Genomic DNA, 56,013 nt, shown 5'->3' on the forward strand with positions numbered 1-56,013 from the left:
CGGATGAAAACGGCGTTGTGGCCGGGCTGGCTCATGATTTCGGAAATGGCTGGGACATGATCGGCGAAATGGCCCATTTCAGCGGCGCGGGCGGCACGGCTGCGGATGCAACCTACAGCACCCTCGGCGCGACTTATGTGCTGGACCAATGGTCATTCTCGGGCACGGGGACGGTGGTGAACACCAGCGGCGCAGGCCGTGACAAGATGCTCGCCCTTGGGATAGACCGGCAGATAACCGACAACAGCGAGATCAACTTTGGCCTGGCCCGCTTTGACGTGGGCGGTGTAAAATCGACAGCGGTCGGCCTGGCGGCTGTCGTATCGTTCTAAGAAGGAGCCGTCATGACAGCCAGCCAAAAGCCTGCCGCCACGGCGCGATGGGACCGGCCCGCCAGCATGTCACACCGGAAAGGTAAAATCTCCTGCGCCCTGGTGCCGCTGATCCTGGTGATGGGATCGGCGGCGCTGGCGCAGGAGGCGCCGGTGCTGGATGACAACCATCTGAATGTGATCCCCCGCACCGCCGCGGAGGCCGCGCGCATCGCGGCGGTGCTGGCGCCGCCCGCCGATTTCACATCCCCCGAACAATTCGAACAGCTTTCTGCCGGGGCCGCCACTGTGCGGGCGCGCAAGTCGGCGGATGCCTTTTCCCAGCCCTCCGGCAACATCAGTTTCGAGGATGAGCTGACCTTCAAGGTGGGCAACGGGCTGTTCCGCAAGCTCTGGGTCTCTGCCCCCTCCTCCACGCTGGCCTCTGACGGGCTGGGGCCGCTTTACAACGCGCGGTCCTGCCAGCGCTGCCACATCAAGGACGGGCGTGGCCATCCGCCCGAGGCGCAGGACGACAATGCGATCTCCATGTTCCTGCGGGTGTCGATCCCCGGAGACGAAAGCGACGCCATCGACGAGATCGAAGGCTATATCGCCAGCCGCCCCGACCCCACCTATGGCACGCAGTTGCAGGACTTTGCCGTACAGGGGCATGCCGCTGAATACCGCCTTGATATCACGTACAAAGAGGAACCTGTCACCCTGGCCGACGGGACCGAGGTATCGCTCAGGCATCCCACCTACGGGGCGGCCGATCTGGGCTATGGCCCGCTGCATCCCGACGCCATGCTGAGCCCGCGCGTCGCGCCGCAGATGATCGGCATGGGCCTGCTCGAAGCGATCCCCGCCGCCGATATCCTTGCCCTGGCGGACCCGGATGACGAGGACGGCGACGGCATTTCGGGCCGGGCCAATATCGTCTGGTCCAAGGCGCTGGACCGGCCCATGCTGGGGCGCTTCGGCCTGAAGGCGGGCAACCCTTCGGTGCTGGAACAATCGGCCGGGGCCTTTGCCGGGGACATCGGCATATCGAACCCCCTGTTCACGGCGGGTTCTGGTGAATGCACCGATCTGCAGGCCGATTGCCTGGCCGCGATCCATGGTGACGGCGATGCGCGCGACACCGAGATCGACGCCGAGGGGCTGGATCTGGTAACCTTCTACAGCCGCAACCTGGGCGTGCCGGAGCGCCGCAACCCGGGCGATCCGCAGGTGTTGCAGGGCAAGAAGGTGTTTTATCAGACCGGCTGCACCTCCTGCCACCAGCCCAAGTTCGTGACCAACCGGCTCGAAGATCAGCCGGAACAGAGTTTTCAGCTGATCTGGCCCTATACCGACCTGTTGCTGCATGACATGGGCCCCGGTCTGGCGGACAACCGCCCCGAGGCGCGGGCCAGCGGAACGGAGTGGCGGACGCCGCCGCTTTGGGGTATCGGTCTGACGGAACAGGTCAGTGGCCACAGCTATTTCCTGCACGACGGGCGGGCCCGGTCCCTGCTGGAGGCGATCCTTTGGCATGGCGGCGAGGCGCAGGCCCAGCGCGATGCGGTCATCGACCTGCCGACTGCCGAGCGCGAGGCGCTGATCACCTATCTGGAGAGCCTATGACCAGATTTTTCCTGAACCTGCTTGTTGCATTGATGCCCTTTGCCGCTGCGGCACAGGATGCCACGGCCAAGATCACCGATGTGGTCACGCATCACATCCTGCCGCGGTTTGACGCGCTGTCAGAGAATGCCGGGCGGCTGGCCGAGGTGGCCGGGAACGACTGCGCGCCCACTTCGCGGGAACTGCGCGACGCTTACGGCGTGGCGTTTGACAGCTGGGTCAGCGCCAGCCACCTGCGTTTCGGCCCGACCGAAGTTGGCGACCGGGCCTTTGCGCTGGCCTTCTGGCCCGACAGCCGGGGCGCGACCCCGCGTGCGCTGGCCGGTCTGATGGCAGAACGCGATGCGATCATCGACAGCGCCGAGGGCTTTGCACAGGTTTCCATCGCGGCACGGGGGTTCTACGGGCTGGAATACCTGCTTTATGATCCGGAGCTGACCGGTGCTGCCGATCCCGCCTACCTGTGCGGCCTGATCCGCGCGGTCACCGCCGATATCGCCGCAACGGCCGGGACCATCCGCGCGGAATGGCACGAGAGCTATGCGCCCGGGATGCTGAACCCCGGCCCGAATGGCACCTACCGCAGCGAAGACGAGGTGTTGCAGCAGCTTTTCACCGCGCTGACCACGGGGCTTGAGTTCACCGCAGAGACGCGTCTGGGCCGCCCCCTGGGCACCTTTGACCGCCCCCGGCCCAGGCGGGCGGAGGCCTGGCGTTCTGATCGGTCGGCGCGCCATGTGGCGCTGAGCCTGACCGCCCTGCGCGATCTGGCGGAGCGTCTGGCCGCCGGTCACCCGCAGGTCGCTTCCGGGCTGGATCACGCCTTTGCCAAGGCCGTTGCTCATCTGGAGACTTTGGACGATCCGGTCTTTGCCGGGGTGGCCCAGCCGCAACGCCGGTTGAAGGTGGAAGTGCTCCAGCAGGATGTCGAAGCCATCCGCGCCCTCGCCCGCAGCGCACTGGGGCCGACGCTGGGCGTGGCCGCGGGCTTCAACTCGCTGGATGGCGACTGAGATGTCGGGGACCCCGCAGCGCGGACGCCGCCGGTTTCTGGGCGGGCTGATTGCCGCCGGGGTGCTGCCTGTCCCCAGCTGGGCCGATGCGGGATCCCCCGCCTATCTGGCCGCAGGCGCGCGGGCGGACGGGACCTATCTGCTCTGCGGTATCGCGGCGGACCTGTCGGTGCTGTTCGAAATTCCCCTGCCTGCCCGTGGCCATGCCGCCGCCGCCCATCCGACGCGACCGCAGGCGGTGGCCTTTGCCCGCAGGCCCGGCACCTTCGCGGTGGTGATCGACTGTGCGACAGGGCGGCAACAGGCCCGGCTGACCTGCCCCGAAGGGCGGCATTTCTACGGCCATGGGGTGTTTTCGGCGGGGGGCGAATGGCTGTTCACCACCGAGAATGACTTTGAGGCCGGTGCAGGGCGCATCGGCATCTGGGACGTTGCCGCAGGCTACAGGCGCCGGGGCGAGATCAGCAGCGGCGGGATCGGCCCGCATGACATCAAGCGGCTGCCGAGGACGGATATTCTGGTGGTGGCGAATGGTGGCATCGACACCCACCCCGACACCGGAAGGACCAAGCTGAACATCCCCACGATGGCCCCGAACCTGAGCTATATCGACCAGGGCAAGATCGTCGAGCAGGCCGCCCTGCCCCATGCCCAGCACAAGAATTCGATTCGGCATCTTGCGGTTGGCCCGGGCGGCGATGTCGCCTTTGGCATGCAATGGCAGGGCGAAGAGCCGGTGGAAGCGCTGGTGGGCAGGCACCGGAGAGGCGGGCAGATTGCCCTCTTCGACGCCCCGCCCGAGGCGGTGCGCGAGATGGAGGGCTATATCGGCAGTATCGCCATTTCGCCGGACGGGGCTCAGGTTGCCGTCACCTCGCCCCGTGGCAACCGGGTGCAGATCTTTGACACGGGCACCATGGCCCTGTCGCAGGTCATCTCCCTGAACGACGTCTGTGGCGTGGCCCCGGCGGAGGGTGGTTTTACCGTGACCACAGGTGCCGGAGAGCTGCGGTGCCTGCGCGGGTCGGGCGAGGCCAGGGCAAAAGCCGATCTGATGTGGGACAATCACCTGATCCCGGTCTAGAGCCTGTGACGAAACACCCGAAAAACCATGTGCCACTTAGCCCGTTGAAGTCTCTGATTTCAGGCAGCGTTACGTGAGTAAGGTTTTCGCATCGCGCCGTGAGACATCACGCGAAACGCCTTGGCGCATCATTCCGCAAGGGACGACATGTCATACATGACATGTCAAAAATGACAGGTCTTGTATGACATGTCTGCAATTGCTTGGCGCAGAGAGCAGGGAGCAGACGGCAAATGTGGAAAGCGCAAAGCGCATAGCCTGTGGTTTCAACGATGGCCTGAGTGACCTGAGGTTCAGGCACCGGCCAAAATTTGGGTTGCCCGGAGCCATCCTTGCCTCCCGGAATATGCCCGCCCCCGTGACATGCAAAAGGGGCCGCGGCTCTCACCTCGCGGCCCCTTTGCTGACATGGGGATGTCTGCTTGTCTCTCCGTGGCCCCCTCCAGATGGGCCGCGCCGGTCAGATCAACAGGGTGCGGCAGCCCTGGCGCCACGACCGCCTGTGGCCAGCATCCGGTCTTCCATGGTCAGGCACCCGGCCAGAAACGCCGCATCGCTCAGCCCCAGAACGTCATAGACGGGGGCGGTGCCGTCCAGCAGATTGTCCAGCACCATCCGCGCCACCGGGCAATGGATCAAGGCGCCGCCCTCGGCATAGATGACCTGTTCATCGGCAAAGGAGATCACCACCAGCTCCACCATTTCCTGCGGTGCCGCACGGTGGATGCCGCGCACCCCTACCAGCGCCTGCGCCGGGACAAGGGCAAAGGGATCGCCATAGATATCGGCGGCCGCATCGCTTTCCACCAGCACCCCCTGATCGGCCAGCAGGGTCAGTTCGGCACGGTTGTCCAGCGCACCGGCAGGCACGATGACCGGCCAGAGGGCCGGGTTCGTATCGGGGGCGTCGATCCACATCATGACGCGGCGCAGTTCGGTGATCTGCTGCATGCCGTGGTCAAAGGTCAGGACGGAATCGCCAACCGCCAGCGCTTCGACAGCGCGCCAGCCCAGGTTTGACGCCACCCGCGTGCCCGCCATCAGACCGTTTGTCAGTGTCGCAAGACCGCCGTCATAGGCGCCCGTCATCTCGGGCGTTCGGCGGTTCATCTCTTTTGTCTTCCATCCAAACATTTCATCCATCCCCATGGTGACGCGCCGTGGCAGGGCGCTGGTGCAGTTGATGGCACCAAGTGGGGTGATTCCCTTGTCCGGTACGGGACCGGAAAGCGGCGGAAATCTGGCATTGTCCCCGGTTCCGGCGACAATACCGTTGATTTCGGGGGAATTGAGTGGCGCAAAGATGGCAATCCTGCGGAATAGGTGACCACCGCCAGCGCGGTTCAGGGAAACCGATAGCCGAAGCGCGCGATGTCCCCGGCGCAGCAGCGCGCGACGATCTCGCGCAGGTCCGGGGTGTAGAGGCTTTGACAGGTTTCCGTCCGCGCGGATGTGTTGACATGCGGCAGCTCCAGCCGAAAGCCCAGATGATCCCAGAGCGGTGCTGCATCCGCCTCCAGATGCTCCAGCCGGATATAGGCGCTGCAGCGTTCCACGCCGGTCACATCGCGCATGTAACGAGTGGCGGGCCAGTCCTGCAGGCTGGACTGCAGTGCCGCATCGGAGAGGAAACCTGCGAAATCCGTCGATTTTGCCAGATGCACGGCGGGGTGGTCGAATGCCTGTTCGCGCAGCCAGTGGTAATAGCTGACCACGCGGTCCCAGGGGTTGCGCACCAGGGTAAAAGTGAACATTTCCGCGATCTCCCCGGGGGTGATCAGCCCGTCGATATCCGCAAGCGTGCTGTGTTTCCACAAACGGCCCGCCGCCTGCACCCCTTTCAGACGCCGCCGCCGCTTTGCCGCCTTGGGCGTGTCGCCCAGCATGATGTCGTCTTTCATCGCCCGCGCCTCCAGCGCCAGCGCCATGGAGGTGCCGCCCGTCTTGGGGCTGTGGACAAAGATATAGGACCGTCCCCGGCTGATGATCACGGGGCTTCACCCGCAGGCGCGCGCCCCGCCGGTACCGGCGTGTCGGAGCGCAGCGCGATGATGCTGCCCGCACAGGCAATCAGCGCCATGCCCGCCAGCGCCAGCGGCGGCACCGCCTGACCCCAGAGCATCCAGGCCCAGAAACTGGCAAAGACCAGCAGCGAATATTCAAAGACCGCGACATGGCTTGCCTCGCCGATCAGGTAACCGCGCACGATCAGCGCAATGCCGATCAGCGAGCCGACCGCCTGCACCGCGAACCAGAACAGCATCGGTGCGTCCAGCGGCCCCCAGGACCGCAGGACAAAACCCGCATGCCCCTCGGGTGCGCCGGTGCCGGGGATGAGCGACATGCCGATCAGGCCGAATATCCCCAGGACACCAAAGAAGCCGGCGCTGAGCGTCAGGGTGCTTTCGCCTTCGCACCAGGCGCGGGTGGCCACGGCGCCCACGGCATAAAGCAAGCCCGCAAGGATCGGCGCGAAGGCCACCCAGTCGAGCGCCGAAGGATCGGGGCGGATCACCAGAAGCGCCCCGGCAAAGCCGATGCCCACGGCGCACCAGCGGTAAGGGCCGACCTGCTTGCCCTGGAACAGGACCGAGATCAGCACCACAAAGAGCGGCGAGGTGAACAACCCGGCCACCACCACCCCGATGGGCAGCACCGACAGGCAGCCGAAGTAGATCAGCATTGCGCCGCCCTGAAACAGGCTGCGCCCGAGCACCGCCCAGGGCCGTTTCGGCCGCAGGCTGCCAAAGCCCAGGGCAACCACCGCCCCAAGTATGGCAACCGCCATCAGCGACCGGACAAAGTGGAACTGCCAGAGCGAGCCGCGCTCGGAGATAAAGGGGACGAAATTATCCGTCAGACCCAATGTCGCCATGCCGCCCAAGACCGAAACTGCCGCCAAACCCGGCCTGATGCTCTGATTGCTCACCCGATACCCCTTTTTTTCACCTTTCCAAAGTCGCCCTCGCACCGCAATACTCAATCCGCCGAAGCGTAGCAGCAGGGAGGATGCAAATGGGTTGGATGCAGGACGAAACGGGGCTTGAAAAATGCCCTGCCAATTATGTGCCGTTGACCCCCCTGTCGCATCTGCAGCGCGCGGCCGATGTTTTTGCCAGCCGCCTGGCCGTGGTCTATGGCGATCACCGTGTGACCTATGCGCAGTATCACGCGCGCTGCTCGCGTCTGGCCTCGGCCCTTGTCGCGCGCGGCATCCGTCCCGGTGACGTGGTGGCAACACTGCTGCCCAATACCCCGGCACAGGCAGAAGCGCATTTCGGCGTGCCCGCCTGCGGCGCGGTGTTGAACACGATCAACACGCGGCTGGATCTGGGCACGGTGAGCTATATCCTGGCCCATGGCGGCGCAAAGCTGGCGCTGGTGGATACGGAATTCGTGCCGCTGGTGGAGGCCGCGCGGGAACAATTGCCGCAGAGCGACCTGCAGATCATCGAAGTGACCGATGTGGCGGCGGGCCCCGCGACCGGGCGGCATCCGGTTTATGAGGATTTCCTGGCCCAGGACGATGCGGATTTCGCCTGGCAGATGCCGCAGGATGAATGGGAAAGCCTGGCGCTGAACTATACCTCCGGCACCACCGGGCGGCCCAAGGGGGTCGTCTATCATCACCGCGGCGCCTATCTGATGACCATGGGCACGGTGATTTCCTGGCGCATGGTGCTGCATCCGATCTACATGCAGATCGTTCCGCTGTTTCACTGCAACGGCTGGAACCACACCTGGATGATGCCCCTGATCGGCGGCACGCTGGTCTGCAGCCGCGACATCACCGCCAAGGCCATTTATGACGCCATCGCGGATGAGGGCGTGACCCATTTTGGCGGCGCGCCCATCGTGTTGAACATGATCGTCAATGCAAAAGCCGAAGACCGCCGCGACTTTGACCACGAGGTCGAGGTCTTTACCGCCGGTGCGCCGCCCGCCCCCGCGACCCTGTCCAAGATCGAGAAGCTGGGCTTCAATGTCACCCAGGTTTACGGGCTGACCGAAACCTATGGCCATGTGACCGAATGCCTGTGGCGGGCCGAGGATTGGGACACGCTGGATCAATCCGCCCGTGCCGCGATCAAGGCCCGGCAGGGGGTCGCCATGCCGATGATGGAGCATATCACGGTGATGGACCCGCAGATGGCCCAGATCCCGAGGGATGGCAGCACCCAGGGCGAGATCATGATCCGGGGCAATTCGGTGATGAAGGGATATCTGAAGAACCCGCAGGCCACGAAAGAGGCGCTGGCCGGCGGCTATTTCCACTCCGGTGACCTGGCTGTGCAACATGATGACGGCTACATCCAGATTGCGGACCGCGCCAAGGACATCATCATCTCGGGCGGCGAGAACATTTCGAGCGTCGAGGTCGAAGGCGTGTTGATGGGCCACCCGGACGTGAACCTTGCCGCCGTGGTGGCACAGCCGCATGAGAAATGGGGCGAGGTGCCTTGCGCCTTTGTGGAACTGAAACCGGGTGCGGTGGAAGATGCCGAGGCGCTGATCGCCTATGCCCGCGAGACGCTGGCCGGGTTCAAGACGCCAAAGCGGGTGGTCTTTCAGGAGCTGCCAAAGACATCGACCGGCAAGATTCAGAAGTTTGAACTGCGCAAGGCCGCAGCCGCGCTTTGACGCGCTCTCGGCCGGCTGCTGCGGTTGCCTGCATGATGACAACCGGGGGGTGCGCCGGAACGGCAATGCCGCTGGGCCATTGCCGCCGCCACCTTCGGTGTTAAACTAGGCAAAAAACAAGAGGCAGACCCGCACCCCCATGACCGCGCTCACCAAATATGCCCGGCTCGAGGCAACCGCGCTGTGGCGCGCCACGCCCGAGGCGCAGCGTCAGGAGGTGATCGTGTCGGTTGGCGATGCGACGCTGGTGATCTCCAACCTGAACGACCGGCCCCTGACCCATTGGTCGCTTGCCGCGGTGGAACGGGCCAACCCGAACGAAACCCCGGCGATCTATCACCCGGATGGCGACCCCGGTGAAACGGTGGAGATCGCGGAAAACGAAACCGAGATGATCGAGGCGATCGAGACCCTGCGCCGTGCGATCACCCGCGCGCGCCCCAGGCCGGGGCGGCTGCGGCTGGTGGGCATGGTTGTTTCCTTTGTCGTGGTTGCCGCACTTGTCCTGTTCTGGCTGCCCGGTGCCATGCAGGATCACACCCTGCGCGTCGTGCCGGGCGTGAAACGCACGCAGATCGGGCTTGCCCTGCTCAGCCGGATCGAACGTGTCTCCGGCCCCGCCTGTGCAGAGACCGCAGGGCGCGCCGCGCTTTCGCTTCTGGCAAACCGGCTGTCGGCGGGGAAACTGGCGGTCCTGCCGGATATGACCCGCGAGAGCCTGCATCTGCCCGGTGGCTTGATCCTGCTGGACCGCTCGGTGATCGAGGATTTCGAAGAACCCGATGTTGCCGCCGGTTTTGTCATCACGGAAATGGCCCGTCGGGCGGACAGTGACCCGCTGCGCGATCTGCTGCGGGCGGTGGGCCTGCGGGATAATTTTCGCCTGCTGACCACCGGCGACGTCGCCCCGCAGGCGCTGGACCGCTATGCCGAACAGCTGCTGGCCACCTCACCGGCGGCGGTGGACCTTACGGCTCAGCTGGACCTCTTTGCCAAAGCCAAGGTGCGCAGCACCCCCTATGCCTATGCCCGCGACATCAGCGGTGAAACCACCCTGCCCCTGATCGAGGGCGACCCGATGGCAGGCAAGCTGACCGCCCCGCTGATGTCCGACGCCAACTGGCTGCGCCTGCAAAGCATCTGCGGCGGCTGAGGCCGGGCCTTCTCCTTTACCGGACCTGATGGGCAAAGACGGATTTCCGCCCCGCCGCCGGACGGTCTTTGGGCAAAGAAATGGCCAGCCGGATATTCTCCGACTGGCCAGGGCAAGCTGCTGAAAGGTTGAAACGCGTTAGTTACGCGCGAAGGCGTCGCTGTAACCGGCCCCCTTCAGGCGGCGCATCGCATTCTGGATCGCCTGTGCCGAATGGAACGGTCCGGCCTGCACGGTCAAATAGGTCTTGCCGTTCCTGCTGTGTTTACCGATGCGGGCCGCCATGCCCATGCGGGCGATGTTCTGCGCCGCTCTCTGGGCATTGGCAGGGTTGCCAAAGGTCCCGATCTGCACAAAGTGCTTGTCGGCCAGGGCCCGTGCGGGGGTTGCGGCGGCGGCCTGCGGCTGCGCCGCCTTGGGCGCGGAGCGCGAGGAATAGACAGGCTGGCGCTTTGCCGGGGTCCGCGCGCTTGCCGGATGATTGCGGATGATCCGCTTGGTCAGCTGGCCGTTGCGCTGCACGATGGTCACTTCACCCAGTTCCCGGCGCTGCGTCACGATATCGAGATAGGGATAGACCAGTGGCACGGAGGCTGTCAGATCGCGCCCGGTGGCCTGGTTGATCAGGCGGCGCGGGACGGTCTGTGTCCAGATCAGCAACATGTCGCTGCGTCCGGCAAGGCTCTGCTCTGTCCGGCGCGGGTTCAAACGGCCATCTTCCCAGACGGTCTTGTAGCCCGGGGGCACGCGCACGTTGTCATAGGTGTTGAGGCGGTTCTGCGCCACATGTTTGGGCACGATGCGTGTATGCGCCGTGACCTCGGACGCGGTGACAGCATAGCTCCGCGTCCCGCCGGCCGCATATCCCGGTGCGATGATCGGTTCCGCCTGGGGTCCGCAACGGACCGGGGTGCTGGCAGAGCCGCGCAGGTATTGCTGGGACAGGGGCGATGCCCCCCGGCAGGCCGTGGCGACCTCTGCGCTGCGCCGCAGCTGGGGCGCGGGTGCGGGTGCGGGAACCGGGGCGGCGATGATGACCGGCGCAGGATTGATCCGGGGCTGTGGCTTGGGCGCCGGAGCGGTCTGGCGGACAACAACGGGGGCCGCCTGACGTTTGCGCTTGGGCGCTGCCACCTTGCGCGGTTTCGGGGCCGGTGCCGCCGCTGCGGGTGCATTGTTGAGGGTGATCTGAACAGGCGCTTCCGCCGGTTGGGCCGGTGCTGCCGCCGCCGATGCGACCTGCCCCGACAGGCTGGGCTTGAACCCGCAGATCGTCTTGCGGGAGCGGGTTACGCGTGGAATCCAGGACACATTGCCATCAATCCCGGCACGGATGAAGACGCAGCCCTGGCTGTCAACATATTGCTTGCCCTTGTAGGAGTCAGGCGGAAACTCCGCCGGTTGCTGTTCCTGAATCTGCGCATCGACCTGCAGGGCCGCCAATCCGCCGGAAGCGGCAATAATGGCAATCGCAATCAGTCTTGTAAGCTTCATCTCGTGCCCCCACACAATCCGAATGAGAATATCGGCCAAGGATGCCCCAGCCTGTTCGCGGTGTCCAGCGCGCAAGCCGCTTTGTCCAGCTGTTTCCGGGCGGTGATTGATCTACTTCGTGCCAAACATCCGGTCGCCGGCATCGCCCAGCCCCGGCACGATGTATCCCACGTCGTTCAGCGCCTCGTCCACGGCTGCGGTGACGATGGGCACATCGGGATGGGCCTCCCGCATCCGCGCGATTCCCTCAGGTGCCGCCAGAAGACACAGAAAGCGGATGTTGGTGGCACCCGCCTGTTTCAACAGGTCAATCGCCGCCGCCGAGGAATTGCCCGTGGCCAGCATCGGATCGACCGCAATCACCAGCCGGTCGTCCAGCCCCTCCGGCACCTTGAAATAATACTGCACGGGTTGCAGCGTTTCCTCGTCCCGGTAGAGGCCGACAAATCCGACCCGTGCCGAGGGGATCAGCTCAAGCACACCGTCCAGCAACCCGTTGCCCGCCCGCAGGATGGAGATCAGCGCCAGTTTCTTGCCGTCAAGCGTGGGCGCGTCCATCTCCTGCATGGGCGTGTTGATCTTCTTTGTGGTCATCGGCAAGCCGCGCGTGACCTCATAGGCCAGCAGCTGGCTGATCTCGCGCAGGAGCTGCCGGAACACCGCCGTCGGCGTGTCGCGGTCGCGCATGATGGTCAGCTTGTGCTGAACCAGCGGGTGGTTCACCACGGTCAGATGGTCGTCGGTCATTGAGGGCATGGGCAGCACTTTCCTTTTGCTCCGTTGTCGCGCGAAACCGAAGATTTCGCAAGCAGCGCCCCCTGCTCTTTTTGGCCTTAAATATACCCGGGGGAATCGGCTTTGCCGATGGGGGCAGCGCCCCCCGCCCCCCTATCCGCCCGTGCCGACGCCGAGGTGGCGCGCGACCAGTGCCGCGACATCCCGAAAACCGATCAGCCCCAGCGGCCCTGCAGTGTCGCCCGCCACCAGCACCGGCACCCGCTCGCGGGTGTGATCTGTGCCAACCCAGGTCGGATCATTGCCGTGATCGGCGGTCAGCACCATGATGTCACCGGGTTGCAGCCGCCCCAGAAGCGTGCCGATCTCGGTGTCGAACCATTCCAGCTGCCGGGCATAGCCCGCGACGTCGCGGCGGTGACCATAAAGGCTGTCGAACTCCACGAAGTTGGCGAAGGTCAGGCTGCCCTGCTCGGCCTCTTCCACCAGGCCGCCCAGGTGGCGCATCAGCTGGGCATCGGTGCCCTTGCGGACCTCGTCGATGCCCTGCATGGAAAAGATGTCCCCGATCTTGCCCACCGCATAGACCTTTTGTCCGGCGCCCTGCACCCAGTTGGTCAGAACCGGCGCGGGTGGCGTGATGGCGAAATCGCGGCGGTTCGCGGTGCGGGTGAAGCCTTTGTCCGCGCTGCCGGTAAAGGGCCGGGCGATCACCCTGCCCACCTTCATCCCATGCAGGCGCGGCGCGATGGCCTTGCACAGCGTCAGCAGTGGGTCCAGCCCGAAGCACTCCTCATGGGCTGCGACCTGGAACACGGAATCGGCGGAGGTGTAACAGATCGGCCAGCCAGTCTCGCAATGCTGCGCGCCCAGATCCGCGATGATCGTGGTGCCGGAGGCATGGCAATTGCCCAGGATGCCTGTCGTCCCCGCAGCCTCGGCCACGAAATCGGCGAGGTCATCCGGAAAGGCGGGGCGCTCGTCCGGGAAATAATGCCAGTCCCAGGGCACCGGCAGGCCCGCCAGTTCCCAATGGCCCGAGGGGGTGTCCTTGCCCCGCGAGACCTCGGTCGCGGCACCGAAGGTGGCGTTGCCCGCACTCGGCGGCACCGTCTCACCCTCGGCCAGCGCCATTGCCTCGGCAAGGCCCAGCGCCATCAGGTTGGGCAGCCGCAGCGGGCCGCTGCGCCCTTCCTCCGCGCCCCCCCGCGCGCAGGTCCGCATGATATGGCCCAGCGTATTGGCCCCGGTGTCCGGCACATCGCCGTTGAAATAGCTCTCCGCGTCCGGCGCGCCGCCGATCCCGACGGAATCCATCACCACCAGAAAGGCGCGCGGCATCATCCGACCCTTTCGATGATGAGGTCCGGCAGCTTGGGCCGCGATGGCCCCAGCGTGATCGCCGCGACCACCGCCGCTGCCGCCCGGTCGGCCTGATCCGAGCGTGCCGCATGGACCACGGCGAGGGGTTGCCCCTTGCCGATCTTCGCGCCAAGCCGCACCACCTCCGACAGGCCGACGGCAGGATTGACGTGATCGCTTTCCACCTCGCGTCCGCCGCCAAGCTGCACCACGGCAAGGCCCAGCGCCTCGCCATCAATGGCGCGCACATAGCCGCCCGAGGGGGCCTTGACCTCGCGGATGATGCTGGCCTCGGGCAGGAAGCGCTGCCAGCTGTCGACAAACCCGACCGGCCCGCCCATGGCGCTGATCATCCTGCCGAAACGCTCGGCGGCGGCACCGTTGCGGATCGCCTTGGCAATGGCATCGGCCCCGTCCTGCACATCGGCCACCAACCCGCTGTTGGCCAGCAGGACACCCCCCAGGGCCGCCGCCACATCCACGATGGGGCCACGGCCCGTGCCGGTCAGAACGCGCATCACCTCAGCCACCTCCAGAGCGTTGCCGAGGCTGGGCACCAGCGGCTGGCTCATGTCGCTGATCACCGCCGTGGTCCGGCATTTCGCCGCATTGGCCGTCTTGGTCAGCGCCTCTGCCAGGGCCTGAGCCGCGGCAAGGTCCTTCATGAAGGCCCCGCTGCCGACCTTGACGTCCAGAACCAGCCCGTCGACCCCGGCGGCCAGTTTCTTGGACAGGATGGAGGCGGTGATCAGGTCCAGCGATTCCACCGTGGCGGAGACATCGCGCACCGCATAAAGGCGTTTGTCCGCCGGGGCGATATCCGCTGTCGCCCCGACAATGGCGCAGCCGGCCTGCGCCACGATCTGCCGGAACCGCTGTTCATCGGGCTGGGTGCCGACGCCGGGTATCGCCTCCAGCTTGTCGAGCGTGCCGCCGGTATGGCCCAGCCCGCGCCCCGAGATCATCGGCACATAGGCCCCGCAGGCCGCAAGCGCCGGGGCCAGCACCAGCGACACACAATCGCCCACGCCGCCGGTCGAGTGCTTATCAAGCACCGGACCATCCAGATCCCAGGACAGCACCCGGCCGGAATCGCGCATCGCCAGGGTCAGCGCCACCCTTCCCACATCCGAAAGCCCGTTCAGGCAGACCGCCATGGCAAAGGCCCCGGCCTGGGCATCGCTGACCTGGCCATCGGCGAGCGCCCGGGCAAACCATCCCAGTTCGTCGCGCGTGGGGGTCTGACGTTGTCTCAGCTTTGCCAGGATGGCACGGGCATTCATCCCTGCTCCTCCATATAGGCGGCGGTGAAACTGCCGGGCAGCAGATCGGCAATTGTGGTGCCCTGTTCGACACCTGCAAGCGTGGCCATGGTCACGGGCACCTCACCAGCGCCGAATTCCGCAAGTTTCTGGCGACAGCCGCCGCAGGGCGTGACCGGCATCGGGCTGTCGGCAACCACATATGCCTCTTTCAGCACTGTCTCTCCGGCGGCGACCATGGCGGCAATCGCCCCCGCCTCGGCGCAGGTGCCTTCGGGATAGGCGACATTCTCCACGTTGCAGCCGACATAGATTGCGCCGGATGCGCTGCGCAGGGCTGCCCCGACCTTGAAGCCCGAATAGGGCGCATGTGCATTCTCGCGCACCGTTACCGCTGCCTGCCGCAAATCTGAACTCATGATCACCCCCTGTCACGCATTGTATAAAAACCCTCGCAGAAAGTATCAAAGGACAAAACCCCTGTTCCCGCCCGTCAAGCGGAACAACCGTCCCGGAAAAGCAAACACGGCTTTGCAATGGGGCTTTGCCAAAGCAACTGGCATATGACATTCTGGCGCATGAAAACCAGATAGTTTAACATTAAACAAAATTCCAACAGGAGCACCAGCGCATGTCCGACACCTCCAACCAGCGACAAGCCGCGCTTGACTATCATGCCCTTCCAAAGCCCGGAAAGCTTGAGATCAGGGCAACCAAGCCGCTGGCGAACGGGCGTGATCTGTCGCGCGCCTATTCTCCCGGGGTGGCCGAGGCATGCCTTGAAATCAAGGCCGATCCCTCAACCGCAGCGCTCTATACCGCGCGCGCCAACCTGGTGGCCGTTGTCACCAACGGGACGGCGGTACTGGGATTGGGCAATATCGGTGCGCTGGCGTCGAAACCGGTGATGGAGGGCAAGGCGGTCCTGTTCAAGAAGTTCGCCAACATCGACTGTTTCGACATCGAACTGGATCAGAGCGACCCTGAAAAGCTGGCCGATATCGTCTGCGCGCTGGAACCGTCCTTTGGGGCGATCAACCTTGAGGACATCAAGGCACCGGATTGCTTTACCGTTGAACGAATTTGCCGCGAGCGGATGAACATCCCCGTCTTTCACGACGACCAGCATGGCACGGCCATCGTGGTCGGCGCGGCGGCAAAGAATGCGCTGCATGTCGCGGGCAAGAAATTCGAAGACATCAAGATCGTTTCCACCGGCGGCGGGGCGGCTGGCATTGCCTGTCTCAACATGTTGCTGAAACTGGGGGTGAAGCGCGAAAACGTCTGGCTCTGTGACATTCACGGCGTGGTCTACAAGGGCCGTGAGGAGGACATGAACCCGATCAAATCCGAGTTCGCGCAGGACACCAAGCTGCGCACGCTGGATGACGTGATCCCCGATGCCGACATGTTCCTGGGCCTGTCCGGCCCCGGTGTGCTGTCGCCTGAGATGGTGGCCAAGATGGCCAGCCGGCCGATCATCTTTGCGCTGGCCAACCCGACACCGGAGATCCTGCCCGAAGTCGCGCGCGCGGTGGCTCCGGATGCGATCATTGCCACAGGCCGGTCTGATTTTCCCAATCAGGTCAACAACGTGCTCTGTTTCCCCTTCATCTTCCGGGGCGCGCTGGATGTGGGCGCCAGCACCATCAACGACGCGATGCAGCTTGCCTGTATCGACGGGATTGCCGCCCTTGCCCGCGCCACTACCAGCGCCGAAGCCGCCGCCGCCTATCAGGGCGAGCAGATGACCTTCGGGCCGGAATACCTGATCCCCAAACCCTTTGACCCGCGCCTGATCGGCGTTGTCTCCTCTGCCGTGGCGCGGGCGGCGATGGAAACCGGCGTCGCGGCGCGGCCGATCGAGGATCTGGAGGCCTACAAGCGCAAGCTGGACGGGTCGGTGTTCAAATCCGCCCTTGTGATGCGCCCTGTGTTCGAGGCCGCCCGCGCCTCTCCGCGCCGGCTGGTCTTTGCCGAGGGCGAGGACGAGCGGGTGCTGCGCGCGGCGCAGGCGATCATCGAGGAAACGGTGGAAACGCCGATTCTGATCGGCCGTCCCGAGGTCATCGAAAAGCGCATCGAACAGGCGGGGCTGAACCTGCGTCTGGGCGAGAACTTCGATCTGGTGAACCCGGAGAACGATCCGCGCTATCGTGACTATTGGGAAACCTATCATCACCTGATGGCGCGGCGCGGCGTATCGCCCGACATTGCCAAGGCGATCATGCGCACCAATACCACCGCCATCGGCGCGGTCATGGTGCATCGGGGCGAGGCCGACAGCCTGATCTGCGGCACCTTCGGGGAATTCCGCTGGCATCTGAACTATGTCGAACAGGTGCTGGGCCGCGACGGTTTGCGCCCGCATGGGGCGCTCAGCATGATGATCCTTGAGGATGGGCCGCTGTTCATCGCCGACACCCATGTCCACCTGCACCCCAGCCCCGAACAGATCGTCGAGGTCGCACGCGGTGCGGCACGGCATGTGCGCCGTTTCGGGATCGAACCCAAGATCGCCTTCTGCTCGCAATCGCAGTTCGGCAATCAGGGTGACGGCACCGGGGGACGCCTGCGCGCCGCCATCGGGATACTGGACGCGGCAGGCGACGATTTCTGCTATGAAGGCGAGATGAACATCGACACGGCGCTGGACCCGGACCTGCGGGCGCGCCTGTTGCCCACCAACCGGATGAACGGGGCGGCAAACGTGCTGATCTTTGCCCATGCGGATGCGGCGTCAGGCGTGCGCAACATTCTGAAGATGAAGGGCGGCGGGCTGGAAGTGGGGCCGATCCTGATGGGCATGGGCAACCGTGCACATATCGTGTCGCCCTCGATCACCCCGCGCGGATTGCTGAACGTGGGGGCCATCGCCGGCACGCCGGTCACGCATTACGGATAAGGCCTGCGGGCCGCTCCGGCCTGCGCCGGGGCGGCCCTGATCCGCCTTACTTGCGGGGTGCGGCGGGTTTGATATCTGCCACGGTCGCGGCGGCCTTTGGTGCCGGTTTGGCAGCTTTGAGGGATTTCTTCTTCTTGTTGGCGATCTTGTCACCCATTGTCGTGAACCTTGTCATGACGCGGGTCCGGCGGGATGCCGACCCTGATGGTCACTTTGTCAAAAGTAAAATGCCGGGCTGTCGCATATTCGACAGCCCGGCATATTTGCGACATCAATTTTCAAGGTGGCTCAGAACCGCCAGTCAAAGACCCGGCTGACCCCGAAACGCAGGGTCCATTGATCGTCTGAACCTGCTGCCGTGATCGGGCTGTCGGCGGCAGAATTCTGCAACCGTTCATAGGCCAGGGCCCCCTCCAGCGCCCAGCGGTCATCCAGCGCATAGATCGCCTCGACCGTGACACCGGCGCCCAGCACACCGCCCTCTGCGGCGAAGGGTGCAAAGGCGGATGCCCCCGACTGGGCCGGGGTCACCCCGAAATAGGTCTGGGCATATTCGGTGTTGCCGAAGTTGACGCGCGGCCCCGCCATGATGGTCAGGCGCTCATTCGGGCGAAAGATCAGATCGCCGCCCAATGCGCCGGTGACACCATGGTGCCCGCCAAAGCCGTGACGGACCTCGCCAAAGACCTGCCAGTTGGTTTCGCGGTAGATCAGGCCCAGGCCCAGTTCAACCGCGGCGTCAATGTCGCCCAGACCGGCAAGCTCGGGGTTGTCCGCCACATCGCGCGAGCCGACGTATTTGAACGCGCCGCGCAGGGCAAAGCCGTTGTCCGGAATGGCGCGCACGCCGTTGCCCGTATTCACCGGGCCCCATGTCAACGCGCCAAAGGTGAAACCGATGTCGGGCCCGATCGTAAAATCATCCGCACCGGGATAGGAGGGAGCCGCCGAAACCCCGCCGCGCAGGGCGAAGTTGAAGGACCGTTCCTGTGCCGTTGCGGGCATGGCCGTCAGGGTGGCGGCCACAAGGCCGAAGGCAAGCGTCGAAGCGCGCATGAAAATCATCTCCGTCAATGGAAGCAATAATTACTCTTACTCCGACCTAGCACGCGGGCCGGGAAAGAACAGCCGCAATCCGGTCACATAGGTGTAAACTCATGCGCTGCATCGGGGCGGATACGGAAAATTTCTTTGCATTTCTGGCGCATCGGGGCCGAAGGCCCTTGTTCGGGCGGCCTGCCCTCGCGTAACCAATTGCAAACGGGGAGGACGAAGACATGGGCTACCACGCACTCTACGAGGCCTGGAAACAGGACCCGGAAAGTTTCTGGCTTGACGCCGCCAAGGCCATAAACTGGGTGGAACCACCGAAGAAAGCGCTCTTTGACCGCGGCGCCGACATGTACGAATGGTATGCCGATGCGCAGGTCAACGGCTGTTACAATGCCGTGGACCGCCATGTGGAAAACGGCCGCGCGGATCAGCTCGCCATTATCCATGACAGCCCGATCACCGGGACCAAGCAAAAGATCACCTTCGCCGAATTGCAGACCCGTGTGGCCAAGCTTGCCGGGGCGCTGCAGGCGCAGGGCGTGACCAAGGGTGATCGGGTGATCATCTATATGCCCATGGTGCCCGAAGCGCTGGACGCCATGCTGGCCTGTGCGCGTATCGGTGCGGTGCATTCGGTGGTCTTTGGCGGGTTTGCCGCCAACGAACTGGCGGTGCGCATCGACGATTGCACGCCCAAGGCGATTCTCGCCGCCTCCTGCGGGCTGGAGCCGGGGCGCGTCGTCGCATACAAACCCCTGCTGGACGGCGCCATCGAGATGGCCCGGCACAAGCCGGAGGTCTGCCTGATCCTGCAGCGCGAACAGCACCTTTGCGATCTGACCCCGGGCCGCGATCTGGATTGGGCGGAGGTCTGTGACGCGGCCACCCCTGCCGGGTGCGTGCCGGTGGCGGGCAACCACCCGGCCTATATCCTTTATACCTCCGGCACGACCGGCGCGCCCAAGGGCGTCGTGCGCCATACCGCGGGCCATCTGGTCGCGCTGAACTGGACGATGAAGAACATCTACAACGTCGATCCCGGCGATGTGTTCTGGGCCGCATCCGATGTGGGCTGGGTCGTGGGCCACAGCTATATCTGCTATGGTCCGCTGGTGCACGGCAACACAACCGTGGTCTTCGAAGGCAAACCCATCGGCACGCCGGATGCAGGCACCTTCTGGCGCATCATCGCGGAACATAACGTGCGGTCCTTCTTTACCGCCCCCACAGCGATCCGCGCAGTCAGGCGCGAGGACCCCGAGGGCGACTTCATCCGGAAATACGACCTGTCCTGCCTGCGCGCGCTCTACCTCGCGGGGGAACGCGCGGACCCCGACACGATCATCTGGGCGCAGGAGAAACTGGGCAAGCCGGTCTATGATCATTGGTGGCAAACCGAAACCGGCTATACCATCGCGGGCAATCCCGCCGGGCTGGAGGCGCTGCCGGTCAAGATCGGATCGCCGACGGTGCCGATGCCCGGCTACGATGTGCAGATTCTGGATGAGGCAGGCCAGCCGCAGAAACCCGGCGCGCTGGGGGCCATCGCCATCAGGCTGCCCCTGCCCCCCGGCACCCTGCCGACCCTGTGGAATGCCGAAGACCGGTTCCGCAAAAGCTATATGACCACCTTCCCCGGCTATTATGAAACCGGCGATGCGGGCATGATGGACGAGGACGGATACCTTTACATCATGGCGCGCACCGATGATGTGATCAACGTCGCGGGGCACCGCCTGTCCACCGGCGCCATGGAAGAGGTTCTTGCCGGTCATCCGGATGTGGCCGAATGCGCCGTGGTCGGCGTTGGCGACGCACTCAAGGGCCAGTCACCGATCGGCTTTGTCTGCCTGTCCAAGGGCGTGAACCGACCCCACGCCGAGATCGCGGCCGAATGCGTGAAACGCATTCGCGATCAGATCGGCCCGGTTGCCGCCTTCAAACAGGCGCTTGTGGTGGACCGCCTGCCAAAGACCCGGTCGGGCAAGATCCTGCGCGCCACCATGGTCAAGATCGCCGACAATCAGGATTTCAAAATGCCCGCGACCATCGACGATCCGGCAATCCTGGACGAAATCCGGGCAGCGCTGCAAACTATAGGCTATGCTCAGGGATAGGTAATCTTCGGAGGATCACCTTGGAAACAACTAGAGCCACCGATTTTGAATTCGCGGCAGCGCTGTCGGATCTGACCAATTGGCTGATCCGGCAGGGTCTGGAAAACACACCTGTCGAGACCTGGCTCGAAGCCTGCTGCGAGAAACTGGTCGCGGCAGGCATCCCCCTGCAACGGGTCAACCTGTCGCTTCGGGCGCATCATCCTGAAATCGGCGCTGTGGCTTTTCGCTGGTTCCGGAGCGGGGCCTATGAACGCTTTGACTACCAACGCTCCGCCACCACACCCGACGAATACCTGCAAAGCCCGCTATACTACCTGCTGACCCACGATATTTCCGAACTGCGGCAGAAACTGACGGACCCTGAACCGGCGATGAATTTTCCGATCTTCGACGAATTGAGGGAGCGCGGCGGGACGGAATATTACGCCGCCAAGCGCTTTTTCCTCAGGGCTGACCATGACTCGCCGGTCAATCCCCGCAACGCGGGCGAAGAGGGCATGACCATATCCATGACCACCGACGCCCCCGGCGGGTTCACCACGGCGCAGCTGGATGCGGTCCGAAACCTGCTGCCCGCCCTGTGCCTGACGCTGAAAAGCGGTGCCAACCGTCTGATGGCCGAGGATATCACCGCCGCCTACCTTGGGCGCGACGCCAGCGCGCGGGTGCTGTCGGGCGCCATCACGCGCGGATCCTCCGAAACGATTTCGGCGGTGATCTGGTATTTCGATCTGCAAGGCTTCACCAAGATGTCCGAAACCCTGCCGGGCACCGCCATCATTGACCTTCTGAACGATTACTTCGCGCTCGCGGTCGAGGTGGTCGAACGCAATGGCGGCAATGTGCTGAAATTCATGGGCGACGGGATGCTGGCGATTTTCGATCTGGTTGAGGTCCCCGATGCGCGGCGCGTGGCACTTGATGCCGCCCTTGAGCTGCGCGCGGCTTTTGCCAGGCTGAACGAAGAACGCACAAGGGACGGCCTGACGACAACCGGCTTCACCCTCGCCCTGCATGCGGGAGACGTTCTTTATGGCAATATCGGGGGCAAGACACGGCTGGATTTCACGGTGATCGGACCGGCGGTGAACACCACCGCGCGTATCCTGGGCATGACTGGCCCGCTGGATCAGACGATTGTCATCTCTTCCGCCGTGGCAAAACCGATTAGGGAGTCCCGGCCAGAGCTGGTGTCGCTGGGCCAGTACCGGCTGCGGGGCGTCACCGAGCGGCAGGAATTGTTCACGCTTGATTAAAGTTTTCAGTTTTCGTTGAAGCGAAACATCGCCAATGTCCCGAGAGCGCCGGAGGCGCGGCAGGGTATTGGCGATACAACATAAACTGGAAACGCTACAGGGCGCACCGGATTAAGACACCCGGTAGCACAGGGGCCTCACAGCAAAGGGCGGCCGCTTGGACCGCCCTTGTACAATCTTTGTTGGCCTGTCTCAGACCCGCGCGGCGAATTCATTCACCTGACGCTCGGCCTCTTCCTTGGCCACGCCATAGCGCTCCTGAATCTTGCCAACCAGCTTTTCGCGGTCGCCTTCGGCCTCCGTCACCTCATCGTCGGTGAGTTCGCCCCATTCGGATTTGATCGAGCCGGTCATCTGTTTCCAATTGCCTTTGATCTGGTCCCAATTCATGTCTGCTCTCCTTTGATTGCTTCATTCCGCTTTGGCACCTCCTGTGCCCTGCGGGTTCATTGAAGCAACGCGACCCTACCTGTCTTTGTTCCCGGATATCCGGGTTGCCGCCTGCCTGGCGGCCAGCAGATAAGCGAATTTTCGCGCGCCCGACCCCGGCCCTGCCATATCAATCGGGGCCGCGCAGAACCCTGTGTGCCGGGAGAACGTAAGACCCTGATGCCGTGCTTCAGGTGAATTGTTCCGAAATCAGCCGTTCTTCCAATCCGTGACCCGGATCGAAAAGGATCGTATGTTTGACGGAAGGTTCGGATGCGATCTCGACGGTCACGACATCGCGGTAGGACGTGCCATCCGCATCGGCCATCACCGGCCGCTTTTCCGGTTCCAGCACGTCAAACCGCACCTTGGCCGCTTTCGGCAACAGCGCGCCGCGCCAGCGCCGGGGCCGGAAGGCCGCCATCGCCGTCAGTGCCAGAACATCCGACCCGATCGGCAGAATCGGCCCGTGAGCGGAATAATTATAGGCGGTGGAGCCGGCAGGCGTCGCGACCAGAGCACCATCACAGACCAGTTCATGCATCCGCAGCCGCCCATCCACCGAGATCTGCAGCTTTGCCGCCTGTGGCCCCGCCCGCAGCAGGGAGACTTCGTTGATGGCCAGCGCCGTGGCCATGTTTCCGTTGATCTGGGTGGCCTGCATGACAAGCGGGTTGATCACGGCAGTTTCCGCCGCGCGCAGCCGCTCGATCAGGTCGCTTTCACTGTATTCGTTCATCAGAAAGCCGATGGTCCCGCGATTCATCCCGTAGACCGGCAGATCCAGCGCCTGGGTCTCATGCAGGGTGGCCAGCATGAATCCGTCGCCGCCCAGCGCCACGATAATCTCCGCCTCCTCCGACGCGACATTGCCGTAGCGCCCCGTCAGGACAGCCTTGGCGGTCTGCGCAACCTCGGCGCGGCTGGCCACAAACGAGATTTTCATGGACATGTCCGAGACATCTCAAAGATCATGGCGAAGGTTTCCGATGCTGCCCGTATTCCCCCGAACCAAGCACATATTGCCAATCGCTGCCAGTGCTGCCGCGCATATTGGCATTTGCGTCGTTTTACAGCCTTTCAGACCAGCGTCCTTTCCGCTACGAAACGACGAAATTTCCGGCCTCAAAGGAGCCCTCGCATGAAAGATTTCTTCACCGCCTCGCTGGCCCAGACAGACCCCGAACTTCTGGCCTCCATCACCGGCGAGCTCGGCCGCCAGCGCCACGAGATCGAATTGATCGCGTCGGAGAACATTGTCTCTGCCGCTGTGCTCGAAGCGCAGGGCTCCGTGATGACCAACAAATACGCCGAAGGCTATCCGGGCCGACGCTATTACGGCGGCTGCGAATGGGTCGATGTGGCCGAGAATCTGGCCATCGAACGGGCTTGCAAGCTGTTTGACTGCGGTTTTGCCAACGTGCAGCCGAACTCCGGCTCCCAGGCGAATCAGGGGGTTTTCCAGGCGCTGCTGCAGCCGGGTGACACGATCCTGGGCATGTCGCTGGACGCAGGCGGCCACCTGACCCATGGGGCCGCGCCGAACCAGTCCGGCAAATGGTTCAATGCCATCCAGTACGGCGTGCGCAAGCAGGACAACCTGCTGGACTACGACCAGGTGCAGGAACTGGCGACCGAGCATCAGCCCAAGATGATCATCGCAGGTGGTTCCGCCATCCCGCGCCAGATCGACTTTGCCCGGATGCGCGAGATTGCCGATTCCGTCGGTGCCTACCTGCACGTCGACATGGCGCATTTTGCCGGTCTCGTAGCCGCTGGCGAACATCCCTCGCCCTTCCCCCATGCCCATGTGGCCACCACCACCACCCACAAGACCCTGCGCGGCCCGCGCGGCGGCATGATCCTGACCAATGACGAGGCGCTGGCGAAAAAGTTCAACTCCGCCATCTTCCCCGGCATCCAGGGCGGCCCGCTGATGCATGTGATCGCCGGCAAGGCCGTCGCCTTTGGTGAGGCGCTGCGCCCGGAGTTCAAGACCTATATCCAGCAGGTCGTGAAGAACGCTCAGGCGCTGAGCGATCAGCTGATCAAGGGCGGGCTGGACACGGTCACCCATGGCACTGACACCCATGTGGTTCTGGTCGACCTGCGCCCCAAGGGCGTGAAGGGCAATGCGACCGAAAAGGCACTGGGCCGCGCGCATATCACCTGCAACAAGAACGGTGTCCCCTTCGACCCGGAAAAACCGACTGTGACCAGCGGCATCCGCCTCGGCTCCCCCGCAGGCACCACCCGCGGTTTCGGCGAGGCCGAGTTCCGTCAGATCGCGGACTGGATCATCGAGGTTGTTGATGGGCTTGCCGAGAACGGCGAGGAGGGCAACGCCGAGGTCGAAGCCAAGGTCAAGGCCGAGGTCGAAGCCCTTTGCGCGAAGTTCCCGATGTACCCCAACCTGTAAAGACGAAGGTGGGCCCACGGCCCACCTGCACCCCCACGGCCCGCGGCACAGCGGCGGACCGTGGGGGGCCACCGCTGACAATACAGCCCCCGGAGCCGCAGATTTCTGCACCCGCGACTCCCGGATGATCCGAATATCTGAAGCCTTAGGAAGCAAAGCCCGTTGCTTCTGCCTGTCCGGAATGACGCGGCGCGTTGTATCTTTTGCCCGCACCGCCTTAAGGTGATCGTCTCGCCCAGCATTTCATGTGGAGACAACAGATGATCATTCACCGCGCGGGGTCGCGCCCTTCGAGCAGACCCAATCCCGAGTATTTCACCGGTACTGTCCGAATGGACCCGCTGATCAGCGCCCCTGCCCCGGCGCGTCTCAATGGCCTCGCCGTGACATTCGAGCCCGGCGCGCGCACCAATTGGCATACCCATCCACTGGGCCAGACCCTGATCGTGACGGCCGGCGCGGGCCGCGCGCAAAAAGAAGGCGAAGAAATCGTCCAGCTCGCCCCCGGCGATGTCGTGTGGTTCGCCCCCGGCGAGAAACACTGGCACGGGGCAGCCCCCGATTGCGCAATGACCCATATCGCCCTGCAGGAGGTACTGGAGGGCACAACCGCAGACTGGCTGGAACCTGTCACGGATGCGCAATACGGCTCCTGAACGCGGGACCGTTGGCCTCTGCTGGCGCTAGAAATGCGACAGGATGTTGATCTCGCGCCCCATCGGATCGGCAACAAAGAACCGCCGCACGCCCCAGCTTTCGTCGGTGATCGGATAGGTGATCGTAGCCCCCATCGCACGGGCGCGGTCATGAACCTCGTCCACGTTCTCGACCTCGACCGAGATGTCCGGCACCGGCGCACCGGCCCCACCCTGCGCGGCGATGCTCATCTGGACCGGCCCCAGTTCACCGGAGCCCAGCGTGATGATCCAGCCCTGGTCCATCAGGATGTTCAGGTTCAGCAGCTCGCTGTAGAAAGCCGCCAGTCCCGGCACATCGGCACTGGCGAAATTGCAGACGATACGTGTCACGGTCATCGGTTTTTCCTTGTTCAAAGATAGCCGCGCCACGACAGCCAGAACAGGAAGGCCGTGATCACGATCAACAGGTTCGCGGCCACGACAGCGGCAAGGCCGATCAGACGCCCCTTGCGTCTGTCGGCCACATCTATCGCTGCCAGATGCGCGCTGACATCCGCATAGGCCTGGGAAAATTCACGCGGGTCCAGCTGCCGCGCCAGTTTCGGATGGCCTGCCATCTTCTGGGCCGCAACCAGACGCGCGGCCTGCCCCCGCACCCGGCGCGGCAGGCGGCGGCCTGCACGGCGCAGCGCCTGTTCCAGGTCGCGCCCGCGGACCCCCAGCTTGGCCTGGAGCAGCCGCAGCAGGGCCTGGGACTTTGCGTTGATGTCTTTCTCGGTCAGCATTGCCTACATCTAGGGCCTGTGGACACTCATCTTCGCCCACCCGTTTCAGTCCAAAATTGCTCAGTTCCAGGCAAGAGAGCGCGGAATAGCCAGTTATTTCAAGCTCTCTTTGCGCAGAAATGGGCAATTTTGGCGAAACCCCTGCGGGGCGCGGCGGATTTTGCCTCTGCCATCCCGGATGTTCGCTTCCAATGATCGCATTGCTGCGCTCACATCAGGGCGCCAGCGGCAAAATCCGTCTCGCGCGGGTGGTCGACGATGAACGTCCACAGGCCCTAAAGCGACTGGCGCATTCGGTGCAATGGCGCTAACCCTTGGCCATGCTGAACTATCTTGAATATGGCACCGCATCCGGCAACCGGCCTTCGCTGATCATCGCCCACGGCCTTTTCGGATCGGGCCGCAACTGGGGCGTGATCGCCAAACGGCTCGCTGACAGCCGCCATGTCATCACCCCCGACATGCGCAACCACGGCACCAGCCCGCGCGCATCGACGCAAAGCTATCGCGACATGGCCGGGGATCTGGCCGAACTGATCGAGGCGGTCGGCGGTCCCGTTGACCTCTGCGGCCATTCGATGGGCGGCAAGACGGCGATGACCCTGGCACTGCTGCGCCCGGAACTGATCCGAACGCTGATCGTCGCCGACATTGCGCCGGTCGCATATTCCCACACCCAGTCGATGTTCATCGACGCCATGCGCCAGGTGGACCTTGCCACGCTGACCCGCCGCTCCGAGGCGGAGGCGCAACTGGCCGCTGCCGGGGTCGAACCCGCGCTGCAAAGCTTCTTTACCCAGTCGCTGGACGTGCCGAACAAGGCCTGGCGTCTGAACCTCGACGTGCTTGAGGCTGAAATGCCCAAGATCGTCGGCTGGCCCGAGGACCTTGGCGGCTCTTTCGGGGGGCGCTGCCTGTTCCTGTCGGGTGGCGCATCCGATTACGTCCAGGCCGGGCACCGCGACCGGATCAAATCCTATTTCCCGGCCGCGCGTTTCGCCAAGCTTCCGGGTGCGGGCCACTGGCTGCACGCTGAAAAGCCACGCGAATTCGAGGCTGCGCTGCGCACTTTTCTCGATTCGGAGAGCGCGCCGGCCACTTGACCCTCTTGCCTTTCGCGACAAAAAGTTAACCTTTGGCGGTGAAGAGCATGAGGAAAGGTCATGTGGAAGTCTCTGTATGAAAAGATGATCAGCACCATGATGGTGCAGGATCGGCTGAAAACTGAATTCCCCGACGGTACGACAGCCACCTACGGGCCGGAGCGGGGCGAAATTGCCCAGGTCGCCATCCGGGACCCCCGCGCATTGCGCCAATTGTGCCTCAACCCCGACCTGGCCTTGGGCGAGGGCCTGATGAATGGCACCATTGTCCTGATCGACACGACCCTGGACGATTTCCTGCGCATCATCCTGCAGAACCGCGCGGCCGGGGATCAGCCGGGCTGGATCAAGACTGCGAACAGCGCCCGTTTTCACACCCGCCGCTTTATCCAGCGCAACACCCCGGAACGCGCCCGCGCCAATGTCGCGCATCACTACGACATTTCCGACGACCTCTACCGGCTGTTCCTGGATCAGGACATGCAATATTCCTGCGCCTATTTCACCGACCCCGCGATGTCGCTGGAGGATGCACAGGCAGCAAAGAAGGCACATATCGCCGCCAAACTGTGCCTGTCACCCGGTCAGCATGTGCTGGACATCGGGTGCGGCTGGGGCGGCATGGCGCTGACCCTGGCGCGCGATTTCGACGTGCAGGTGACAGGCATCACCCTGTCCGAAAACCAGCTTGCCACCGCCCGGGCCCGTGCCCGGGCGGAAGGGCTGCAGGACCGCGTGACCTTCCGCCTGCAGGATTACCGCAATGTGACGGAAACCTTCGACCGGATTGTCAGCGTCGGCATGCTGGAACATGTGGGCGTCCCGAATTACGACACTTATTTCGCCAAGGTGGCCGAACTGCTGAAACCCGATGGCGTGGCCCTGATCCACACCATCGGACGCAGCGCGCCACCGATGCCGCACAGCTCCTGGCTGAACAAATACATCTTTCCGGGCGGCTATGTGCCCTCGCTCTCTGAACTTGCCGGCCCGATGGAACGCAGCGGATTGTGGCAGGCCGACATCGAGTTCTTGCGGCTGCATTACGCCTATACCCTGCGGCATTGGCGCAAACGGTTCGAAGCCAATATCGACACCATCCGCGACATGTATGACGACCGGTTCATCACCATGTTCCGCTATTATTTCGCGATCTGCATCGCGGCCTTCGAACAACAGATGCAGGGCGTCTACCAGATACAGCTTGCCCATAAACGCGATGCGGTGCCGCTGACCCGTGACTATCTGTACCAGCCTGCCCCCGCAGCGTGAGCGCCGGTCAGCGGCAAGGACCGGAACCGGCAGGTTTCGCCCCCAAATAGTGCCCCCCGGGGCATTTCATTTCTTTTTGGCGAAAAATATCCAGCCTGCCCGGGGGTCGCGCGCCCAATCCGGCCTTGCGCCCGATCACGCCATGCCTATAACGCAGTGAATTTGCATATCAGGGGGCACTGCCATGCCAAAGCGCACCGACATCAAATCAATCATGATCATTGGTGCTGGCCCCATTGTCATCGGACAGGCCTGCGAGTTCGACTACTCCGGCGCACAGGCCTGCAAGGCACTCAAGGAAGAAGGCTACCGGGTCATCCTCGTGAACTCCAACCCGGCCACCATCATGACCGATCCGGGCCTCGCCGATGCCACCTACATCGAACCCATCACGCCCGAGACCGTCGCAAAGATCATCGCAAAGGAACGCCCGGATGCGCTGCTGCCGACCATGGGCGGGCAGACCGGGCTGAACACCTCGCTGGCGCTTGAGGAAATGGGCGTGCTGAAGGAATACGGCGTCGAGATGATCGGTGCCAAGCGCGAAGCCATCGAAATGGCCGAGGACCGCAAATTGTTCCGCGAGGCGATGGACCGGCTGGGGATCGAAAACCCCCGTGCCACGATCTGCACCGCACCCAAGGATGCCAAGGGCAAGAAGGACCTTGCCGCCGGGGTCAAGCTCGCGCTCGAAGCGCTTGAAGACATCGGCCTGCCCGCCATCATCCGCCCCGCCTTCACCATGGGCGGCACCGGCGGCGGCGTGGCCTACAACCGCGAGGACTACGAATTCTTCTGCCGCTCCGGCATGGACGCCTCGCCCATGGGCCAGATCCTGATCGACGAGTCGCTGCTGGGCTGGAAGGAATTCGAGATGGAGGTGGTGCGCGATACCGCCGACAATGCCATCATCGTCTGTTCGATCGAAAACGTGGACCCGATGGGCGTGCACACGGGCGATTCCATCACTGTCGCACCTGCGCTGACACTGACGGACAAGGAATACCAGATCATGCGCAACCACTCCATCGCGGTGCTGCGCGAAATCGGCGTGGAGACGGGGGGGTCCAACGTACAATGGGCGGTGAACCCCGTCGACGGACGCATGGTGGTGATCGAGATGAACCCGCGCGTGTCGCGCTCCTCGGCGCTGGCCTCCAAGGCGACCGGCTTTCCCATCGCCAAGATTGCCGCCAAACTGGCGGTTGGCTTCACGCTGGACGAGCTGGACAACGACATCACCGGCGTGACCCCCGCCTCCTTCGAGCCGACCATCGACTATGTGGTCACCAAGATCCCGAAATTCGCATTCGAGAAATTCCCCGGCTCCGAACCGAACCTGACCACCGCGATGAAGTCGGTGGGCGAGGCAATGTCCATTGGCCGCACCATCCATGAAAGCATGCAAAAGGCGCTGGCATCGATGGAATCGGGCCTGACCGGGTTCGACGAAATCGACATCCCGGGTGTCGCCCCCCTCACCCCGGCCCTCTCCCCCTTGGGGGAGAGGGAGCAGCGCTCCCCGGAGAGCGGTTCGACCGAGGCTGCAGACTCCGGTGCTAGCGGAGCTGCAGCCCTCTCCCCTCGGGGGAGAGGGTTGGGTGAGGGGGATCTGGCACCGGACCAGCGGGCCGCGCTCATCAAATCCCTCAGCAAGCAGACCCCGGACCGGTTGCGCATCATCGCACAGGCCATGCGTCATGGGATGTCCAACGACGACATCCACGGCATCACCATGTTTGACCCCTGGTTCCTGGACCGCATTCGCGAGATCGTGGAAGCCGAAGAAGAGGTCCGGGCAAGCGGGTTGCCGCAGGACGCGAACGGGCTGCGGCACCTCAAGATGATGGGGTTCACCGATGCCCGCCTGGCGCATCTGTCGGGGCGGAGCGAGGTGGAAGTCCGTAGCGCCCGGCTCGACGCTGGTGTGAAGGCCGTCTTCAAGCGCATCGACACCTGTGCTGCGGAATTCGAGGCGCAAACGCCCTATATGTATTCCACCTATGAAGCCCCGATGATGGGTGACGTCGAATGCGAGGCGCGTCCCAGCGACAAAAAGAAGGTCGTGATCCTCGGCGGTGGCCCCAACCGCATCGGCCAGGGGATCGAATTCGACTATTGCTGCTGTCATGCCTGCTATGCGCTGACGGACGCGGGTTATGAGACCATCATGGTCAACTGCAACCCCGAGACTGTCAGCACCGATTATGACACTTCCGACCGGCTGTATTTCGAACCGCTCACCTTCGAACATGTGATGGAGATCATGCGGGTCGAGCAGGAGAACGGCACCCTGCATGGTGTGATCGTGCAATTCGGTGGCCAGACCCCGCTGAAGCTTGCCAATGCCCTGCAAGAGGCCGGTATCCCGATCCTGGGCACCACGCCCGACATGATCGACCTGGCCGAGGACCGCGAGCGGTTCCAGCAACTGGTGCAGAAGCTGGGCCTGAAACAGCCCAAGAACGGCATTGCCCATTCCGATGCCGAGGCGCTTGAAATTGCGGCCGACATCGGCTTCCCCCTCGTGATCCGCCCTTCCTACGTGCTCGGCGGCCGCGCGATGGAGATCGTGCGCGATCAGCAAAGCCTTGAGCGCTATATCCGCGAGGCGGTTGTGGTCTCGGGCAAGAGCCCGGTCTTGCTGGACAATTACCTGTCCGGCGCGGTCGAACTGGACGTGGATGCGCTCTGCGACGGCACCGATGTGCATGTGGCGGGCATCATGCAGCATATTGAAGAGGCCGGCGTGCATTCCGGCGACAGCGCCTGTTCGCTGCCGCCCTATTCGCTGGATCGCGCCATCATCGAGGAAGTCACCAAGCAGACCCATGCCCTTGCGCTGGCGCTGAACGTGGTCGGCTTGATGAACATCCAGTTCGCGGTCAAGGATGGCGAGGTCTATCTGATCGAGGTCAACCCGCGCGCCTCGCGCACCGTGCCTTTCGTGGCCAAGGCGACGGATTCGGCCATCGCCTCCATTGCCGCGCGAATCATGGCGGGCGAGCCGCTGTCGAACTTCCCCAAACGCGCACCCTACCCCGAGCAGGCCGCCTATGCCGACGTCCTGCCGCTGGGCGATCCCTTGACCCTGGCGGATCCGGACATGCCCTGGTTCTCGGTCAAGGAGGCGGTGCTGCCCTTTGCCCGCTTCCCCGGCGTCGACACGCTTCTGGGGCCGGAGATGCGCTCCACCGGTGAGGTCATGGGCTGGGACCGCGACTTCCCCCGCGCCTTCCTCAAGGCGCAGATGGGTGCCGGGAACGTCATGCCACGCGAGGGCTGCGTCTTTATCTCGATCAAGGACATGGACAAGACGGATGACATGCTCTCCGCCGCGCGGATCCTGCTGGAGCAGGGGTTCAGCATTGTCGCCACCCGTGGCACCGCCGCTTGGCTCAAGCAGCACGGCCACGCCTGCGAGACCGTCAACAAGGTCTACGAAGGCCGCCCCGATGTCACCGACATGATGAAGGACGGGTCCGTGCATCTGGTGCTGAACACCACTGAGGGCACGCAGGCGGTCGAGGACAGCAAGAGCATCCGCAGCATCGCATTGTTCGACAAGATCCCCTATTTTACCACTGCCGCGGGGGCCTATGCCGCAGCGCTGGCGATCAAGGCGCAGGCGGAGGACGAGATCGGGGTGAAGAGCTTACAGGGATGAGCGCCGGTCCGGGCAAAGCCCGGCAATCGCTCCGGTGGAGCGATTGAGACGCGAACGGGCGGAGCCCCGGCCATTTCATGCAAAACGCGGCGACGGGCAGCGGCAAACCCTGGGTCGACACGGCTGACCGGCGCTGCTTTGGAGGTTGAAGCCGGGCCTGGCCGATGCGTGCCCTCCCGTTAAACGAGAAATCGTGTTATCCTGCCGTCAGTTCAGCCAGAGGAGGCCCCCATGTTCCGCGCCTTCATTCCCACCCTACTGCTCATTGCCGCTTGCACCCACGTCCCTGCCACCGCCCCTTCATCCCTGCCCTTTTTCGGGAACGGCTTCCGCTTCGACGGTGATGCCTGCCGCCGTCTGGGCGAGGATGCCTATACCAATCAATTCCTCGACGATGCCGCCGATCTGGTCGGCTGTCCGGCGGATCTGGAGAACCTTGGCGTCTTCGTGATCGATACCGGCGCGCAGGAGGTCGCGCGGCGGGATGGTTATGTGCTCTACTCCGTCCCGCTGCGCTAAAGCCCCCCGCCTTAAACTTGTATCAAGTTAAAGCCGGGACGCTGTAGGCTCTGGACCCATTAATCTTACACGCTCAGTTTGAGAGATTTTTTCGCAGACCAGGAACATCTGCGCAGGAATAGTGGTTCTATTTCAAGCAGATGTGACGCAAGCTGCGGGAAAATCCGTCAAACCCGAAGGGCGGTGATTTCACTTCATTTCAATGTCTTGGGTCGTTTGCAAATAGAACCACTATTGGCTGCACGCCCCAAACCATTGAAATTTCGTGAAATCGCCGCTGAGCATGTAAGATTATTGGGTCCAGAGCCTAAGGCGTCACAGAGCGGCGTATTTGCCCATCAACCTGGTGAACCGCTGGCTGAGTGTCTCGCCGATGACGGAGGCCTTTTGCAGGTCGCGCACCTCCAGCGCCTCGCCATTGGCCGCCGCCGCAAGCAGGTCACGCAAAGCCACCCATTTGGAGGCCACCTGCCCCAGGCCGAGCTTGATGCCGATGTTCGGCGCCCCTGACAGCCCGCGCAGCGCATCCCCTTCAATCAGGGCGGTATTGATGCTTTCAAATAGGGCGATCTTTTCGATCATCTGCGCCGGTAGTTCGGCAGAGCCAAGCGACAGGCGCAGATAGCACAGGTCGCGCAGCAACTCCTCGATCAGGGTCCGCTGTCCGGCCAGATGCAGCAGTGCCGCCTGCTGTTCTGCGGAGAAATCACCCTCAAGATACCTCGGACCCGCGGCGCGGGCGGCGGCAAGCAGACCATCGGCGACATCCTGATTGCGCGACAGCAATAGGCGCATCGGCACACTGTGAAAGTCACCCGATACGATCTGTTCCGCCGAACGTGTCACCCCGAAAGACATCCGCTGTATGCGGGACAATTCCGTGCTGAGCGCCGGATCAGCTTCAGCCGTCAGCGCCGGATCAGCCGCGCCGCCGATCAGCGCCTTCATCATCTGTTCGAACGCCTGCGCCTCATGCAACGCGGTCTCTGCATGCAGTTGCGATTGTGATCCCGACATGACGAAACAGGTCGACTTCGCCACCCGAAGGGCACGCTGCGCCTGTTCCGTCAACAGGGTCACCCGCAGGTGGCCTTCGGATTGCGCCAGGGCGGCACCTGCCGACACCACCAACAGGCACAGAGCAGCCCTTATCGTCTTGATCATGCCCGGCTCCCTTGCTTGCCCCCGCAGGACTACAGGGCAATCTTTAACAGAAGCTGACCGCCGGGCCTTGTCCTGCCCCTTGCCCAGCGCCCTTTGCCCCGGTTAGTTTGACAAAACTCAAGAGGTTACCGAATGTTCACACCCGTCATCACCGGCACCGGCATCTTCACCCCGGACCAGATCATCACCAATGCGGAGCTGGTGGCCTCGTTCAACGCCTATGTCGATCTCTATAACGCGGAACATGCCGCCGCCATTGAGGCGGGCGCGGTTGAGGCCAAGGCGCATTCCTCCGAAGAGTTCATCGTCAAGGCCAGCGGGATCGAGCAGCGATATGTGATCGACAAGGCGGGCGTTCTGGACCCGCAGGTGATGCACCCGCTGCTGCGCCAGCGCAGCGATGACGAACCTTCGCTGATGGCCGAAATGGCACTGGATGCCGCCAGCAAGGCGCTTGCCAAGGCGGGCAAGACGGCAGCGGATGTGGATGCGGTGATCTGCGCCGCCTCGAACCTCGAACGCGCCTATCCGGCGGTGGCGATTGAAATCCAGGAACTGTTAGGCATCAACGGCTTTGCATTCGACATGAATGTCGCCTGTTCCTCTGCAACCTTTGGCATCCAGGCGGCGGCGGACATGGTGCGCAGCGGCTCGATCCGCTCTGCCCTGGTGGTCAATCCGGAAATCTGCTCCGCCCATCTGGAATGGCGGGACCGCGATTGTCACTTCATTTTCGGCGATGTGGCCACCGCCACGCTGATCGAGCGGGAGGAGGCCGCAGAGGGGCCCTATTTCGAAATCAGATCAACCCGTTGCGCGACGCAGTTCTCAAACAACATCAGGAACAACAACGGCTTTCTGCGCCGCTCCCGGCCCGACGGTGTAGCTGACCGGCGCGACATGCAGTTCATGCAGAATGGCCGCAAGGTGTTCAAGGAAGTGCTGCCGCTGGTTTCCGATCATGTCGCGGCGCATATGGCCGACAATGATGTCGTCAGCGGTGATCTGAAACGGATCTGGCTGCATCAGGCCAACAAGTCGATGAACGATTTCATCGGGCGCAAGGTTCTGGGCCGGGTGCCGGAACCGGGCGAACAACCCAATATCCTGCAGGATTACGCCAATACCTCCTCCGCCGGGTCGATCATTGCCTTTGCCAAATATTCCGACGATCTGAAGGACGGCGATATGGGGCTGATCTGTTCCTTCGGGGCGGGATATTCGGTGGGCTCCGTCATCGTGCAAAAACACGGCTGAGCGCACTGCCTAAGCCGCGTCAGAGGGATTTCAGCGATACCCTTTTGTGAACTTCCTCCGCGCTTTCCACCCGCTCGGAATACCGATCCACCAGATAGTCGGCACGCCCGCGCACCAGCCAGGTGAACTTGACCAGTTCCTCCATCACATCGACAACGCGGTTGTAGAACGGTCCCGCAGGCAGCTGCCCCGCGTCATCGAACTCCAGCCAGGCCTTGGGGATGCTGGACTGGTTGGGAATGGTGACCATCCGCATCCATCGTCCCAGAATACGCATCTGATTGACCGCGTTGAAGGACTGCGATCCGCCACTGACCTGCATGACCGCCAGGGTCTTGCCCTGCGTCGGCCTGATCCCGCCTTTCAGGGAGAGGGGCAGCCAGTCGATCTGCGCCTTCATCACCGCCGTCATCGCCCCGTGCCGTTCCGGGCTGGACCAGACCATGCCTTCGGACCACACGGCAAGATCGCGCAGCTCCTGCACCTTGGGGTGATCGGCATCCGCGCCATCAGGCAGCGGCAGACCTGTCGGGTCGAACATCCGGGTCTCGCAGCCCAGGTGCCGCAGGATACGCGCCGCTTCAACCGCGGCCTTGCGCGAATAGCTGACGTCGCGCAGCGAGCCATAAAGCAGCAAGATGCGCGGCTTGTGCCCCGGATCCCCTTCTGCGCGCAATTGGTCCGTGTCGATCTGCGGCAAGGCATCCGCTTGCAGGGAGGACAGCAAATCAGCCACTTTCTTCTTCCAGGTTCAATTTCATGTCGATCAGCACCTGCTGCAGCATCGTCGTCTCGCGCAGCAGCCGCTTTGCTTCGTTGACCGTGATCCGGCCATCTTCCATGGATTGCTGATACTCGGCCATCAGCATCGCGAAACGCTGGCTCAGGGCAATCACATCGGAATTCACCCCACCCGAGCGTGGCGCATTCGGGCGACCGTCATGAAAGGACAACTCGACGCCCCGCAGCTCTGCCAGGGCAGCGGTCACATGAGGATAGCCCGCCGCCTTTTCAAGCTCCGCCACCGCATCAATGGGCATGAAGCGATCGGCATGTTCGGCGTTGTCTGAATAATAGCGTCCCAAGGTCGCCTTGGACTTTCCGGTCAGGGCGCAGGCAGGCTCGATCCCGACATCCTTCACAAGGGCTTCGGTGTGTTTCTTCAAATAGCTGCCCATTCCGGCCATAACTTCGCTTCTCCGTTATCCGGCGCTTCCCCTTCGGGGGAAAGCGCCTCGGTTTTTCCCATTAACCGCAGACCCGACAGATGTCATTCACATTCTATCCGCAGCGTACGCGGAATGACGAGTGACCTGCGGACCCTGCGCAACGTCTGTTTTGGTTCGGCCATTTCTGAAGAGGGAGGGAACTTCAGGCCCGCAGGGCAGCAAATGGGCGAACCCTTTTGCTTGATCGCCGTGACAAACCTGACGTATGGGATGCGCCATGGCCAAACTCTATTTCCATTATTCAACCATGAACGCGGGGAAATCCACCGTTCTGCTGCAAGCTGCGCATAACTACGTCGAACGGGGGATGCGCCCCTATCTGCTGACGGCACAGCTTGATGACCGCGCGGGCGAAGCGCGCATCGCCTCGCGGATCGGCATCGGCCAGAAGGCTGATACCTTCGCCCCCGAGGAAAACCTCTTTGCCAAGATCGAAACCCGGCTCACCCAGGGGCCATGTGCCTGTATTTTCGTGGACGAGGCACAGTTCCTGAGCCCCGATCAGGTCTGGCAACTGGCACGGGTGGTCGATGACCTGAACGTGCCTGTCATGTGCTTTGGCCTGCGGGTTGATTTTCGTGGCGAATTGTTCCCCGGCTCTGCCACCCTGCTGGCCCTGAGCGATGAAATGCGCGAGGTCCGGACCATCTGCCATTGCGGCAAGAAGGCCACCATGGTGGTGAGGATGGATGCAGACGGCAAACCCCAGCGCGACGGGGCTCAGGTTCAGATTGGCGGCAATGAAACCTATCTGTCCCTCTGTCGCCGCCATTGGCGCGAGGCGGTTGGGGATAAATGACAGGCGGAAGGTTTTCATAAATCGATCATTTTTTATCATTATCCACAGCAATTCGACGATTTCTTGTGAATATCCGATAGCGGCCTGAACTTACCCCCACAGTCGATATCGGAAGTGCTACACCGCAAAACTGACGCAGCACCCCTCCTGGCAGTACGAAAATCCGCCAAAAAGCACGTATTCTGGTCGCGCTGAGGGCGAAATCCCGCATCATGACGCCACCAACGGCACCACAGAGCCGATGTGGAAATCAGCTCCGCACAGCTCACGCAGGACTTCAGGAAAGCGGCATAACCCGTTGATTTAAATCGCCTGCCTTGAACCTGCGTCACCAATACCCTGCCGCGCTTGGCGCTCTGGGGACATTGGCGACATTACCTGCATCAGATTAAAGGCAGGGCGCGGTAATTCAATGCATCCGCCCGCCGTCGGGAACCTCCTGATCCGGCGACAGCAGCACGATTGCCCCGTCCTTGTCCGGAACCCCAAGGACCAGGACCTCGGACATGAAGGGACCAATCTGGCGCGGCGGGAAATTCACCACCGCCATCACCTGCCGCCCGATCAGCTCATCGGGTGCATAATGTACCGTGATCTGCGCCGAGGTCTTGCGCGTGCCGATCTCCTCGCCGAAGTCCACCCAGAGCTTGATCGCGGGCTTGCGTGCTTCGGGAAAGGGTTCCGCGCGGATCACCGTGCCGACGCGGATGTCCACCTTCATAAAATCATCGAAATCAATCTCAGCCACGCGACAACTCCCTTGATCTGTCCGTGGCCGCCGCCACCGCGCGGTTCAAAAGTGCGGGAAACCCCGTTTCTGCATCCATCAGCACCTCAAGCGCGGCCTGGGTCGTGCCATTCGGGCTGGTCACATTGATGCGCAGCTGCGTGGGGTCTTCCGCCGCCTCCATGGCCAGCGCCCCGGCCCCGGCAACCGTCGCCTTGGCCAGTTGCAGGGCCAGGTCGCGCGGCAACCCCTGGGCCACGCCGGCATCCGCCATGGTCTCCATCATGTGAAAGACATAGGCCGGGCCCGAGCCGCTGACCCCGGTCACCGCGTCGATCTGCGCCTCTTCGGTCAGACGCACGACCTCTCCCACGGCGCTGAGCAGCGCTTCGGCCTCGTCCAGCGCCGCTGCACCGGCAGCGGCATTGCCCACGATGGCCGTGATCCCGCGTGAAATCGCGGCAGGCGTGTTCGGCATGGCGCGCACGATGGGGGTCTGCGCGCCCAGAACATCTTCGAAATAGGAGATCGGGGTCCCGGCAGCGACGCTGACAAACACGGTGCTGCCATTGCCCATGGCCTGCAGGGTCGGCAGGGCCTCTGCCATCATCTGCGGCTTGACCGCCACCAGCACAAGCGCCGGTGTTTCGGGCAGGGTTTCGTTCAGATGAACCCCCTGCCCCTGCAGCCAGTCAGACGGCACAGGGTCCATGACCCAGACAGAGGTTGGCGGCAATCCGCGCCCCAGCCAACCGGCCAGCATGGCCGACCCCATCTTGCCGCAGCCCAGCAAAACCAGGCCTCCGGCAGCAATCCGACTGTCTTTCATCACAAATCTCCCGCGTTAAACTCGCGGGAAACTGTTACGCGTGGCCGTAGGCCTCCGCAATGGCGACCTGAAGCGCATCTTTCGGTGTCCGGTCACCCCAGATCAGCAGTTGCAGCGCGGGGTAATAACGTTCCGCCGACATGACCGCAGCGGTGATCATCATGTCGATCTGCCCGGCAGAGGCATCCTGCCCCCCTGCAAGCACCAGGCCATAGCGATAGACCATGAGCTTCTGCTCGGCCCAATAGGTAAAGCCCCCCGCCCAGCATTGGTCGTTGATGGCGTTGAGCAGTTCATAGACCCCGGGCAGGGAATGCTCCGGCGGGTCCATGTCAAAGGTGCAGATCAGCCGCAGCGTTTCGTCGAACGCAGACCAGGCCAGGGTAATCGAGTAGGTGCGCCACTGGCCCTCGACGGCCATGGCGATCTGCTCATCGGAAATCCGGTCGAAATCCCATTCGTGATGGGCCGCCAGGTTTTCCACGATATCAATGGGGTGAATGTCTTCTTCAAGGTATTGCTCGGACAGGGCCATTTCGCCACCTCTTTTTTAGTCCAGAGCCGTGGTGCGCCTGCGCCACCAGCTATGGATGCCTGCACTAATAGGCGGGGAACATCTCCACGCCTATACCAGATATGGTGGGCGATAAGCGTGACCTGTGGCAACCTTTTTCTTGGGGATAACTACAAATTGCGGGGGATATCTCCAATATATTGTGGGAAAAACAATCACTGCCGCAAAATCTTAGCGGTGTTTTTCTTTTTGGCCTGAAATATCCATGCGCTCCCGCGCAAACGGGTGCCCCCTCAAGGGCCGGGTGATCACCCGCCCCTTGCAATAAACTGGAATGGCGCGGCAGCGCCGCCTTTGGGTCAGCCCTTCTTTGCCTCCAGCGCGTCGAGCCGCGCCCTGAGCGCCTCGTTCTCCTCGCGCGCTTTCTGCGCCATCGCGCGCACCGCGTCGAATTCCTCGCGGGTCACAAAGTCGCGATCCGCCAGCCAGCGGTCCATCATGCCTTTCAGCGCGGTTTCAGCCTCGTTCCGGGCCCCCTGTGCCACGCCCATGGCATTGGTCATCATCTGGCTGACGTCGTCGAAAAATTTGTTGCGGGTCTGCATGTCTCGCCTCCGGGGTTCGCTTTCATCCTATATGGGGGCCACTTGTCGCAGGCGCAAGGTTGACTTCCCCGCCGGGGCGCGCTCAATCAGCGCATGATCGCAATGCTCCCCTTCCCCGAAATCTCGCCCGAGATCTTCTCGATTTCCCTGTTTGGCACAACCTTCGCACTGCGTTGGTATGCGCTGGCCTATATCGTCGGCATCCTGCTGGGCTGGCGCCTTGTTGTGCGGGCCACCCGGACCCCGCGACTATGGAAGAACAACACGCCCGTGATGACCCCCTCCCAGGTCGAGGACCTGCTGTTCTGGGTGATCCTGGGCGTCATCCTGGGCGGGCGGCTGGGCTATGTGCTGTTCTATCAACCCGGGTTCTACCTGACCAACCCGCTGCGCATCCTGCAGCTTTGGGAAGGCGGCATGTCCTTTCACGGCGGGGCCCTGGGCGTCATCCTTGCCGGATGGCTTTATACCCTGCGCCACAAGATCCCCACCATCCCGACCGGCGATATGGTCTGCCTCGGGCTGGCGCCGGGGCTGTTCCTGGGGCGTCTGGCCAATTTCATCAATGCCGAGCTCTGGGGCCGGCCAACCGACCTGCCCTGGGGCGTCGCCTTTCCGACCGATGCCGCGCAATATTGTCCCGATGTGGCCGGACTCTGCGCCCGGCACCCCTCGCAACTCTACGAGGCGCTGCTCGAAGGGCTGATCCTGGGGGGCCTTCTGGTCTGGATGGCCTGGCGGCGCGGGGCGTTGAAACGCGAAGGGCTGATCGGCGGCACGTTCCTCGCCGGCTATGGCATCGCCCGTTTTATGGTCGAATTCGTCCGCCAGCCCGATGCGCAGTTCGTCAGCGAGGGCAATCCGCTGGGCCTCGCCTGGCACATGGGCGGCTATGGGCTGACCATGGGCCAGATCCTCTGCCTGCCGATGATCCTGGTCGGGGTGTTCCTGATCCTGCGGGCGCGCCGTCGCCCGGCATGAGCCTGCATGACCATATCGTCGCGCGCATCCGGGCCGAAGGGCCGATGCGGCTGGATGACTACATGCAGTCCTGCCTGTTGCACCCGCGCTGGGGCTATTACGCCACCCGCGACCCGCTGGGGGCTGCGGGTGATTTCACCACCGCCCCCGAGATCAGCCAGATGTTCGGCGAAGTCATCGGTCTGTCGCTGGCACAGAAATGGCTGAACGATGGCGCGCCCTCCCCCTTCACCCTGGCGGAGCTGGGCCCCGGCCGCGGCACGCTGATGGCGGACATCCTGCGGGCCTGCGCCAAAGTGCCGGGATTTGCCGAGGCGGCGGAAATCCAGCTGATCGAAGCCTCGGACGCCCTGCGCCAGATACAGGCCCGGACTTTGGAGGCCTGGCAGGTCACCTGGTCGACCGAGGTGGGTGACCTGCCGGATCAACCGCTTTACCTGGTGGCGAATGAATTCTTTGACGCGCTGCCGATCCGCCAGTTCCTCCGGGACGGGATGCGCTGGCGCGAACGGCAGGTCGGCCTGCAGGACGGGGCGCTTGCCCTGGGTCTTGGCCCCGCCCAGCCGCAACCGGCGCTGAAGAACAGGATCGAGGACACCCGCGACGGCGATGTGGTCGAGATCTGCGGTGCCCTGTCGCCAATCCTGTCCCGGATCGCCCCCCGGATCGCACAGCACGGCGGCACTGCGCTGATCATTGATTACGGCGACTGGCGCACGCTGGGCGACACCTGGCAGGCGGTGCAGGACCACGAACCCACAAACCCGCTGGCCAACCCGGGTGCCGCCGATCTGACCGCACATGTGGATTTCGAAGCGATCGCCCTGGCCGCAGCCCCCTGCGCCTACAGCCGTGTCACCCCGCAGGGGGTATTCCTTGAACGGCTGGGCATCACGCAGCGGGCGCAACAACTGGCACAGAGGCTGACCGGCCCGGCGCTGGGCAGCCATATCGCCGCACATCGACGGTTGACGCATCCGCAGGAAATGGGAAACCTCTTCAAAGTGATCGCCCTTTATCCGCCAGAGTCGGCACCGCCACCGGGATTGGAACCATGACACTGGAAATTCTCACGTCGGACTGTCTTGCCCCCCTGCGCCACGGGTTTTTCACCCGCGCGGGCGGTGCATCCTCGGGCGTGTTCGCCGGCCTGAACTGCGGACAGGGCAGTTCGGACCAGCGCGAAATCGTGGCCATCAACCGCAGCCGCGTGGCAGAGGCCATGGGTGTGGCGCAGGACCACCTGCTGGGTGTGCACCAGGTCCATTCCGCCACCGCGATCACCGTGACCGCACCGCAGGCGGAAAAGCCGAAAGCGGATGCGCTGGTCACCGCTACCCCCGGCCTTGCGCTGTCGGTGCTGAGCGCCGATTGCCAGCCTGTGCTGTTTGCAGATGCCAGGGCCGGCGTCATCGGGGCGGCCCATGCCGGATGGCGGGGCGCGCTGGACGGGGTGTTGCATGCCACCGTCGATGCCATGGTGGCGCTGGGGGCCGCGCGGCCCGACATCACCGCCGTCATCGGGCCCTGCATCAGCCAGCGCGCCTATGAGGTTGGTCCGGAATTCTTCGAGGATTTCATTGCCGAGGATCAGGCCTATGCCCGCTACTTTGCCAATGGCGACGGCGACAGGATGTTGTTCGATCTGCCCGGCTTTGGGCTGAACCGGCTGCGGGCGGCTGGTGTGGGCCATGCGGAATGGACACATCACTGCACTTACAGCGATCCGGCACGGTTCTATTCCTATCGCAGATCCACCCATGCCAAGGAGGCCGATTACGGCCGCCTGATCTCTGCCATCACCCTTTGATTTTGACGCAATTGGGGCAGCTATGGCCCCCTTCCTGCCCGAATGACCCACTCGCAAAGCGGAAACAATCCTGCAAAAGCGGCAAGATTGGCCACGAAGCACCTATGATTTTCAATAAAACAAGGGCTTTGCGCAATTGAGGCGGTGCGGTCACAAATGACCGGTTCAATGATGAAGCTTTCTTGAAAATTCTCGTCAAACGCCAAAAACCCGCCCGATTGGTCCGGCATATTGATCCTCAAGCAAGGGCAGCGACCCGAAAATACAGACCGAGGATGAGACAATGAAGACCAACACACGCTTTATCAAGAACGTCGTCGAAACCGCAGCCAAGAATGACACCGTGATGCCCTGGGCGCGCGGCGCACGCCGGAAGGCTTTCATCGCCAAGCGCAACGCATCCGAGACATCGGCGCGCAAGTCCGCCTGAACACCGCACCAGCCTCCCCGAAGCGACCAGTTTCGCTGGTACGAGTGCATACCCCCCACGCGTTGATTCGCGAGGGGGGTCTTTTTTTGCGTGAAATGTGGCAGCGTCACGCGGAATTGGGGAAACAGAACGGCGAAAATCCACCAAATTGGCCTTAAATGGGGCATTAATGTTCGACAAACTTTGACAATCTAACCCTTTCATGACGATTTAAGCCTCGTAGAAGACATGAAATGACGAATGTTATTTCCGTTGTTGTCGGTGGGGGCCGACACGGATGTGACCTACCTTGGAAGGGTGATCGCATGAATATTACTGCTGCCTCAGGCGCCCGCCTGCAGACCAGACTGAAAGCACCACGCGGGTTCGACCTGAACGCGCCGGGTCCCGCAAATGGCGGGCTGCGCGCAACCGCCCCCATGCCAATGCGCAATTTCGAAATAGCGGCGTTGCGGACGGACGGTTCGCTTTACATCGGACAGGACAGGGCACCGGCCATTCCATTGTTCGAATCCGCCTTTTCCGCTTTTGCGCGCGGCACGCTGATCCAGACCGTCAATGGTGAGGTCGCGGTCGAGGATCTGCAGCCCGGCGACATGATCAACACCTCCACCGGCGAACCGGCCAAGCTGATCTGGATCGGTTCCTCCAGCTTCGTGCCCGCCGACGCGGGCCGCCGCATGCCGCTGGTGCGGATCATGGCCGACAGCTTCGGACAGGGGCGCCCCTCGTCCTTCCTGACCGTCGGACCGGGCGCAAGGGTGCTGCACACCCCCCACCACCTGCGGTCAGAGGCCGGTGGCACAAGGATGCTGACCTCGGTCCGGGAATTCGTGGACGGTGTGAACGTGATCGAGATCGTACCGCCAACACCCGTGCGGCTGTTTCACATCTGCCTGGACCGCCATGCCGCGATCAATGCGGGCGGGCTTGAGATGGAAACCTTTCACCCCGGTGCCAATGCGACACGGACGGTGACCCATTCGCTGCGCGACCGTTTCCTGGGGATGTTTCCGCGCATCAGCCACATCACCGACTTCGGTCCGCTGGCCCATCCGCGCGCGCCGGAACCTGAAAACGGTCAGGTCGCCTGAAGCCACGCCGCGACGACGCCCTCCGGGGCCTGCGCCTCAGGGGGTGGTTTTCAGGCGTTCTTCCAGAACATCGAAGGGCACGCCGGGTTCATCCTTGGCACCACGGATCACGAGGCTGGTCTTGACACTGGCCACATTCGGGGTGGTCAGCAGCTTGCCGGTCAGAAAGCTTTGAAAGCTGGACAGGTCCGGGGCCACACATTTGATGATGAAGTCGACTTCGCCGTTCAGCATGTGACATTCACGGACCAGGGGCCAGTCGCGGCATTTCTGCTCAAAGGCGCTCAGGTCCGCTTCGGCCTGGCTGGCCAGCCCGACCATCGCAAAGACCTGCACCTCGAAGCCCAGTTCGCGTGCATCGACATCGGCGTGATAGCCCCGGATGTAGCCTTGTTCCTCCAGCGTGCGGACCCGGCGCAGGCAGGGCGGTGCTGAAATGCCGACCCGCTTGGCCAGCTCGACGTTGGTCATCCGCCCATCGGCCTGCAATTCGGCCAGAATTTTCCGATCAATCGGATCAAGCCGTGTACCTGCCATGATGTCCCCCGTGGTATTTGCGATTCTTATATCAGCGCGGCGATTCTGCGCAATATTGTTTCGTATTCGCGCAAGAATCTTCCAGAGTCGACACTTAGCGCCGGCATCCGGGGATGAAAAGCCCTATTGGCCCGGCTTCGGGCCCCTCCAACGGGGGTTTAAGCGGCGGCGGAGCTTGTCTATATGACGAGGGCTGCAACAGATGTTCGGGGGTGCCGTATGGCCGAGACACGCAAAACCAAGGTTCTGATCATTGGCTCAGGCCCGGCAGGCTACACGGCCGGTGTCTATGCCAGCCGCGCCATGCTGGAGCCTATTCTGGTCCAGGGGATCGAGCCGGGCGGCCAGCTGACCACCACCACCGAGGTCGAGAACTGGCCCGGCGACAGCGAAGTTCAGGGCCCCGATCTGATGGTGCGCATGCAGGACCACGCCAAGGCCATGGGCACCGAGATCATCGGCGACATCATCACCGATCTGGACCTGTCCAGCCGTCCGTTCCACGCCAGGGGGGACAGCGGCACGACCTATATCGCCGACGCGGTGATCCTTGCCACCGGCGCGCGGGCAAAATGGCTTGGCCTGCCGACGGAGGACAAGTTCAAGGGTTTCGGCGTCAGCGCCTGTGCGACCTGCGACGGCTTTTTCTATCGCGGCCAGGAGATCGTCGTGGTCGGCGGTGGCAACACAGCCGTGGAAGAGGCGCTGTTCCTGACCAACTTCGCCTCCAAGGTGACGCTGATCCATCGCCGCGACGAACTGCGTGCCGAGAAGATCCTGATCGACCGGCTGATGAAAAACCCCAAGATCGAGCCGCTGTGGTTCCATGAACTGCACGAGGTTTATGGCACCGACAGCCCGCTGGGTGTCGAGGGCATCAAGGTAAAGCATGTTGAAACCGGCGAGATCACGGACATCCCCGCCAAGGGCGTCTTCATCGCCATCGGCCACGCACCGGCAAACGAACTGGTCAAGGACGTGCTGGAAACCCACATGGGCGGCTATGTCGTGACCAAGCCCGACAGCACCGAAACCTCGATCCCCGGTGTTTTTGCCGCCGGTGACCTGACCGACCACAAGTACCGGCAGGCGGTGACCAGCGCCGGCATGGGCTGCATGGCAGCGCTGGAAGCGGAACGGTTCCTGGCCGAAATGGGCGACGATGTGGAAATCCAGGGCGGCAAGGACACCTCGCTGCCCCTGGGACACGGCGCTCAGGTAGCTGAATAGGCCACCACCACCCATCTTGACCTGCTCCTTGCCTCCCCGCAAAGTCTGACCAACGCAAGGAGCAGGACATGAGCGATCTTTGGCGCGGAACCACTGCAACCCGCCTGCGCATCGCCAGCGGTCTGGTGCTGTTCATCTACGCCCTGCTGCATTTCCTGAACATCGGGCTGGGCCTGTTTTCGACCGAGCTGATGCATGCGGCGCAGGATTGGCGTCAGCTTGTCACCCGCAGCATCCCGGGCACGATCCTGATCTACGGTGCCTTCACCATTCATCTCTCCATGGTCCTGGGCAGGCTTGCCCTGCGCGGCACCCTGCGCATGCCGTTCTGGGAAGCGGCACAGACCGTGCTTGGCCTGATGATCCCCGTCTTGCTGATCGCCCATCTGGTGCACACCCGCACAGCGCACGAGCTTTTCGATGTGAACGACGAGATGGGGTATATCTCGCTCCTGCTCTACAACACCCTGGATGGCTGGAAACAATGCGCCTTGCTGGTGCTGGTCTGGGCGCATGGCTGCACGGGCCTGCATTTCTGGCTGCGCGGAAAGCCATGGTGGCGCAGGTCATTGCCGGCCCTTGCGGGCATTGCGGCTCTTGTCCCCGCCTTTGCACTGGCCGGCTTCCTGACCGAAGCGCGGCGGATCGCCGGGAACTTTCGCATTCCCGAAAACCGTGAGGCGATCTATGCCGCCTACAACTTCCCCGATACCGAGACTTTCGCCATGCTCATTGCCTGGACGCGCTATCTTGGCTGGGGGCTGTTTGCCGTGCTGGTTGCAGTCGGCGCAATCTATGCGATCAAATCGGTCCTGTCGCGGCGGCAATCCGTGCGGGTCAGCTATGTGGACGGGCCAGAGGTCTGGGCGCCCAAGGGCCTGACGCTGCTGGAAGTTTCCCGCCTGCGGGGCGTGCCACATGCATCTCTCTGCGGGGGACGGGGGCGCTGCACCACCTGCCGGGTACTGATCGAGCAAGGGGCAGAGAAGTTGCACCCGCCCAGCCCGGCAGAGGCCCGCGCCCTTGCCGCGGTGGGCGCAGGACCGGGGGTGCGGCTGGCCTGCCAGATCGTCCCCGTCGCCCCCACCACCGTGTTCCGCATCTTTCAGCCCGACGGACGCCGCAAACACCGGACCCACGCCAGCCAGGGCGAAGAAAAGAAGCTTGCGCTGCTGTTCCTTGACATGCGTGGCTTCACGGCCCGCACAACCGGCCAGTTGCCCTATGACGTGGTGTTCCTGCTGAACCGGTTCTTCGATGCGGTGGTTCCCGCGGTCAACCGCGAGGGCGGCACGATTGACAAATACCTCGGCGACGGGTTTCTGGCGATCTTCGAGACGGCAACCCCCGAAAGCTCTGCCCAGGCCGCGCTGCGCGCGATCGAAGGCATTGCGCAGGAACTGGACCGGTTTAACGCACAGCTTTCGGACGAAGGACAGGGGCCCGTCGCAATCGGGATCGGTGCGCACCTCGGCGAGGTGGTTGTGGGCGAAATCGGCGCTATCGGTCAGTCCCCCCGCACCCTGATCGGCGACACGGTGAATACCGCTTCGCGGCTGGAAGGGGTCACCAAGGAACATGGCGTTCAGGCGATGATCTCTGCACCGCTGCTGGCGGCGGCTGGCCATGCGCCCGCAGCGGAGCTGATGGTGGAACTGACCCTGCGCGGGGTCCACGCCCCTCTTGCGGCGTGGCCGGTGAAACATGCCCATGACCTGGCCGCACAGCTGGACGCCCTGTCCGCCACCGGAACAGCCTGAAACCACCCATGACTGGCCATTTTCCGCAACCCGGGCAGGATTTTTTCTCTTTTTCTCCTTGCACCGCTAGACTCTGGACGCTGTGCGGGGGCATAGGGCCTGCGATACTGTCACGACGACATAAGGCAAAAGTGAGTTTGACATGACGATGGTGCAAAATTTATCCCCGATCCCCGAGCTGTATGTTTCCTACGAGTCGGCCCAGAAGCTGAAGCATGAGGCGGGTGAGCTGGTCAGCCACGATCTGACCCCGCGCCAAATCTGCGATCTGGAACTGCTGATGAACGGCGGCTTCAACCCGCTGAAGGGTTTCCTGACCGAAGCCGATTACGACGGCGTCGTTGAAAACCTGCGGCTGGCCGACGGCACCCTTTGGCCGATGCCGATCACCCTGGACGTGAGCGAGGATTTCGCCGAGAAACTGGAGCTGGGCCAGGACATCGCCCTGCGCGATCAGGAAGGTGTCATCCTTGCCACCATGACCGTGACCGACCGCTGGGAGCCGAACAAGGCCCGCGAAGCCGAAAAGGTATTCGGTGCGGATGACGACGCGCATCCGGCGGTGAACTACCTGCACAACAAGGCGGGCAAGATCTATCTTGGCGGACCGGTCACCGGGATTCAGCAACCGGTTCACTATGACTTCCGCGCACGCCGCGACACACCCAATGAACTGCGCGCCTATTTCCGCAAGATGGGCTGGCGCAAGGTCGTGGCCTTCCAGACCCGCAACCCGCTGCACCGCGCACACCAGGAGCTGACCTTCCGCGCCGCGCGTGAAGCCCAGGCCAACCTGCTGATCCATCCGGTTGTCGGCCTGACCAAGCCCGGCGATGTCGATCACTTCACCCGCGTCCGCTGCTATGAGGCGGTGCTGGACAAATACCCGGCGGCCACCACCTCGATGTCGCTGCTGAACCTTGCCATGCGCATGGCGGGCCCCCGCGAGGCGGTCTGGCACGGGTTGATCCGCAAGAACCACGGCTGCACCCATTTCATCGTCGGCCGCGATCACGCGGGCCCCGGCAAGAATTCAGCCGGTGAAGATTTCTATGGCCCCTATGATGCGCAGGACCTGTTCCGCGAGCATCAGGAGGAAATGGGCATCGAAATGGTCGATTTCAAACACATGGTCTATGTGCAGGAACGCGCCCAGTACGAGCCCGCAGACGAGATCGAGGACAAGGAGAACGTCACCATCCTGAACATTTCCGGCACCGAACTGCGCCGCCGCCTGCGCGAAGGTCTGGAAATTCCTGAGTGGTTCTCCTTCCCCGAAGTGGTCAAGGAGCTGCGCCGCACCTCTCCGCCGCGTTCCGATCAGGGCTTTACCGTGTTCTTCACCGGCTTCTCCGGCTCGGGCAAATCCACCATTGCCAACGCGCTGATGGTCAAGCTGATGGAAATGGGCGGTCGCCCGGTGACGCTTCTGGACGGCGATATCGTCCGCAAGAACCTCAGCTCCGAGCTGGGCTTCTCGAAAGAGCACCGTGACCTCAACATCCGCCGCATCGGCTATGTCGCCTCCGAGATCACCAAGAACGGCGGCATCGCCATCTGCGCACCCATCGCACCTTATGCGACCACCCGCCGCGCGGTTCGCGAAGACATCGAAGCCTTCGGCGCCTTTGTAGAGGTGCATGTGGCCACCTCGATCGAGGAATGCGAACGCCGCGACCGCAAGGGGCTGTACAAGCTGGCGCGCGAAGGCAAGATCAAGGAATTCACAGGCATTTCTGACCCTTACGATGTGCCGCAGAATCCCGAACTGTCACTGGATACCGAAAGCGTGGACGTCGACAACTGCGCCCATCAGGTTTTGTTGAAACTGGAAAGCATGGGTCTGATCAGCGGCTGATCCGATCCCTTCGCGACGAACCCGAAACGCAGCCCCCGGGGCTGCGTTTTGCGTTTCACAGACTGTCGCGGATGGCGCGGGCGGCGCGGCCGTCCAGATCGGCCCAATGCGCCGCCTGTGGCTTGGCCGCGCGCAGGGCGGTGGCAAGCTGGTCATACAGCCCCCCGTTTGCCGCGCGGATCGCATCCTTCATCTCGGCCGCATCCTCGCAGATCACCATCCCGCCGGTATCCATGAAATCCCCGATGTTCGGACAACCCCAATAGATCGGCACCGTCTCGCAGAGCACGGCATCGACGATCTTTTCGGTAAAGTAGTTCCGCTCGCGGATGTTTTCGATCACCACGGAGAAACGGTAGGGTGCCAGCCCGTCGGATTTTTCCGCAAAAGGGGCATAGCCGCGCCCCAGGATTTCGACCTCCAGCCCCTCGTCCCGGACCAGATCGACCATCTCGTGCCGCAACTGATGACCCAGCGTGTCGCGCTTGGCCGAGGCGATGAGCGACATGTGCCGTGTCTTGTCGATCTTCAATCCGGACGGGTCCGGCACCCAGCTGGTGCCGAAGGGCAGCATGATGCCGTTCGGGATTGCCGCCAGCAACGCGTCGTCGTGACAAAGCACCCGGTAGAAGCGCCGCCAGGTCCAGCGCAGCAGCCGCAGGTGCCGCCGGTGGATCGCGGCAGGCTCCACCACCATGACGGAGACCCGCGCGGGTGTGGCCCAGCGCAGCCGGAAATGCATCGCCGTCTTGGGATAGACGATCAGGTGATCGTCAGGCAGCAGATCACCCACCTGCCCCGCCGCCAGCCGGTCGGGCCGCCCAAGGGGCCAGTGCAGATCGTCCAGCGGCACCTGCGCAAGCGCGGCCCCCAGTTGCGACCCGTAGGGCAGGACAGCGATGGCCGGATCGGTCACCGCCCTTCATCCCCGGCGGGAAGAAAGACATCCCCCGACATGATCACGCAGCCCTGCCCGGCGACCTGAACCCCGGTGATGGCGTCGCGCGGCCCCAGGACGGTGACCTGCGCCTGACCCGGCCTGCCCATGCCATGTCCCTGCTCGGCCACATAGTAAGGGCTGTCCAGCAGCCCCCGCGCCCAGAGATAGCTGGCCGCCGCACCGGTGGCGGAACCGGTGAACGGGTCCTCCGGCGGGCTGGGCGGTGCCAACAGAAGCCGTGCATAGGTGTCGCCGGCAGAGGTAGCCCCTTCCAGGGTGATCCAGTAAGGCTCCATGATATCAATACCGTCGTGACCCAATGCCTGTGCATAGGCCGCAAGCGCCGAAGGGTCGAACCGCAACCCATCGAGGGCGGCACGGTTCCGCAGCACCGTGATGCAGAACGGCAACCCGGTTGATACGATCTGCGGCGGGCTGATGATCTCTTCCGGGGTGATGCCGCCGATTGCAGCAACCAGATGCGGAGCGACCTCTGCGCCGAATGTCGGCGCCACCTGTGTCATGGTGATCAGGTCGCCCGCCACCTCGATCGCCACAATGCCCGCCCCGGTTTCGAGCCGCAGCGGCCCGTCGCCGATCATGCCGCGATGGCGAAGCGCAGCCACGGTGGCAATGGTGGGATGACCCGCAAAGGGTATTTCCCGGCTGGCCAGATAGTATTTCACCCGCAGGTCCGCCACATTGGACGGCCCGGTAAAGGTGCATTCCACCAGAGAGGTTTCGCGCACGTAACCCATGCAGGTTTCATCGCTCAGAACCGCACCGCCATGCACCACGGCACAGCCGTTTCCGCCAAACGGCTGGGTGGTAAAGGCATCGACCCAATCAAATTCAAGGCGCATCGCAAACATCCCCGGATAACAAAAAAGGCCGCAGTGCGCTGCGGCCTCTTACAAATCCATGATCCGCGTGGCGGGGTAAAGGCCCCGACCGCGCTTAATGCATCTTCTAATGCACCATCACCGGCGCATAGTCATGTTCGCGCGCCAGATGAAAGGCCAGTTTGCGGTCGCCGACAAGCGCCAGCTGCTGGCCCTGGGCATCATGCACCGAATAGAGCAGTTCCAGACCTTCGGCCTGATCGCGTACTTCGCGAGGCAGATCGCTGACGGCGATTGTCTTGACGTATACCGTCCGGTCCCCGCCATGGGTTGTCATGTCATGCATATCTTACCCTTTCTTGATCTTTATGGTCTGTACAACTGTTTCGGGTTTGGCCCGGGTCAAGTCCACGTGCAGCAGACCGTTCTCCATCTGAGCCTCGCCCACATCCACCCCGTCGGCCAGCACAAAGCTGCGCTGGAACTGCCGTGCGGCGATGCCACGGTGCAGGAACACCCGGTCTTCGCCGTCATCGTGCTGACGTCCCCGGATCACCAGCTGGCGGTCTTCGACAGTGATGGCAAGATCATCCTCGGCAAAGCCCGCAACGGCCAGCGTGATGCGGTAGCTGTAGTCGGATGTCTGTTCGATATTGAAAGGCGGATAGCCTTCGTTGCCGGATTTCGCAGTGCGTTCCAGCACCCGTTCCAGCTGTTCAAACCCCAACATGTGAGGATAAGAAGCAAGCGTCAGTTTCGTCATGCGACACGTCCTGTATTAAAGCGACAGTCAGGCATGGGCCCCTTCAGCGGCAACCCATGGCATAAATATGGGGGCATGGGCCATCCGGCGCAAGGGCTATGCGTGAACAAGCGCACGCCCTATATTGGGATACTCTACTGTGATGGAATCACCCGACCGATGAATGCGCCGACTGATCTTTCCATGAAAAACGACGATGTGCTGCGTGTGGAACTTGAAGTTTTCCGCCGCGAACACCGCGATCTGGACGAGGCGATCAGGGCCCTGACGGACCGGAACACGGCAGATCAGCTGACCCTGCAACGGCTGAAAAAACGCAAACTGCGGCTGAAGGATCTGATTGCCCAGATCGAAGACCGCCTGACCCCCGATATCATCGCCTGAAACATCCTCTGCGCGCATTGCCCTGCAGGCGCGGACAGGTATAGTGCGCGCTCTGAATTTCTGCAAAAGGCTGCTTGGCATGACCCCTCCCCCCGTTGGCATCATCATGGGTTCGCAATCTGACTGGTCCACGATGCGCGAGGCGGCGGCGCTGCTGGACGAGCTGGCGATTCCTTACGAATCGCGCATCGTTTCCGCGCACCGCACCCCCGACAGGCTGTGGGACTACGGCAAGACGGCAGTGGATCGTGGCTTGCAGGTGATCATCGCAGGTGCCGGCGGTGCCGCGCATCTGCCCGGCATGATGGCCTCGAAAACCCGGGTGCCGGTGATTGGCGTGCCGGTCCAGACGCGGGCATTGTCAGGGGTCGATTCGCTTTATTCCATTCTGCAGATGCCGCGCGGCTTCCCGGTGGCGACCATGGCCATCGGTGCCGCGGGCGCTGCCAATGCGGCCCTGATGGCCGCGGGCATTCTCGCCCTGCAGGACCCAAAACTTGCCGAGCGGCTGGACAAGTGGCGCGCGGCCCTCAGCGCGTCCATTCCGGAGGAGCCCACAGATGACTGAGCCGCTTCCCCTTGGCAGCACCATCGGCATTCTTGGCGGCGGTCAACTGGGCCGGATGCTGTCGGTTGCCGCCTCCCGTCTGGGGTTCAGGACCCATATCTTTGAGCCGGGGGCAGAGCCGCCCGCAGGCCATGTGGCCGATGCCGTCACCACCGCCCCCTATGAAGACGACGCCGCGCTCAGGGCCTTTGCCAGCGCCTGTGACATCGTGACGTTCGAGTTCGAGAATGTCCCCACAAGCGCGCTGGACCTGATCGAGGCGCAGGTGCCGATCCGGCCGGGCCGCGAGGCCCTGCGCATCAGCCAGGATCGCCTGACCGAAAAGGAATTCCTGCAAGGTCTGGGGCTGAACGTGGCCCCCTATGCCGATATCCCCGATCAGGCGGCGCTTGATGCCGCCGTGACAACCATCGGTACGCCTTCGATCCTCAAGACCCGGCGCTTTGGCTACGACGGCAAGGGTCAGGTGCGCCTGCGCAGCGCCGAGGAGGCTGTCGGCACCATGTCCCAGATGGGCGGCGCCCCCTGTGTCCTGGAAGGTTTTGTCGATTTCAGCCACGAGGTTTCCGTCATTGCGGCGCGCAGCGTGACCGGCGAAGTGGCCTGTTTTGACCCCGGCGAAAACGTCCACCGCGACGGTATCCTGCACACCACAACGGTGCCTGCCCGACTGTCGGCCAGCCAGCGCACCGACGCGGTTCTGATGGCAGCCAGGATCCTGAATGCGCTGGATTATGTCGGGGTTCTGGGGGTCGAGCTTTTCGTCACGCCGCAGGGTCTGATCGTGAACGAAATTGCGCCAAGGGTGCACAACTCGGGCCATTGGACACAACAGGGCTGCAGCGTGGACCAGTTCGAACAGCACATCCGTGCCATCACCGGCTGGCCGCTGGGCGATGGGTCACGCTATGCCGATGTGGTGATGGAAAACCTGATCGGCGATGACATGGACAGGGTGCCGGAGCTGGCCCGCGAAAAGAACACCAGCCTGCATCTTTATGGCAAGGCCAGCGTCAAACCGGGCCGCAAGATGGGCCATGTGAACCGGATCACGCGGTAAAACGCTCGGCAATCTCGCCCGACATGTAAGACACCCGCCCGGCGACAAATGTCGCGGCCACACGGCCCGTGACAGCCTCCAGCACCACAAGGTCGGCACGTTTGCCCGCCTCCAGCACGCCGCGGTCGGTCAGCCCCAGAAGGGCGGCGGGCCCGCCGGAAACCAGATGCCAGATGTCCGCCATCGGGGCGACGCCCGCCTCTGCCAGCATCAAGGCGGCGCGGCGCGGCGAGGGGTAGTGATAATCTGACGCGATGGCGTCGCAATAGCCCATCACGATCAGGTCCAGGGCCGACAGATTGCCATTGTGCGACCCACCCCGCACCACGTTGGGCGCGCCCATGATCACCGCATCACCTGCCGCCTGCGCCGCCTCTGCCGCTTCCAGCGTTTCGGGGAATTCGGCAATGCGCACACCACGCTTGCGCCAGGCCGCCCGACCTTCCGCTGTCGTATCGTCGTGACTGCCCATCCGCAGGCCCGCACGGCCAAGCGTTTCACACAAACCGTCAAGTGCTGCGGGCACCGCATCCCGTTGCCCGTGCAGTTCCAGCATCATGGCATGGTGTTTCTCGGGGCTGCGCCCGGCCTTCAGCGCCTGCCCCATCAGCCTGCGCGGCTGTTTGCCCGCCTCCAGCCGGTCATGCGGCAAATGATCGTTGAAAACGATGTATTCGACCCCCCAATCCGCAATCCGTCCCGGCATTTCTTCATAAAGATCAAGCAGATGGGTCTCGAATCTCAACTGCCCCCGCAGGTCGGTGACCAGCGTGTTCCGGGTGTCAGCAATGGCGCGAAAGACCTTGTCGGCAAAGGATAATCCGCGCATTCCGCCTTCCCAGCTCACGAATTGGGCCAGTACCGCCGTGGTGATCCCGTTTGCGGCCAGCTCGGCCTCGCAGGCGACCAGACCCTCATCCATCTGCTTCATGGCCCCGCGCCGCTGGGCCAGATGACGTTCAAAGCCATCGCCATGCGGGTCAACGATACCCGGCAAGATGTTGAATCCCCGCAAATCCACGGAACGACCCACAGGTTTATCCACAATCACGCCACCCGCAAAAGACAGCGGCGCATTGCTCCACCCCTCCCGGCGCAGCACCTGGCCCCCGGTCAGATCAATCTCGGGCATCGCTGCGGCCTGTCAGGCAGCTGCCGGCGGGGCAGCCAAAGGAATCCAGCACCCCGCCAATCCATGTCATCGACTGGTCAAAGGCACCTGTGTTGAGAAAGCTCATGGTCTGGGCGATCACCCGCGGATTGTTCATCATGAAGGTATGTGTCACCGGCAGGACGATGTGATCCGCCATGCCCGCCACACGGGTCGAGGCGACCGACACTTTGCCATCGTCCGGCCCCGGCAGAATAGACGAAAAATAAGGGTTCAAAGACTGCGATCCCGCAATAACACCCAGGGAAAACGTGACCGGCGGCAGGCTGCGCGGCAGGGCGTCCGGACCGGTGCCCATCTGCGCGCCCGCCGGGCCGTTGATCCAGTCAAAGGCGACGACCTCGTTCAGCTCATCAACCACTTCGCTGCCCTGATTGGGCGGGGCCAGCATCACCACCCGCCCGACACGGTCAGCCCCGGCATCGACAACCCATTGCCGCAACAGGATACCCCCCATCGAATGGGTCACAAAATCGACCTTGGGGGTCCCGCAGGCCGCCACCGCATCCGGCAGGGTCTGTTTGACCAATGCCTCCACGGGTGCCTCTGTCGAAGGGTAGCCGGGGCGCACCACGCGGTAACCTTCACCCTCCAGTGCCGCCTCCATCAGG

At 63.2% G+C, this 56,013-nt stretch carries 57 protein-coding genes (2 of these 57 running past the window's edge); 28 read left to right on the plus strand and 29 right to left on the minus strand.

Features of this window, described 5'->3' with window-relative positions; genetic code table 11:
- From O4H53_RS02505 to O4H53_RS02520, 4 genes are all read left to right on the plus strand, one after another.
- Positions 1–332, plus strand: the end of a protein-coding gene (locus O4H53_RS02505) for a hypothetical protein (protein WP_269361143.1). It extends 676 nt beyond the left edge of the window; 332 of the gene's 1,008 nt are visible here — the last part of the coding sequence; the start codon falls outside the window, past its left edge; it ends in the stop codon at positions 330–332.
- A 120-nt stretch (positions 333–452) separates the two neighbouring features.
- Positions 453–1,940, plus strand: a complete 1,488-nt coding sequence (locus O4H53_RS02510) for a di-heme oxidoreductase family protein (protein WP_269361600.1) — start codon at positions 453–455, stop codon at positions 1,938–1,940.
- Positions 1,937–2,953 (plus strand): imelysin family protein, encoded by a 1,017-nt coding sequence (locus O4H53_RS02515; RefSeq protein WP_269361145.1) that lies wholly within the window; start codon positions 1,937–1,939, stop codon positions 2,951–2,953. The genes O4H53_RS02510 and O4H53_RS02515 overlap by 4 nt, the downstream gene beginning before the upstream one ends.
- A 1-nt stretch (position 2,954) precedes the next feature.
- On the plus strand, positions 2,955–4,037 hold the full coding sequence (locus O4H53_RS02520) for a DUF1513 domain-containing protein (protein WP_269361146.1): 1,083 nt from the start codon (positions 2,955–2,957) through the stop codon (positions 4,035–4,037).
- 465 nt (positions 4,038–4,502) lie between these two features.
- On the opposite strand, the gene O4H53_RS02525 is transcribed toward O4H53_RS02520, so the two are convergent.
- From O4H53_RS02525 to O4H53_RS02535, 3 genes are all read right to left on the minus strand, one after another.
- Complete coding sequence (locus tag O4H53_RS02525) at positions 4,503–5,147, minus strand: Hint domain-containing protein (RefSeq protein ID WP_269361147.1); 645 nt, start codon at positions 5,145–5,147, stop codon at positions 4,503–4,505.
- Positions 5,148–5,380: 233 nt separating this feature from the next.
- Entirely contained in the window at positions 5,381–6,028 is a 648-nt protein-coding gene (locus tag O4H53_RS02530) for a sulfotransferase family 2 domain-containing protein (protein ID WP_269361148.1), read from the minus strand.
- Positions 6,025–6,966, minus strand: a complete 942-nt coding sequence (locus O4H53_RS02535) for a DMT family transporter (RefSeq protein ID WP_269361149.1) — start codon at positions 6,964–6,966, stop codon at positions 6,025–6,027. The genes O4H53_RS02530 and O4H53_RS02535 overlap by 4 nt, the downstream gene beginning before the upstream one ends.
- Before the next feature lie 86 nt (positions 6,967–7,052).
- On the opposite strand from O4H53_RS02535, the gene O4H53_RS02540 reads away from it, so the two are divergent.
- Together O4H53_RS02540 and O4H53_RS02545 are read left to right on the plus strand one after the other, a co-directional pair.
- The gene (locus O4H53_RS02540) at positions 7,053–8,678 is read left to right on the plus strand and encodes an AMP-binding protein (RefSeq protein WP_269361151.1); all 1,626 of its coding nucleotides are present in this window, start codon (positions 7,053–7,055) and stop codon (positions 8,676–8,678) included.
- 139 nt (positions 8,679–8,817) lie between these two features.
- On the plus strand, positions 8,818–9,831 hold the full coding sequence (locus O4H53_RS02545; protein WP_269361153.1) for a hypothetical protein: 1,014 nt from the start codon (positions 8,818–8,820) through the stop codon (positions 9,829–9,831).
- A 138-nt stretch (positions 9,832–9,969) separates the two neighbouring features.
- Here the strand turns inward: O4H53_RS02545 and O4H53_RS02550 are convergent, their stop codons facing one another.
- From O4H53_RS02550 to O4H53_RS02570, 5 genes are all read right to left on the minus strand, one after another.
- On the minus strand, positions 9,970–11,325 hold the full coding sequence (locus O4H53_RS02550) for an SPOR domain-containing protein (protein WP_269361155.1): 1,356 nt from the start codon (positions 11,323–11,325) through the stop codon (positions 9,970–9,972).
- A gap of 111 nt (positions 11,326–11,436) precedes the next feature.
- The gene (upp, locus tag O4H53_RS02555; RefSeq protein ID WP_269361601.1) at positions 11,437–12,072 is read right to left on the minus strand and encodes a uracil phosphoribosyltransferase; all 636 of its coding nucleotides are present in this window, start codon (positions 12,070–12,072) and stop codon (positions 11,437–11,439) included.
- A gap of 141 nt (positions 12,073–12,213) precedes the next feature.
- A complete protein-coding gene (locus O4H53_RS02560) occupies positions 12,214–13,401 on the minus strand; it encodes a phosphopentomutase (RefSeq protein ID WP_269361157.1) in 1,188 nt (395 codons plus the stop codon).
- Positions 13,401–14,705 (minus strand): thymidine phosphorylase, encoded by a 1,305-nt coding sequence (locus O4H53_RS02565; protein WP_269361159.1) that lies wholly within the window; start codon positions 14,703–14,705, stop codon positions 13,401–13,403. Before O4H53_RS02565 ends, O4H53_RS02560 begins: the two co-directional genes overlap by 1 nt.
- Positions 14,702–15,103 carry a cytidine deaminase gene (locus O4H53_RS02570; protein ID WP_269361161.1) on the minus strand — a complete coding sequence of 134 codons (402 nt, stop codon included), beginning with the start codon at positions 15,101–15,103 and terminating at the stop codon, positions 14,702–14,704. Before O4H53_RS02570 ends, O4H53_RS02565 begins: the two co-directional genes overlap by 4 nt.
- Before the next feature lie 212 nt (positions 15,104–15,315).
- Here O4H53_RS02570 and O4H53_RS02575 point away from each other — a divergent pair, with 212 nt between their 5' ends.
- Positions 15,316–17,589, plus strand: coding sequence for an NADP-dependent malic enzyme (locus O4H53_RS02575; protein WP_269361163.1), 2,274 nt, complete (start codon positions 15,316–15,318; stop codon positions 17,587–17,589).
- 46 nt (positions 17,590–17,635) lie between these two features.
- Here O4H53_RS02575 and O4H53_RS02580 read toward each other — a convergent pair whose 3' ends face one another.
- Positions 17,636–17,746, minus strand: a complete 111-nt coding sequence (locus O4H53_RS02580; RefSeq protein ID WP_114275121.1) for a malic enzyme — start codon at positions 17,744–17,746, stop codon at positions 17,636–17,638.
- 131 nt (positions 17,747–17,877) lie between these two features.
- The gene (locus O4H53_RS02585; protein ID WP_162792919.1) at positions 17,878–18,645 is read right to left on the minus strand and encodes a MipA/OmpV family protein; all 768 of its coding nucleotides are present in this window, start codon (positions 18,643–18,645) and stop codon (positions 17,878–17,880) included.
- 221 nt (positions 18,646–18,866) lie between these two features.
- On the opposite strand from O4H53_RS02585, the gene O4H53_RS02590 reads away from it, so the two are divergent.
- Both O4H53_RS02590 and O4H53_RS02595 read left to right on the plus strand, forming a co-directional pair.
- Complete coding sequence (locus O4H53_RS02590; RefSeq protein ID WP_269361165.1) at positions 18,867–20,759, plus strand: propionyl-CoA synthetase; 1,893 nt, start codon at positions 18,867–18,869, stop codon at positions 20,757–20,759.
- A gap of 20 nt (positions 20,760–20,779) precedes the next feature.
- Entirely contained in the window at positions 20,780–22,018 is a 1,239-nt protein-coding gene (locus tag O4H53_RS02595; RefSeq protein WP_269361168.1) for an adenylate/guanylate cyclase domain-containing protein, read from the plus strand.
- Positions 22,019–22,210: 192 nt separating this feature from the next.
- On the opposite strand, the gene O4H53_RS02600 is transcribed toward O4H53_RS02595, so the two are convergent.
- Both O4H53_RS02600 and O4H53_RS02605 read right to left on the minus strand, forming a co-directional pair.
- A complete protein-coding gene (locus O4H53_RS02600) occupies positions 22,211–22,408 on the minus strand; it encodes a CsbD family protein (protein ID WP_269361169.1) in 198 nt (65 codons plus the stop codon).
- A gap of 229 nt (positions 22,409–22,637) precedes the next feature.
- Entirely contained in the window at positions 22,638–23,399 is a 762-nt protein-coding gene (locus O4H53_RS02605) for an NAD kinase (RefSeq protein WP_205388209.1), read from the minus strand.
- Positions 23,400–23,588: 189 nt separating this feature from the next.
- Between O4H53_RS02605 and glyA the strand changes: the two genes are divergently transcribed.
- Together glyA and O4H53_RS02615 are read left to right on the plus strand one after the other, a co-directional pair.
- Entirely contained in the window at positions 23,589–24,866 is a 1,278-nt protein-coding gene (gene glyA, locus O4H53_RS02610) for a serine hydroxymethyltransferase (RefSeq protein ID WP_114275125.1), read from the plus strand.
- 260 nt (positions 24,867–25,126) lie between these two features.
- A complete protein-coding gene (locus O4H53_RS02615) occupies positions 25,127–25,522 on the plus strand; it encodes a (R)-mandelonitrile lyase (protein WP_269361171.1) in 396 nt (131 codons plus the stop codon).
- Positions 25,523–25,549: 27 nt separating this feature from the next.
- Here the strand turns inward: O4H53_RS02615 and O4H53_RS02620 are convergent, their stop codons facing one another.
- Together O4H53_RS02620 and O4H53_RS02625 are read right to left on the minus strand one after the other, a co-directional pair.
- A complete protein-coding gene (locus tag O4H53_RS02620; RefSeq protein ID WP_269361173.1) occupies positions 25,550–25,900 on the minus strand; it encodes a VOC family protein in 351 nt (116 codons plus the stop codon).
- 14 nt (positions 25,901–25,914) lie between these two features.
- Positions 25,915–26,289: a hypothetical protein gene (locus O4H53_RS02625; protein WP_269361175.1), complete on the minus strand. Its 375-nt coding sequence runs from the start codon at positions 26,287–26,289 to the stop codon at positions 25,915–25,917.
- Positions 26,290–26,609: 320 nt separating this feature from the next.
- Between O4H53_RS02625 and O4H53_RS02630 the strand changes: the two genes are divergently transcribed.
- The 4 genes from O4H53_RS02630 (at position 26,610) to O4H53_RS02645 (ending at position 32,850) form a co-directional block, all read left to right on the plus strand.
- Positions 26,610–27,392 (plus strand): alpha/beta fold hydrolase, encoded by a 783-nt coding sequence (locus O4H53_RS02630; protein ID WP_269361177.1) that lies wholly within the window; start codon positions 26,610–26,612, stop codon positions 27,390–27,392.
- A gap of 60 nt (positions 27,393–27,452) precedes the next feature.
- On the plus strand, positions 27,453–28,664 hold the full coding sequence (locus O4H53_RS02635; protein ID WP_269361179.1) for an SAM-dependent methyltransferase: 1,212 nt from the start codon (positions 27,453–27,455) through the stop codon (positions 28,662–28,664).
- Positions 28,665–28,848: 184 nt separating this feature from the next.
- Entirely contained in the window at positions 28,849–32,331 is a 3,483-nt protein-coding gene (gene carB, locus O4H53_RS02640) for a carbamoyl-phosphate synthase large subunit (RefSeq protein WP_269361180.1), read from the plus strand.
- Positions 32,332–32,562: 231 nt separating this feature from the next.
- Positions 32,563–32,850, plus strand: a complete 288-nt coding sequence (locus O4H53_RS02645; RefSeq protein ID WP_269361182.1) for a hypothetical protein — start codon at positions 32,563–32,565, stop codon at positions 32,848–32,850.
- Positions 32,851–33,165: 315 nt separating this feature from the next.
- On the opposite strand, the gene O4H53_RS02650 is transcribed toward O4H53_RS02645, so the two are convergent.
- Positions 33,166–34,014, minus strand: coding sequence for a hypothetical protein (locus O4H53_RS02650; protein ID WP_269361183.1), 849 nt, complete (start codon positions 34,012–34,014; stop codon positions 33,166–33,168).
- 132 nt (positions 34,015–34,146) lie between these two features.
- Here O4H53_RS02650 and O4H53_RS02655 point away from each other — a divergent pair, with 132 nt between their 5' ends.
- Positions 34,147–35,271, plus strand: a complete 1,125-nt coding sequence (locus O4H53_RS02655; protein ID WP_269361184.1) for a beta-ketoacyl-ACP synthase III — start codon at positions 34,147–34,149, stop codon at positions 35,269–35,271.
- A 19-nt stretch (positions 35,272–35,290) separates the two neighbouring features.
- Here O4H53_RS02655 and arsH read toward each other — a convergent pair whose 3' ends face one another.
- Positions 35,291–35,998 (minus strand): arsenical resistance protein ArsH, encoded by a 708-nt coding sequence (gene arsH / locus O4H53_RS02660; protein WP_443069509.1) that lies wholly within the window; start codon positions 35,996–35,998, stop codon positions 35,291–35,293.
- A gap of 1 nt (position 35,999) precedes the next feature.
- Positions 36,000–36,458 (minus strand): hypothetical protein, encoded by a 459-nt coding sequence (locus tag O4H53_RS02665; protein WP_269361185.1) that lies wholly within the window; start codon positions 36,456–36,458, stop codon positions 36,000–36,002.
- Between the two features lie 259 nt (positions 36,459–36,717).
- On the opposite strand from O4H53_RS02665, the gene O4H53_RS02670 reads away from it, so the two are divergent.
- Positions 36,718–37,299, plus strand: coding sequence for a thymidine kinase (locus O4H53_RS02670; RefSeq protein WP_269361187.1), 582 nt, complete (start codon positions 36,718–36,720; stop codon positions 37,297–37,299).
- 409 nt (positions 37,300–37,708) lie between these two features.
- Here the strand turns inward: O4H53_RS02670 and O4H53_RS02675 are convergent, their stop codons facing one another.
- The 4 genes from O4H53_RS02675 to O4H53_RS02690 all read right to left on the minus strand — a co-directional run bounded on the left by O4H53_RS02675 (position 37,709) and on the right by O4H53_RS02690 (position 39,974).
- Entirely contained in the window at positions 37,709–38,047 is a 339-nt protein-coding gene (locus O4H53_RS02675; RefSeq protein ID WP_269361189.1) for a tRNA-binding protein, read from the minus strand.
- Positions 38,040–38,855 carry a pyrroline-5-carboxylate reductase gene (gene proC / locus O4H53_RS02680; protein ID WP_269361191.1) on the minus strand — a complete coding sequence of 272 codons (816 nt, stop codon included), beginning with the start codon at positions 38,853–38,855 and terminating at the stop codon, positions 38,040–38,042. The genes O4H53_RS02675 and proC overlap by 8 nt, the downstream gene beginning before the upstream one ends.
- Positions 38,856–38,889: 34 nt before the next feature.
- Positions 38,890–39,390 carry a YbjN domain-containing protein gene (locus tag O4H53_RS02685; protein ID WP_269361192.1) on the minus strand — a complete coding sequence of 167 codons (501 nt, stop codon included), beginning with the start codon at positions 39,388–39,390 and terminating at the stop codon, positions 38,890–38,892.
- 338 nt (positions 39,391–39,728) lie between these two features.
- A complete protein-coding gene (locus tag O4H53_RS02690; protein ID WP_269361194.1) occupies positions 39,729–39,974 on the minus strand; it encodes an accessory factor UbiK family protein in 246 nt (81 codons plus the stop codon).
- Positions 39,975–40,067: 93 nt separating this feature from the next.
- Between O4H53_RS02690 and lgt the strand changes: the two genes are divergently transcribed.
- The 3 genes from lgt to pgeF are packed head-to-tail and all read left to right on the plus strand — an operon-like array spanning position 40,068 to position 42,765.
- On the plus strand, positions 40,068–40,955 hold the full coding sequence (gene lgt / locus O4H53_RS02695; protein WP_269361195.1) for a prolipoprotein diacylglyceryl transferase: 888 nt from the start codon (positions 40,068–40,070) through the stop codon (positions 40,953–40,955).
- Positions 40,952–42,013: a class I SAM-dependent methyltransferase gene (locus tag O4H53_RS02700; protein ID WP_269361196.1), complete on the plus strand. Its 1,062-nt coding sequence runs from the start codon at positions 40,952–40,954 to the stop codon at positions 42,011–42,013. The genes lgt and O4H53_RS02700 overlap by 4 nt, the downstream gene beginning before the upstream one ends.
- Positions 42,010–42,765, plus strand: coding sequence for a peptidoglycan editing factor PgeF (gene pgeF / locus O4H53_RS02705; protein ID WP_269361197.1), 756 nt, complete (start codon positions 42,010–42,012; stop codon positions 42,763–42,765). The genes O4H53_RS02700 and pgeF overlap by 4 nt, the downstream gene beginning before the upstream one ends.
- A 20-nt stretch (positions 42,766–42,785) precedes the next feature.
- Here the strand turns inward: pgeF and O4H53_RS02710 are convergent, their stop codons facing one another.
- Positions 42,786–42,995: a hypothetical protein gene (locus tag O4H53_RS02710; RefSeq protein ID WP_269361198.1), complete on the minus strand. Its 210-nt coding sequence runs from the start codon at positions 42,993–42,995 to the stop codon at positions 42,786–42,788.
- A gap of 53 nt (positions 42,996–43,048) precedes the next feature.
- On the opposite strand from O4H53_RS02710, the gene O4H53_RS02715 reads away from it, so the two are divergent.
- Positions 43,049–43,195: a hypothetical protein gene (locus tag O4H53_RS02715; protein WP_205388210.1), complete on the plus strand. Its 147-nt coding sequence runs from the start codon at positions 43,049–43,051 to the stop codon at positions 43,193–43,195.
- A 305-nt stretch (positions 43,196–43,500) separates the two neighbouring features.
- A complete protein-coding gene (locus tag O4H53_RS02720) occupies positions 43,501–44,289 on the plus strand; it encodes a Hint domain-containing protein (protein ID WP_240313050.1) in 789 nt (262 codons plus the stop codon).
- Positions 44,290–44,325: 36 nt separating this feature from the next.
- On the opposite strand, the gene O4H53_RS02725 is transcribed toward O4H53_RS02720, so the two are convergent.
- Entirely contained in the window at positions 44,326–44,826 is a 501-nt protein-coding gene (locus O4H53_RS02725; protein WP_269361200.1) for an Lrp/AsnC family transcriptional regulator, read from the minus strand.
- A 219-nt stretch (positions 44,827–45,045) separates the two neighbouring features.
- On the opposite strand from O4H53_RS02725, the gene trxB reads away from it, so the two are divergent.
- The 3 genes from trxB (at position 45,046) to O4H53_RS02740 (ending at position 49,674) form a co-directional block, all read left to right on the plus strand.
- Entirely contained in the window at positions 45,046–46,056 is a 1,011-nt protein-coding gene (gene trxB, locus O4H53_RS02730) for a thioredoxin-disulfide reductase (protein ID WP_269361202.1), read from the plus strand.
- A gap of 68 nt (positions 46,057–46,124) precedes the next feature.
- Positions 46,125–47,816, plus strand: a complete 1,692-nt coding sequence (locus tag O4H53_RS02735; protein WP_269361203.1) for an adenylate/guanylate cyclase domain-containing protein — start codon at positions 46,125–46,127, stop codon at positions 47,814–47,816.
- Between the two features lie 142 nt (positions 47,817–47,958).
- The gene (locus O4H53_RS02740) at positions 47,959–49,674 is read left to right on the plus strand and encodes a bifunctional sulfate adenylyltransferase/adenylylsulfate kinase (protein WP_269361205.1); all 1,716 of its coding nucleotides are present in this window, start codon (positions 47,959–47,961) and stop codon (positions 49,672–49,674) included.
- A gap of 55 nt (positions 49,675–49,729) precedes the next feature.
- Here the strand turns inward: O4H53_RS02740 and O4H53_RS02745 are convergent, their stop codons facing one another.
- From O4H53_RS02745 to O4H53_RS02760, 4 genes are all read right to left on the minus strand, one after another.
- Positions 49,730–50,590 (minus strand): glycosyltransferase family 10 domain-containing protein, encoded by an 861-nt coding sequence (locus O4H53_RS02745; protein ID WP_269361206.1) that lies wholly within the window; start codon positions 50,588–50,590, stop codon positions 49,730–49,732.
- A complete protein-coding gene (locus O4H53_RS02750) occupies positions 50,587–51,477 on the minus strand; it encodes a PhzF family phenazine biosynthesis protein (RefSeq protein ID WP_269361208.1) in 891 nt (296 codons plus the stop codon). The genes O4H53_RS02745 and O4H53_RS02750 overlap by 4 nt, the downstream gene beginning before the upstream one ends.
- A 106-nt stretch (positions 51,478–51,583) precedes the next feature.
- The gene (locus O4H53_RS02755; protein ID WP_114275152.1) at positions 51,584–51,802 is read right to left on the minus strand and encodes a DUF1150 family protein; all 219 of its coding nucleotides are present in this window, start codon (positions 51,800–51,802) and stop codon (positions 51,584–51,586) included.
- A gap of 3 nt (positions 51,803–51,805) precedes the next feature.
- Positions 51,806–52,219 (minus strand): Hsp20 family protein, encoded by a 414-nt coding sequence (locus O4H53_RS02760; RefSeq protein WP_114275153.1) that lies wholly within the window; start codon positions 52,217–52,219, stop codon positions 51,806–51,808.
- Positions 52,220–52,378: 159 nt separating this feature from the next.
- Between O4H53_RS02760 and O4H53_RS02765 the strand changes: the two genes are divergently transcribed.
- The 3 genes from O4H53_RS02765 to O4H53_RS02775 all read left to right on the plus strand — a co-directional run bounded on the left by O4H53_RS02765 (position 52,379) and on the right by O4H53_RS02775 (position 54,231).
- Positions 52,379–52,603, plus strand: a complete 225-nt coding sequence (locus O4H53_RS02765) for a YdcH family protein (protein ID WP_269361211.1) — start codon at positions 52,379–52,381, stop codon at positions 52,601–52,603.
- A 79-nt stretch (positions 52,604–52,682) separates the two neighbouring features.
- Positions 52,683–53,171 (plus strand): 5-(carboxyamino)imidazole ribonucleotide mutase, encoded by a 489-nt coding sequence (gene purE, locus O4H53_RS02770; RefSeq protein WP_269361213.1) that lies wholly within the window; start codon positions 52,683–52,685, stop codon positions 53,169–53,171.
- Positions 53,164–54,231: a 5-(carboxyamino)imidazole ribonucleotide synthase gene (locus tag O4H53_RS02775; protein ID WP_269361215.1), complete on the plus strand. Its 1,068-nt coding sequence runs from the start codon at positions 53,164–53,166 to the stop codon at positions 54,229–54,231. Before purE ends, O4H53_RS02775 begins: the two co-directional genes overlap by 8 nt.
- On the opposite strand, the gene O4H53_RS02780 is transcribed toward O4H53_RS02775, so the two are convergent.
- Together O4H53_RS02780 and O4H53_RS02785 are read right to left on the minus strand one after the other, a co-directional pair.
- A complete protein-coding gene (locus tag O4H53_RS02780) occupies positions 54,221–55,363 on the minus strand; it encodes an alpha-D-ribose 1-methylphosphonate 5-triphosphate diphosphatase (protein WP_269361216.1) in 1,143 nt (380 codons plus the stop codon). The genes O4H53_RS02775 and O4H53_RS02780 overlap by 11 nt on opposite strands.
- On the minus strand, positions 55,350–56,013 hold the 3' portion of the coding sequence (locus O4H53_RS02785) for an alpha/beta fold hydrolase (protein ID WP_269361217.1). It continues 122 nt past the right edge of the window; 664 of the gene's 786 nt are visible here — the last part of the coding sequence; its start codon lies off the right edge, out of view — the gene reads right to left on this strand; it ends in the stop codon at positions 55,350–55,352. The genes O4H53_RS02780 and O4H53_RS02785 overlap by 14 nt, the downstream gene beginning before the upstream one ends.

Source organism: Sulfitobacter sp. G21635-S1 (assembly GCF_027213915.1).
Classification (GTDB): Bacteria; Pseudomonadota; Alphaproteobacteria; order Rhodobacterales; family Rhodobacteraceae; genus Sulfitobacter.

Excerpts from the sequence above, each read along its gene's own strand:
- O4H53_RS02755 (WP_114275152.1), bottom strand. The coding sequence starts at position 51,802 with ATGCATGACATGACAACCCATGGCGGGGACCGGACGGTATACGTCAAG.
- O4H53_RS02690 (WP_269361194.1), bottom strand. The coding sequence starts at position 39,974 with ATGCAGACCCGCAACAAATTTTTCGACGACGTCAGCCAGATGATGACC.
- pgeF (WP_269361197.1), top strand. The coding sequence starts at position 42,010 with ATGACACTGGAAATTCTCACGTCGGACTGTCTTGCCCCCCTGCGCCAC.
- O4H53_RS02510 (WP_269361600.1), top strand. The coding sequence starts at position 453 with ATGGGATCGGCGGCGCTGGCGCAGGAGGCGCCGGTGCTGGATGACAAC.
- O4H53_RS02575 (WP_269361163.1), top strand. The coding sequence starts at position 15,316 with ATGTCCGACACCTCCAACCAGCGACAAGCCGCGCTTGACTATCATGCC.
- glyA (WP_114275125.1), top strand. The coding sequence starts at position 23,589 with ATGAAAGATTTCTTCACCGCCTCGCTGGCCCAGACAGACCCCGAACTT.
- O4H53_RS02615 (WP_269361171.1), top strand. The coding sequence starts at position 25,127 with ATGATCATTCACCGCGCGGGGTCGCGCCCTTCGAGCAGACCCAATCCC.
- O4H53_RS02715 (WP_205388210.1), top strand. The coding sequence starts at position 43,049 with ATGAAGACCAACACACGCTTTATCAAGAACGTCGTCGAAACCGCAGCC.
- O4H53_RS02540 (WP_269361151.1), top strand. The coding sequence starts at position 7,053 with ATGGGTTGGATGCAGGACGAAACGGGGCTTGAAAAATGCCCTGCCAAT.
- O4H53_RS02605 (WP_205388209.1), bottom strand. The coding sequence starts at position 23,399 with ATGTCCATGAAAATCTCGTTTGTGGCCAGCCGCGCCGAGGTTGCGCAG.
- proC (WP_269361191.1), bottom strand. The coding sequence starts at position 38,855 with ATGAAAGACAGTCGGATTGCTGCCGGAGGCCTGGTTTTGCTGGGCTGC.
- O4H53_RS02665 (WP_269361185.1), bottom strand. The coding sequence starts at position 36,458 with ATGGCCGGAATGGGCAGCTATTTGAAGAAACACACCGAAGCCCTTGTG.
- O4H53_RS02560 (WP_269361157.1), bottom strand. The coding sequence starts at position 13,401 with ATGCCGCGCGCCTTTCTGGTGGTGATGGATTCCGTCGGGATCGGCGGC.
- O4H53_RS02585 (WP_162792919.1), bottom strand. The coding sequence starts at position 18,645 with ATGCGCGCTTCGACGCTTGCCTTCGGCCTTGTGGCCGCCACCCTGACG.
- carB (WP_269361180.1), top strand. The coding sequence starts at position 28,849 with ATGCCAAAGCGCACCGACATCAAATCAATCATGATCATTGGTGCTGGC.
- O4H53_RS02630 (WP_269361177.1), top strand. The coding sequence starts at position 26,610 with ATGCTGAACTATCTTGAATATGGCACCGCATCCGGCAACCGGCCTTCG.
- purE (WP_269361213.1), top strand. The coding sequence starts at position 52,683 with ATGACCCCTCCCCCCGTTGGCATCATCATGGGTTCGCAATCTGACTGG.
- O4H53_RS02710 (WP_269361198.1), bottom strand. The coding sequence starts at position 42,995 with ATGCCGGACCAATCGGGCGGGTTTTTGGCGTTTGACGAGAATTTTCAA.
- O4H53_RS02780 (WP_269361216.1), bottom strand. The coding sequence starts at position 55,363 with ATGCCCGAGATTGATCTGACCGGGGGCCAGGTGCTGCGCCGGGAGGGG.
- O4H53_RS02600 (WP_269361169.1), bottom strand. The coding sequence starts at position 22,408 with ATGAATTGGGACCAGATCAAAGGCAATTGGAAACAGATGACCGGCTCG.
- O4H53_RS02515 (WP_269361145.1), top strand. The coding sequence starts at position 1,937 with ATGACCAGATTTTTCCTGAACCTGCTTGTTGCATTGATGCCCTTTGCC.
- O4H53_RS02525 (WP_269361147.1), bottom strand. The coding sequence starts at position 5,147 with ATGAACCGCCGAACGCCCGAGATGACGGGCGCCTATGACGGCGGTCTT.
- O4H53_RS02740 (WP_269361205.1), top strand. The coding sequence starts at position 47,959 with ATGACGATGGTGCAAAATTTATCCCCGATCCCCGAGCTGTATGTTTCC.
- O4H53_RS02760 (WP_114275153.1), bottom strand. The coding sequence starts at position 52,219 with ATGACGAAACTGACGCTTGCTTCTTATCCTCACATGTTGGGGTTTGAA.
- O4H53_RS02520 (WP_269361146.1), top strand. The coding sequence starts at position 2,955 with ATGTCGGGGACCCCGCAGCGCGGACGCCGCCGGTTTCTGGGCGGGCTG.
- O4H53_RS02720 (WP_240313050.1), top strand. The coding sequence starts at position 43,501 with ATGAATATTACTGCTGCCTCAGGCGCCCGCCTGCAGACCAGACTGAAA.
- O4H53_RS02620 (WP_269361173.1), bottom strand. The coding sequence starts at position 25,900 with ATGACCGTGACACGTATCGTCTGCAATTTCGCCAGTGCCGATGTGCCG.
- upp (WP_269361601.1), bottom strand. The coding sequence starts at position 12,072 with ATGACCGACGACCATCTGACCGTGGTGAACCACCCGCTGGTTCAGCAC.
- O4H53_RS02750 (WP_269361208.1), bottom strand. The coding sequence starts at position 51,477 with ATGCGCCTTGAATTTGATTGGGTCGATGCCTTTACCACCCAGCCGTTT.
- O4H53_RS02735 (WP_269361203.1), top strand. The coding sequence starts at position 46,125 with ATGAGCGATCTTTGGCGCGGAACCACTGCAACCCGCCTGCGCATCGCC.
- O4H53_RS02590 (WP_269361165.1), top strand. The coding sequence starts at position 18,867 with ATGGGCTACCACGCACTCTACGAGGCCTGGAAACAGGACCCGGAAAGT.
- O4H53_RS02765 (WP_269361211.1), top strand. The coding sequence starts at position 52,379 with ATGAATGCGCCGACTGATCTTTCCATGAAAAACGACGATGTGCTGCGT.
- O4H53_RS02545 (WP_269361153.1), top strand. The coding sequence starts at position 8,818 with ATGACCGCGCTCACCAAATATGCCCGGCTCGAGGCAACCGCGCTGTGG.
- O4H53_RS02645 (WP_269361182.1), top strand. The coding sequence starts at position 32,563 with ATGTTCCGCGCCTTCATTCCCACCCTACTGCTCATTGCCGCTTGCACC.
- O4H53_RS02655 (WP_269361184.1), top strand. The coding sequence starts at position 34,147 with ATGTTCACACCCGTCATCACCGGCACCGGCATCTTCACCCCGGACCAG.
- O4H53_RS02670 (WP_269361187.1), top strand. The coding sequence starts at position 36,718 with ATGGCCAAACTCTATTTCCATTATTCAACCATGAACGCGGGGAAATCC.
- O4H53_RS02580 (WP_114275121.1), bottom strand. The coding sequence starts at position 17,746 with ATGGGTGACAAGATCGCCAACAAGAAGAAGAAATCCCTCAAAGCTGCC.
- O4H53_RS02635 (WP_269361179.1), top strand. The coding sequence starts at position 27,453 with ATGTGGAAGTCTCTGTATGAAAAGATGATCAGCACCATGATGGTGCAG.
- O4H53_RS02565 (WP_269361159.1), bottom strand. The coding sequence starts at position 14,705 with ATGAATGCCCGTGCCATCCTGGCAAAGCTGAGACAACGTCAGACCCCC.
- trxB (WP_269361202.1), top strand. The coding sequence starts at position 45,046 with ATGGCCGAGACACGCAAAACCAAGGTTCTGATCATTGGCTCAGGCCCG.
- O4H53_RS02570 (WP_269361161.1), bottom strand. The coding sequence starts at position 15,103 with ATGAGTTCAGATTTGCGGCAGGCAGCGGTAACGGTGCGCGAGAATGCA.
- O4H53_RS02700 (WP_269361196.1), top strand. The coding sequence starts at position 40,952 with ATGAGCCTGCATGACCATATCGTCGCGCGCATCCGGGCCGAAGGGCCG.
- O4H53_RS02550 (WP_269361155.1), bottom strand. The coding sequence starts at position 11,325 with ATGAAGCTTACAAGACTGATTGCGATTGCCATTATTGCCGCTTCCGGC.
- lgt (WP_269361195.1), top strand. The coding sequence starts at position 40,068 with ATGATCGCAATGCTCCCCTTCCCCGAAATCTCGCCCGAGATCTTCTCG.
- O4H53_RS02725 (WP_269361200.1), bottom strand. The coding sequence starts at position 44,826 with ATGGCAGGTACACGGCTTGATCCGATTGATCGGAAAATTCTGGCCGAA.
- O4H53_RS02625 (WP_269361175.1), bottom strand. The coding sequence starts at position 26,289 with ATGCTGACCGAGAAAGACATCAACGCAAAGTCCCAGGCCCTGCTGCGG.
- O4H53_RS02650 (WP_269361183.1), bottom strand. The coding sequence starts at position 34,014 with ATGATCAAGACGATAAGGGCTGCTCTGTGCCTGTTGGTGGTGTCGGCA.
- O4H53_RS02685 (WP_269361192.1), bottom strand. The coding sequence starts at position 39,390 with ATGGCCCTGTCCGAGCAATACCTTGAAGAAGACATTCACCCCATTGAT.
- O4H53_RS02775 (WP_269361215.1), top strand. The coding sequence starts at position 53,164 with ATGACTGAGCCGCTTCCCCTTGGCAGCACCATCGGCATTCTTGGCGGC.